General features: G+C 72.2%; 66 protein-coding genes and 1 tRNA gene. 58 read left to right on the top strand and 9 right to left on the bottom strand.

Annotated elements, in window-relative coordinates:
* Positions 1 to 39 precede the first annotated feature (39 nt).
* From G3I42_RS26270 to G3I42_RS26475, 42 genes are all read left to right on the top strand, one after another.
* Positions 40 to 597: a hypothetical protein gene (locus G3I42_RS26270; protein WP_164289939.1), complete on the top strand. Its 558-nt coding sequence runs from the start codon at positions 40 to 42 to the stop codon at positions 595 to 597.
* Entirely contained in the window at positions 597 to 1,616 is a 1,020-nt protein-coding gene (locus G3I42_RS26275; protein ID WP_164289941.1) for a hypothetical protein, read from the top strand. The genes G3I42_RS26270 and G3I42_RS26275 overlap by 1 nt, the downstream gene beginning before the upstream one ends.
* Positions 1,613 to 2,290: a hypothetical protein gene (locus G3I42_RS26280; protein ID WP_164289943.1), complete on the top strand. Its 678-nt coding sequence runs from the start codon at positions 1,613 to 1,615 to the stop codon at positions 2,288 to 2,290. Before G3I42_RS26275 ends, G3I42_RS26280 begins: the two co-directional genes overlap by 4 nt.
* Positions 2,287 to 2,877, top strand: coding sequence for a helix-turn-helix domain-containing protein (locus G3I42_RS26285; RefSeq protein WP_164289945.1), 591 nt, complete (start codon positions 2,287 to 2,289; stop codon positions 2,875 to 2,877). Before G3I42_RS26280 ends, G3I42_RS26285 begins: the two co-directional genes overlap by 4 nt.
* A gap of 190 nt (positions 2,878 to 3,067) precedes the next feature.
* Positions 3,068 to 3,505 (top strand): hypothetical protein, encoded by a 438-nt coding sequence (locus tag G3I42_RS26290; RefSeq protein ID WP_164289947.1) that lies wholly within the window; start codon positions 3,068 to 3,070, stop codon positions 3,503 to 3,505.
* Complete coding sequence (locus tag G3I42_RS26295) at positions 3,502 to 4,011, top strand: hypothetical protein (protein WP_164289949.1); 510 nt, start codon at positions 3,502 to 3,504, stop codon at positions 4,009 to 4,011. Before G3I42_RS26290 ends, G3I42_RS26295 begins: the two co-directional genes overlap by 4 nt.
* Positions 4,011 to 4,475, top strand: coding sequence for a hypothetical protein (locus G3I42_RS26300; protein ID WP_164289951.1), 465 nt, complete (start codon positions 4,011 to 4,013; stop codon positions 4,473 to 4,475). Before G3I42_RS26295 ends, G3I42_RS26300 begins: the two co-directional genes overlap by 1 nt.
* Before the next feature lie 3 nt (positions 4,476 to 4,478).
* A complete protein-coding gene (locus G3I42_RS26305; protein ID WP_164289953.1) occupies positions 4,479 to 4,832 on the top strand; it encodes a hypothetical protein in 354 nt (117 codons plus the stop codon).
* A gap of 135 nt (positions 4,833 to 4,967) precedes the next feature.
* Complete coding sequence (locus tag G3I42_RS26310; protein ID WP_164289955.1) at positions 4,968 to 5,411, top strand: hypothetical protein; 444 nt, start codon at positions 4,968 to 4,970, stop codon at positions 5,409 to 5,411.
* A gap of 91 nt (positions 5,412 to 5,502) precedes the next feature.
* Complete coding sequence (locus tag G3I42_RS26315) at positions 5,503 to 5,823, top strand: hypothetical protein (RefSeq protein ID WP_164289957.1); 321 nt, start codon at positions 5,503 to 5,505, stop codon at positions 5,821 to 5,823.
* A gap of 19 nt (positions 5,824 to 5,842) precedes the next feature.
* Positions 5,843 to 6,001: a hypothetical protein gene (locus G3I42_RS26320; protein ID WP_164289958.1), complete on the top strand. Its 159-nt coding sequence runs from the start codon at positions 5,843 to 5,845 to the stop codon at positions 5,999 to 6,001.
* 20 nt (positions 6,002 to 6,021) lie between these two features.
* Complete coding sequence (locus tag G3I42_RS26325) at positions 6,022 to 6,192, top strand: hypothetical protein (RefSeq protein WP_164289960.1); 171 nt, start codon at positions 6,022 to 6,024, stop codon at positions 6,190 to 6,192.
* A 4-nt stretch (positions 6,193 to 6,196) separates the two neighbouring features.
* Positions 6,197 to 6,877 (top strand): hypothetical protein, encoded by a 681-nt coding sequence (locus G3I42_RS26330; RefSeq protein WP_164289962.1) that lies wholly within the window; start codon positions 6,197 to 6,199, stop codon positions 6,875 to 6,877.
* Positions 6,878 to 6,892: 15 nt separating this feature from the next.
* The gene (locus G3I42_RS26335; protein ID WP_164289964.1) at positions 6,893 to 7,912 is read left to right on the top strand and encodes a hypothetical protein; all 1,020 of its coding nucleotides are present in this window, start codon (positions 6,893 to 6,895) and stop codon (positions 7,910 to 7,912) included.
* Positions 7,913 to 8,125: 213 nt separating this feature from the next.
* Positions 8,126 to 8,800: a hypothetical protein gene (locus G3I42_RS26340; RefSeq protein WP_164289966.1), complete on the top strand. Its 675-nt coding sequence runs from the start codon at positions 8,126 to 8,128 to the stop codon at positions 8,798 to 8,800.
* Between the two features lie 322 nt (positions 8,801 to 9,122).
* Positions 9,123 to 9,386, top strand: a complete 264-nt coding sequence (locus G3I42_RS26345; protein WP_164289968.1) for a hypothetical protein — start codon at positions 9,123 to 9,125, stop codon at positions 9,384 to 9,386.
* A gap of 39 nt (positions 9,387 to 9,425) precedes the next feature.
* Entirely contained in the window at positions 9,426 to 10,178 is a 753-nt protein-coding gene (locus G3I42_RS26350) for a helix-turn-helix domain-containing protein (protein ID WP_164289970.1), read from the top strand.
* 81 nt (positions 10,179 to 10,259) lie between these two features.
* Entirely contained in the window at positions 10,260 to 10,742 is a 483-nt protein-coding gene (locus tag G3I42_RS26355; RefSeq protein WP_164289972.1) for a hypothetical protein, read from the top strand.
* 64 nt (positions 10,743 to 10,806) lie between these two features.
* A complete protein-coding gene (locus tag G3I42_RS26360; protein ID WP_164289935.1) occupies positions 10,807 to 10,974 on the top strand; it encodes a hypothetical protein in 168 nt (55 codons plus the stop codon).
* A complete protein-coding gene (locus tag G3I42_RS26365; protein WP_164289974.1) occupies positions 10,971 to 11,561 on the top strand; it encodes a hypothetical protein in 591 nt (196 codons plus the stop codon). The genes G3I42_RS26360 and G3I42_RS26365 overlap by 4 nt, the downstream gene beginning before the upstream one ends.
* The gene (locus G3I42_RS37130) at positions 11,558 to 12,076 is read left to right on the top strand and encodes a hypothetical protein (RefSeq protein ID WP_203607365.1); all 519 of its coding nucleotides are present in this window, start codon (positions 11,558 to 11,560) and stop codon (positions 12,074 to 12,076) included. The genes G3I42_RS26365 and G3I42_RS37130 overlap by 4 nt, the downstream gene beginning before the upstream one ends.
* The gene (locus G3I42_RS26375; RefSeq protein WP_164289937.1) at positions 12,073 to 12,363 is read left to right on the top strand and encodes a hypothetical protein; all 291 of its coding nucleotides are present in this window, start codon (positions 12,073 to 12,075) and stop codon (positions 12,361 to 12,363) included. The genes G3I42_RS37130 and G3I42_RS26375 overlap by 4 nt, the downstream gene beginning before the upstream one ends.
* Before the next feature lie 154 nt (positions 12,364 to 12,517).
* Positions 12,518 to 12,730 (top strand): hypothetical protein, encoded by a 213-nt coding sequence (locus G3I42_RS26380; protein WP_164289976.1) that lies wholly within the window; start codon positions 12,518 to 12,520, stop codon positions 12,728 to 12,730.
* 16 nt (positions 12,731 to 12,746) lie between these two features.
* Positions 12,747 to 12,905 (top strand): hypothetical protein, encoded by a 159-nt coding sequence (locus G3I42_RS26385; RefSeq protein ID WP_164289978.1) that lies wholly within the window; start codon positions 12,747 to 12,749, stop codon positions 12,903 to 12,905.
* 49 nt (positions 12,906 to 12,954) lie between these two features.
* Complete coding sequence (locus G3I42_RS26390) at positions 12,955 to 13,440, top strand: AAA family ATPase (RefSeq protein ID WP_164289980.1); 486 nt, start codon at positions 12,955 to 12,957, stop codon at positions 13,438 to 13,440.
* Positions 13,437 to 13,736, top strand: coding sequence for a hypothetical protein (locus tag G3I42_RS26395; RefSeq protein WP_164289982.1), 300 nt, complete (start codon positions 13,437 to 13,439; stop codon positions 13,734 to 13,736). Before G3I42_RS26390 ends, G3I42_RS26395 begins: the two co-directional genes overlap by 4 nt.
* Positions 13,737 to 13,802: 66 nt before the next feature.
* Positions 13,803 to 14,300, top strand: a complete 498-nt coding sequence (locus G3I42_RS38490; protein ID WP_164289984.1) for a hypothetical protein — start codon at positions 13,803 to 13,805, stop codon at positions 14,298 to 14,300.
* Positions 14,297 to 14,659 (top strand): DUF6283 family protein, encoded by a 363-nt coding sequence (locus G3I42_RS38495; protein WP_203607366.1) that lies wholly within the window; start codon positions 14,297 to 14,299, stop codon positions 14,657 to 14,659. The genes G3I42_RS38490 and G3I42_RS38495 overlap by 4 nt, the downstream gene beginning before the upstream one ends.
* Positions 14,656 to 14,886, top strand: coding sequence for a hypothetical protein (locus tag G3I42_RS26410; RefSeq protein ID WP_343244672.1), 231 nt, complete (start codon positions 14,656 to 14,658; stop codon positions 14,884 to 14,886). Before G3I42_RS38495 ends, G3I42_RS26410 begins: the two co-directional genes overlap by 4 nt.
* The gene (locus G3I42_RS26415) at positions 14,883 to 15,110 is read left to right on the top strand and encodes a hypothetical protein (RefSeq protein WP_164289986.1); all 228 of its coding nucleotides are present in this window, start codon (positions 14,883 to 14,885) and stop codon (positions 15,108 to 15,110) included. Before G3I42_RS26410 ends, G3I42_RS26415 begins: the two co-directional genes overlap by 4 nt.
* Positions 15,107 to 15,715 carry a hypothetical protein gene (locus tag G3I42_RS26420; RefSeq protein ID WP_164289987.1) on the top strand — a complete coding sequence of 203 codons (609 nt, stop codon included), beginning with the start codon at positions 15,107 to 15,109 and terminating at the stop codon, positions 15,713 to 15,715. Before G3I42_RS26415 ends, G3I42_RS26420 begins: the two co-directional genes overlap by 4 nt.
* Positions 15,712 to 16,038 (top strand): hypothetical protein, encoded by a 327-nt coding sequence (locus G3I42_RS26425; protein ID WP_164289989.1) that lies wholly within the window; start codon positions 15,712 to 15,714, stop codon positions 16,036 to 16,038. The genes G3I42_RS26420 and G3I42_RS26425 overlap by 4 nt, the downstream gene beginning before the upstream one ends.
* On the top strand, positions 16,035 to 16,631 hold the full coding sequence (locus G3I42_RS26430; protein WP_164289991.1) for a DUF5565 family protein: 597 nt from the start codon (positions 16,035 to 16,037) through the stop codon (positions 16,629 to 16,631). The genes G3I42_RS26425 and G3I42_RS26430 overlap by 4 nt, the downstream gene beginning before the upstream one ends.
* Complete coding sequence (locus G3I42_RS26435; protein WP_164289993.1) at positions 16,628 to 16,837, top strand: hypothetical protein; 210 nt, start codon at positions 16,628 to 16,630, stop codon at positions 16,835 to 16,837. Before G3I42_RS26430 ends, G3I42_RS26435 begins: the two co-directional genes overlap by 4 nt.
* A 107-nt stretch (positions 16,838 to 16,944) precedes the next feature.
* Complete coding sequence (locus tag G3I42_RS26440) at positions 16,945 to 17,244, top strand: hypothetical protein (protein WP_164289995.1); 300 nt, start codon at positions 16,945 to 16,947, stop codon at positions 17,242 to 17,244.
* A gap of 23 nt (positions 17,245 to 17,267) precedes the next feature.
* Positions 17,268 to 17,528, top strand: coding sequence for a hypothetical protein (locus tag G3I42_RS26445; protein WP_164289997.1), 261 nt, complete (start codon positions 17,268 to 17,270; stop codon positions 17,526 to 17,528).
* A 412-nt stretch (positions 17,529 to 17,940) separates the two neighbouring features.
* Positions 17,941 to 18,288 (top strand): hypothetical protein, encoded by a 348-nt coding sequence (locus tag G3I42_RS26450; protein ID WP_164289999.1) that lies wholly within the window; start codon positions 17,941 to 17,943, stop codon positions 18,286 to 18,288.
* A gap of 131 nt (positions 18,289 to 18,419) precedes the next feature.
* Positions 18,420 to 18,653 carry a hypothetical protein gene (locus G3I42_RS26455; RefSeq protein ID WP_164290001.1) on the top strand — a complete coding sequence of 78 codons (234 nt, stop codon included), beginning with the start codon at positions 18,420 to 18,422 and terminating at the stop codon, positions 18,651 to 18,653.
* Between the two features lie 178 nt (positions 18,654 to 18,831).
* Positions 18,832 to 19,317 carry a hypothetical protein gene (locus G3I42_RS26460; RefSeq protein WP_164290003.1) on the top strand — a complete coding sequence of 162 codons (486 nt, stop codon included), beginning with the start codon at positions 18,832 to 18,834 and terminating at the stop codon, positions 19,315 to 19,317.
* 214 nt (positions 19,318 to 19,531) lie between these two features.
* Positions 19,532 to 20,140: a hypothetical protein gene (locus G3I42_RS26465; protein ID WP_164290005.1), complete on the top strand. Its 609-nt coding sequence runs from the start codon at positions 19,532 to 19,534 to the stop codon at positions 20,138 to 20,140.
* Positions 20,141 to 20,389: 249 nt separating this feature from the next.
* A complete protein-coding gene (locus G3I42_RS26470) occupies positions 20,390 to 20,722 on the top strand; it encodes a hypothetical protein (RefSeq protein WP_164290007.1) in 333 nt (110 codons plus the stop codon).
* 250 nt (positions 20,723 to 20,972) lie between these two features.
* The gene (locus G3I42_RS26475) at positions 20,973 to 21,134 is read left to right on the top strand and encodes a hypothetical protein (RefSeq protein ID WP_164290009.1); all 162 of its coding nucleotides are present in this window, start codon (positions 20,973 to 20,975) and stop codon (positions 21,132 to 21,134) included.
* Positions 21,135 to 21,267: 133 nt separating this feature from the next.
* Here the strand turns inward: G3I42_RS26475 and G3I42_RS26480 are convergent, their stop codons facing one another.
* The 5 genes from G3I42_RS26480 to G3I42_RS26495 form a co-directional block, all read right to left on the bottom strand.
* Positions 21,268 to 22,044 carry a hypothetical protein gene (locus tag G3I42_RS26480; protein WP_164290011.1) on the bottom strand — a complete coding sequence of 259 codons (777 nt, stop codon included), beginning with the start codon at positions 22,042 to 22,044 and terminating at the stop codon, positions 21,268 to 21,270.
* A gap of 28 nt (positions 22,045 to 22,072) precedes the next feature.
* On the bottom strand, positions 22,073 to 22,285 hold the full coding sequence (locus G3I42_RS26485) for a hypothetical protein (protein ID WP_239096692.1): 213 nt from the start codon (positions 22,283 to 22,285) through the stop codon (positions 22,073 to 22,075).
* Positions 22,286 to 22,311: 26 nt separating this feature from the next.
* Positions 22,312 to 22,608 (bottom strand): hypothetical protein, encoded by a 297-nt coding sequence (locus G3I42_RS26490; protein ID WP_164290015.1) that lies wholly within the window; start codon positions 22,606 to 22,608, stop codon positions 22,312 to 22,314.
* Positions 22,609 to 22,652: 44 nt separating this feature from the next.
* A complete protein-coding gene (locus G3I42_RS38295) occupies positions 22,653 to 22,775 on the bottom strand; it encodes a hypothetical protein (protein ID WP_275405299.1) in 123 nt (40 codons plus the stop codon).
* Positions 22,776 to 22,839: 64 nt separating this feature from the next.
* A complete protein-coding gene (locus tag G3I42_RS26495) occupies positions 22,840 to 23,190 on the bottom strand; it encodes a hypothetical protein (RefSeq protein WP_164290017.1) in 351 nt (116 codons plus the stop codon).
* Positions 23,191 to 23,377: 187 nt separating this feature from the next.
* Between G3I42_RS26495 and G3I42_RS26500 the strand changes: the two genes are divergently transcribed.
* Positions 23,378 to 23,677 carry a hypothetical protein gene (locus G3I42_RS26500; protein WP_164290019.1) on the top strand — a complete coding sequence of 100 codons (300 nt, stop codon included), beginning with the start codon at positions 23,378 to 23,380 and terminating at the stop codon, positions 23,675 to 23,677.
* An 8-nt stretch (positions 23,678 to 23,685) separates the two neighbouring features.
* On the opposite strand, the gene G3I42_RS26505 is transcribed toward G3I42_RS26500, so the two are convergent.
* From G3I42_RS26505 to G3I42_RS26515, 3 genes are all read right to left on the bottom strand, one after another.
* Positions 23,686 to 23,886: a hypothetical protein gene (locus G3I42_RS26505; RefSeq protein ID WP_164290021.1), complete on the bottom strand. Its 201-nt coding sequence runs from the start codon at positions 23,884 to 23,886 to the stop codon at positions 23,686 to 23,688.
* Positions 23,887 to 24,079: 193 nt separating this feature from the next.
* Positions 24,080 to 25,726, bottom strand: coding sequence for a TROVE domain-containing protein (locus G3I42_RS26510; protein WP_164290023.1), 1,647 nt, complete (start codon positions 25,724 to 25,726; stop codon positions 24,080 to 24,082).
* A 342-nt stretch (positions 25,727 to 26,068) separates the two neighbouring features.
* Positions 26,069 to 26,165, bottom strand: a tRNA-Thr gene (locus G3I42_RS26515).
* A 179-nt stretch (positions 26,166 to 26,344) separates the two neighbouring features.
* Here G3I42_RS26515 and G3I42_RS26520 point away from each other — a divergent pair.
* The 3 genes from G3I42_RS26520 to G3I42_RS26530 are packed head-to-tail and all read left to right on the top strand — an operon-like array spanning position 26,345 to position 28,194.
* Positions 26,345 to 26,614 carry a hypothetical protein gene (locus tag G3I42_RS26520; protein WP_164290025.1) on the top strand — a complete coding sequence of 90 codons (270 nt, stop codon included), beginning with the start codon at positions 26,345 to 26,347 and terminating at the stop codon, positions 26,612 to 26,614.
* Between the two features lie 40 nt (positions 26,615 to 26,654).
* Positions 26,655 to 27,410 carry a mucin-2 gene (locus G3I42_RS26525; protein ID WP_164290027.1) on the top strand — a complete coding sequence of 252 codons (756 nt, stop codon included), beginning with the start codon at positions 26,655 to 26,657 and terminating at the stop codon, positions 27,408 to 27,410.
* Between the two features lie 55 nt (positions 27,411 to 27,465).
* Positions 27,466 to 28,194, top strand: a complete 729-nt coding sequence (locus G3I42_RS26530) for a DUF6884 domain-containing protein (RefSeq protein ID WP_164290029.1) — start codon at positions 27,466 to 27,468, stop codon at positions 28,192 to 28,194.
* A gap of 88 nt (positions 28,195 to 28,282) precedes the next feature.
* On the opposite strand, the gene G3I42_RS26535 is transcribed toward G3I42_RS26530, so the two are convergent.
* Positions 28,283 to 28,747, bottom strand: a complete 465-nt coding sequence (locus G3I42_RS26535) for a hypothetical protein (RefSeq protein ID WP_164290031.1) — start codon at positions 28,745 to 28,747, stop codon at positions 28,283 to 28,285.
* 192 nt (positions 28,748 to 28,939) lie between these two features.
* On the opposite strand from G3I42_RS26535, the gene G3I42_RS26540 reads away from it, so the two are divergent.
* From G3I42_RS26540 to G3I42_RS26590, 12 genes are all read left to right on the top strand, one after another.
* Positions 28,940 to 29,653 (top strand): GntR family transcriptional regulator, encoded by a 714-nt coding sequence (locus G3I42_RS26540; RefSeq protein ID WP_164290033.1) that lies wholly within the window; start codon positions 28,940 to 28,942, stop codon positions 29,651 to 29,653.
* Positions 29,654 to 29,708: 55 nt separating this feature from the next.
* Entirely contained in the window at positions 29,709 to 30,215 is a 507-nt protein-coding gene (locus G3I42_RS26545) for a hypothetical protein (RefSeq protein ID WP_164290035.1), read from the top strand.
* An 898-nt stretch (positions 30,216 to 31,113) separates the two neighbouring features.
* Positions 31,114 to 32,583, top strand: coding sequence for a phage terminase large subunit (locus G3I42_RS26555; RefSeq protein ID WP_164290039.1), 1,470 nt, complete (start codon positions 31,114 to 31,116; stop codon positions 32,581 to 32,583).
* Between the two features lie 156 nt (positions 32,584 to 32,739).
* Positions 32,740 to 33,081: a DUF1360 domain-containing protein gene (locus G3I42_RS26560; RefSeq protein WP_164290041.1), complete on the top strand. Its 342-nt coding sequence runs from the start codon at positions 32,740 to 32,742 to the stop codon at positions 33,079 to 33,081.
* The gene (locus tag G3I42_RS38300; protein ID WP_275405300.1) at positions 33,081 to 33,203 is read left to right on the top strand and encodes a hypothetical protein; all 123 of its coding nucleotides are present in this window, start codon (positions 33,081 to 33,083) and stop codon (positions 33,201 to 33,203) included. The genes G3I42_RS26560 and G3I42_RS38300 overlap by 1 nt, the downstream gene beginning before the upstream one ends.
* Positions 33,200 to 34,900, top strand: coding sequence for a hypothetical protein (locus tag G3I42_RS26565; RefSeq protein ID WP_239096687.1), 1,701 nt, complete (start codon positions 33,200 to 33,202; stop codon positions 34,898 to 34,900). The genes G3I42_RS38300 and G3I42_RS26565 overlap by 4 nt, the downstream gene beginning before the upstream one ends.
* Complete coding sequence (locus G3I42_RS26570) at positions 34,897 to 35,244, top strand: hypothetical protein (protein ID WP_164290045.1); 348 nt, start codon at positions 34,897 to 34,899, stop codon at positions 35,242 to 35,244. Before G3I42_RS26565 ends, G3I42_RS26570 begins: the two co-directional genes overlap by 4 nt.
* A complete protein-coding gene (locus G3I42_RS26575; protein ID WP_164290047.1) occupies positions 35,234 to 35,422 on the top strand; it encodes a hypothetical protein in 189 nt (62 codons plus the stop codon). The genes G3I42_RS26570 and G3I42_RS26575 overlap by 11 nt, the downstream gene beginning before the upstream one ends.
* Complete coding sequence (locus tag G3I42_RS26580) at positions 35,409 to 39,128, top strand: phage minor head protein (protein WP_164290049.1); 3,720 nt, start codon at positions 35,409 to 35,411, stop codon at positions 39,126 to 39,128. Before G3I42_RS26575 ends, G3I42_RS26580 begins: the two co-directional genes overlap by 14 nt.
* The gene (locus G3I42_RS37140) at positions 39,128 to 39,289 is read left to right on the top strand and encodes a hypothetical protein (protein ID WP_203607367.1); all 162 of its coding nucleotides are present in this window, start codon (positions 39,128 to 39,130) and stop codon (positions 39,287 to 39,289) included. Before G3I42_RS26580 ends, G3I42_RS37140 begins: the two co-directional genes overlap by 1 nt.
* A gap of 87 nt (positions 39,290 to 39,376) precedes the next feature.
* On the top strand, positions 39,377 to 39,718 hold the full coding sequence (locus G3I42_RS26585; RefSeq protein WP_164290050.1) for a DUF6233 domain-containing protein: 342 nt from the start codon (positions 39,377 to 39,379) through the stop codon (positions 39,716 to 39,718).
* A gap of 174 nt (positions 39,719 to 39,892) precedes the next feature.
* Positions 39,893 to 40,489 (top strand): Mur ligase domain-containing protein (locus tag G3I42_RS26590; protein WP_239096688.1); only part of this gene is annotated, 597 nt, incomplete at its 3' end.

A 40,489-nucleotide genomic window follows, 5' to 3' on the forward strand; every position in this document is an offset into this window, starting at 1 on the left:
CCCCCCCCCCCCCCCCCCCCCCCCCCCCCGGAGCCCCACATGGCGCGCGGCCACGGACGCATCCTCACCACCATCTGGGAAGACCCCGACTTCCTCGCGCTCAGCGAGGCGGCACAACGCTTGTACTTCTTCCTCATCTCGCAGCCCAACCTCAGCCACGCCGGGCTGTTGCCGCTCACCGCGCGGCGCTGGGCATCGACGGCACGTGCGCTCACCGAAGACCTCGTACGCGAGCGCCTCGCCGTCCTCGACGCTGCCGGGTTCGTCGCCGTCGACCCCGACGACGAAGAGGTCTTCATCGTCGACCACTTCACGCACCACGGCACCGGCCTCAACCCGCGGCTCGCCGCAGCCGCGTACGACGCCATCACGGTGTCCGCGTCGCCGCGCCTGCGGTCGCTTGCCTCGATGCAGTTGGGCCTCGCTGTAGCGAAGTCTCCTGACACCGCGCCGCGCGGCGTGCGGGCTCTCGTCCTGGAGCGGGACGGCTGGCAGTGCCGCCACTGCGGCTGGCAGCCCGGCGACCCCGTACCCGCCGCACCCACCGGCCGACCGCTCGCCCGCTGCCTGGAGCTCGATAAGGGGGCTCGGATCTGATGTGGGTCCGGCTAGATGACCGCTTCCCCTCCCACCGCAAGATCGCCCTGCTGTCGGACGCGGCTTTCCGGCTTCACGTCTCGGCGCTGTGCTGGTCGGCCGAGCACCTGACGGACGGCCGGATCGGCGACCGCGAGCTGCCGCTCGTCGCCCGGGTCCGCAGCCTGAAGGCCACCGCGCGTCGGCTGGAGGCGGCCGGGCTGTGGCTGCGGCAGGAGGACGGGTGGCTGATCCACGACTACCTCGACTTCAACCCGTCGCGCGAGCAGGTCGCCGAGCAGCGGCGGAAGAGCGCGGCCCGTCAGGAGGCGTACCGGCGCCGCCACCAGACCGCGCCCCCGGAACCGGCCGAGCCCCACGAGCCGGTCGAGCCCCAGGAACTCCGCGAGCCGGGCGAGCGCCCTGAGCCCCCTGAGCCGCCTGAGCCGGGTGACATCGCGCCCCGTGACGGAGGTACTGACGGCGTCAGTAACGGCGTTACGGGCGAGCCCCCCGAGACCGGGAAATGCACGACGGCGACACGACGGCGACACGACGGCGACACGAGCGCGCAGCGAAATTGCATCAACGAATCGCAAAACGCGCAGGTCAGCGAGTTGCGTGACGGCGTTACTGACAGCGCCCCGTCCCCCACCCCTACCCCTACCTATGTGGCTGACGTAGTAGAGCTCTCTACAGGTAGGGAACATCCCGAGCCGCTGCCGCTCACTCCGATCGAGATCGACGGCTTCCGGCTCACCGACGCCATGCGCCGCTGGGCCACCCAGACCTACCCCGACGTTCCCCTCGACCACGAGACCCAGAAGTTCGTCTGGCACTGGCAGGGCAAGGGCACCCGCCACCCGAACTGGTACACCGCCTGGCAGAAATGGATCGCCAACGCCAACCAGTACCTCCACCGTGCTCCCGCCCGTACGCGCGAGCACGGCCCGCATCTCCCTTCCGGCGACGCCCGGCAGATGGAGCACCAGGCCCTCATCGCGCAGATGCGCGCTCTGGAGCAGGAGGCCGGGCGATGACGCTGTCCGAGGCGACGGAACTCCTCGCCTACCTGAGCCGGTTCGACAACCGGCGCCCGTCCGCCGCCGCGTCCGAGGCGTGGTCGCGGGCTCTCGCCGACGTGCCCCTCGACGCCGACACGAAGGCCGCGGTCGACGCCTTCTACGGCTCCATCCCCCTCGGCGGCGAGGGCTACCAAGCAGACCGCAGCCGCTGGATGCAACCGCACCACCTGCGCTACCACCGCCAGCAGATCCGCAAGGCCCGCGCTGACCAGGCCCCGCCCTACACCGGCGTCGGAGGCGACGTCCGCCAGGAGCTGGTCGCCGCGCGGCAGCACGCCGCCGCAGCAGCCTCCGGACGCCTCCCGCCCGCGCCGGCGCTTCCCCCGCCCGGAGACCAGCCCCGCTTCGAGACCACCACCCGCGGCGCCGCCCTCGTACGCGCCGCCGCCCGCGTCCCCTCCCGCCGCCCCGAACTCAACGCTCCATGCCCCTACTGCCGGGCGAAGGCAGGCGCCCCGTGCCGCAACCGGCGCGGCCCCCTCGGCACCGTCCACGACGTCCGTCTGCGCGCCGCCCAAGATCTCGCCGACGGCCGCATCCCGCCCTCCGCCGACCAGCTCGCCGCCGAGATGGAGCAGCGCCGCGCCGCCTCCGCCGCCGCCCTCACCACCCGCAAGGACCCCGCATGACCACGAAGCCCCGAAGCCGCCCCCACCCGCAGCGCGACGAGATCCTGCGGCTGCTCACCGAAGGGCTCAGCGCCGCCGAAGTCGCACGGCGCCTGCGCGCCGACCGCGCCTCGGTCCGCGCCATCCGCCGCGCGGCCGGGCTGCCCGCCTACGAGAAGCCCCCGCCGCCGACCCTGGAGGAGAAGTGGCAGGCCCGCGTCCACCCCCTCGACGGAGGCCACCTGGAGTGGCTCGGCGAGCGCGCACGCGGCGCCACCCCCGTCATGCGCTCCCGGGGGAAGTCCGTCAGCCCGCTCGCGATCGCTTTCAGGATGCGCACCGGCCGGGAACCGGTCGGTCAGGTCCGCGCCGAGTGCGACGTCCCGTACTGCGTCGCCCCGGACTGTGTCGAGGACGAGCCCGGCCGCCTGCGCATCCGCGAGCAGCTGCGCTACCTCAAGGGCACCGCCGAGCGACCGCCGTTCTGCGTGCACGGTCACGACCAGGCCGTCCACGGCCGGTACGAGCGGGACGGCACGGCCTACTGCCACGAGTGCAAGGTCGCCCAGCGAGCAGCTCGCGCCACCGTCGCCGAGCAGCTCTCGTGAGGGGGATCAGGAGGCAGCCGACCGCCTCACGGCCCCGACAGACCCGCTGCGCGCACCCCTACGGCCCGCGCAGCCCCCAGCGGCCCACGGGCGCCCGGATACGCACGCTCGCCCTTCCACGGGCCCCGTACGGGACGCCCCCGCTCCCGGCCGCAACGACCGGTGCGACAACCACCCCCAGGAGGAAACCGTGCTCGCCACCACCGCCCGGACACTACAGACACAACCTCCGGACGCCCTGCCCGGACACACCCCGGACGCCCCCGCCGAACCCCGGACACCCCTCCACGACGACGCGCTGACCAGCCCGGACACCGCCCGGACACGCACCGGACACGCGCCCGGCGGACACCGGACACCCCGTCAGCTCGCCGCCCGGCGCGCCATCGACCGCGCCTTCGACCTCCCCGGCGACGACGACCCCACCGCCCTCACCGCGCTCGCCGACCGGATCGAAGACGCACTGCGCACCGTCCCCGTGCACCTCGGCCCGAACGCCCTCGCCCTCCTCCACCACGGTCACACCGTCCCGCTCTCCGGCGGCGAGTACGCAGCCCTCGCCCTCGCCGCCGCGCAAACACTCCTCGCAGACCCCCAACAGCCCCCGCACCTGAAAGCCCGCCCATGATCACCGCCGAAGCCACCGTCGTCCTCGACGGCATCCGCTACACCAGCCGCGCCCTCCTCGACGACACCCTCGCCAACCACCCCGAAGCCCGCGCCCACCTGCGCCACGACGCCGAGCGCCAGCTCATCGCGCTGATCACCCGGGAACTTCCCGTCACCGTCACCCTCACCGACGGCTCGACCGAGGAACCCCCGCGTCCACCCCACCACGGGCACACCCACAGCCTCCCCGACCCCACCAGCGGCCTCACAGCCTGCTGCGCCCAGGACCCCCTCAACCTGCCGCTCGGCGACCGCATCACCACCGAGATCCCGTCCACCTGCCCGGCCAGCACCCTCCAGCACGCCGCCGACCGGCTCATGCAGCCCGGCCCCATCCCCGTCGGCACCCGCTGCGAGCTGTACGACACCTTCACCGAAGCCGCCCGCCTCGCCCGCGCCACCAAGACCACCGACCACCGCCTCCTCCAGCTCGCCCGCACCCTCATCCCCGCCAAGGAGAACTGATGGGATGGTCCAGCGCCACCACCGTCTTCACGCCCATCGCCCAAGCCCTCATCGACGCCGGCACCGACGACGCCACCAAGCGCCGCGTCCTCGCCGGCCTCATCCGCGGCCTCCAGCAAGGCGACTGGGACACCGAAGACGAAGCACTCGAAGACCTCCTCCACGACCCCGCCACGGTCCTCGCCTTCGCCGACTGCGGCGTCCACCTCCCCGACCGCCGGTGCTGCCGCGCCGTCCTCGCCTCCGACCCCCGCCAGCACATCAAGGCCATGCGCAGCGGCGACGTGCCCGAAGCCGAGATCGACCAGGCCCTCGACGACTACGCCCACCAGCTCGCCGACCGCCAGCGCGAACACCTGCGAAGCGAGGGATACGACACCGGATGCGTCTGCGGCGGATGCACCGCGTGCCTCGTCACCGAGGTCATCACGCTCATCGACCCGACCGCGCCGGGCGAGGGGTGACCCGTGGGCTTCTCCCAGACCGCCTTCATCGCCTACGGGATCGAGGCGCCCGACGACCGCCTGACCCCAGCGCAGCTAGCCCGCCGGCTCAAGGCGGACCTGCCCGGCCTGAAGACCCGCCTCAGTGCTCCCGAGGTCGACTGGCTCCAGGCCGGCGACTACGACCAGGACTGGACGTTCCTCGTGACCGAGCACGAGCAGATCGAGCTGGGCCGCTACGGGTGCGTACACCTCGACGCGAACCGCGGGCGGTACGAGGAGTGGGACCGGCAGCTCATCGCTGTGTGGTCGGCGCTTCGCGGTGGTGGAGCGCCGCAGGGCCGGCCGGGGTGGGTGTGTGTGCCGGATCTGTCGTGAGGCCGGGAGAACGGCAGCCCGCAGGAACGGGACACGACACCCACTTATGCCTAATTGGTTTGCATTGCATAGCGAGTAGACATAGTCTTCTCACTAGGCAACGCGCTACACCCGGCAATCAACAGGAGGCATGTCATGGACTTCAAGGACGCCTACGCCCGGCTCGACGCGAGCATGACTTGCCCGGCCTGGACCTACGCCAGCACCAGCGGCACCACCCTCACCATTCAGGCATCCGCCTTCCCGGCGGACCCCGACGAGGGGCAGATCGACGTCACCCTCACCACCAAGGCGCAACGGGTGCAGATCTCGATCCCCACCCCAGACGTGCCCACGGTCCTCGCCCTCCTCACGCAGGCGGGCGCGGAACCCACCACTTGGCACGACCTGACCACGCTGTCCCTCAGCGCCATCGCAGAGCCCGGAGGCCCCCTTCTCCTCTCCGTCACCGGCTGGGACCTCGCAGCCCCCGAGTGGCCGGAGAAGACCGCCGACGTCCTCATCGACGCCCCCGCCCGGCAGCACATGCTCTCCGCCATGCAGCGCGCCCTCGACATGGCGCGCGCCTGGGAAGAGTGACTGCCCATCCCGTCCGGGTCTACCTCTAGTCCGCCCGGCGGGGCGACGCCCACCTCGCCCCGCCGGCGGCCCACCACTTCTGGAGCCAGCCATGCAGCACTCCTTGTCCACCAACGCCGGACCGATCACCGTCGAGGCCACCGAGCCCGTACCCGGCCTCCGCGTCTTCGAGACCCCGCCGGGGGTCTCCCCCCTGTCGTCGCACCGCTGGGTCCTCGCCCACCACGACAGTGCCGCCCTCGCCAGCTTCGAGACCGAGGCCGCCGCGACCGAGGCCGCCCACGCCGTGGCGCCCCTCGCCGACTGGACGCGCGCCTCCATGACGGCGGCCCAGGAGATCAGTTTCGGCGGGAGCGTGGAGCGCCTGACCGTGCTGCTCACCGCGCACGGCGGCGCCCACCCCAACGCCTAACTGCTCCGAAAGGACCCGCATGAGCACCATCCGCCTGACCTGCCACACGACCGCCAGTGCCGCCGCCGTCGTCGCCGACTACTTCGACAAGCGCTGGCCCCTCGACATCGCCGAGTGGGCGAGCGACCAGGGCCACGCCTCCGACGCCCACGCCGCCCGCGCCCTCGCCCAGATCTGACCGAGACTGAAAGAGCGTTCATGTTCAGCAGCGAAAAGTCCCCGGCCGACGAGAAGAACTCCGCCGAGCGGCGGCACCGCGCGAAGCGCGACCCCGACCGGTACCTCGCGGGTCAGCGCTGGGAGGACGCGGACCGCGCACGCGAGCGCGGCGCCCCGGCCCCGGCCCAGCGCCGGCGCTGGTTCGGCTGACAACATGCCCAGCCGCCCGTACGTCGCGTCAGCTGCCTTCTGGCACTTCGCCGCCGTGACGCCCGCAGATCCCGTTGCGGAGGCCGACCGCCGCACATCGCTCGCCGACGCGCGCACCGGGATCTGCCTCGCGGCCGGCGCCAATCCCGCTGACGTCGACCCGGCGACCGGGTACAACCTGTCGCGCCACGCGTACGAGACCGCCCGCGCCTCGTGGCTGGCACACATCGAGCACCACGGCCTCACCGCGCACCGCCGCCTGCGGCTGGACCAAGCCTGCAACCTCTGGGCCGCCCGGCGGCCCCGCTTCGTCGCGGGCGACGACTGGACGGCACGGGCTTCCGCGCTGCACCGCAAGTACCAGGCGAGCAGGGGCCCCTGCGGCGACGCCTGCGAGATCTGCACCCCGAAGGAGCCCCACGCGATGGCTGACACCACCGAGCCCTACTGCCGTGGCGACCGGTGCGCCGACTGCGAGCCCCCCGCCCCCGACGACGTCCACGGCGAGGACGACTGCTGCGAGGCCACCTGCGGCCTGTGCCCGCGTGTCAGGGCCCACGGAAACTGCTTCCTCCGCCGAGGCAGCGAGGACGACAGCAAGTCGTGCGACCAGCACGGCGAAGGCTGGCTGTCCCCCCGTAGTCCCGAAGCCGAGCACGCCTACCAGATCCTCCGCAACACCTGACCGAGAGAGCACACGATGACGCTGAACGAACTGATCGAGGCTCTGCGCGCCGTCGACCCGACCACGGTCGTCGAGCGCGGGTTCCACCACCCGCACAGTTACAGGGGGTTCTACGAGGAGCTGGCCTTCGAGCCGACCGGCCGGACCACGGTCGGAGAGATGCTGGCCGCCGCGCTCGACGCGCACGGCACGACCTACGTGGGCTGGAAGGGTGGGGAGTACATCACGATGCACGGCGGCTCGCTGTGCTGGCTCGCCTTGGAGGGGAGCGCGGGCGGTGAGGAAATCACGGCCGAGTTGCTGACCGAGCTGCTCGCGGACGTGGTGCGGTCGGCGGCCGAGACACCCACGGGGCCGCCTGGAACCCGCGCCTTCACCCGCGATCAGCTCGCCGACATTGGCGTGCCGTTCGAGCTGGACGGCGACGAGGGGACCGCTCAGGAGCTGTCCAACCGGATCGTGGGAAGCGAGCGGTGGACGGACGTCCGCGAGCTGGTGTTCCGCGCTCCCGACGACGGCCTCGCCTACCGGGTCACCTACGAGGTGGGATCGACCGAGAGCGTGGACGGCGTCGAGCCGTTCCATCGTGCGGGCCCTGTCGTCTTCGCCGAGCACGTTGAGGAGCGCGCGGTCGTGACGCGCGAGTGGCGGCCGGCCGTGGAGCGGCCCGCGCGCGGCCGGGAGGTGTCCCGGGCGCTCACGGAGGTGCGTACCGTCCTGTCCCGCGCCGAGAGCGCGCTCCTCGGCGACGGGCCTACGGAGTACCTGTACGAGAGCGACGGGCGCGGCCTTCTCATGGACGCGGCCGGGGAGTGGGTGGCCGCGTACGACCCGGAGCACGAGGAGATCAACGCGGCGCTCCAGGACGTGATCGCGCTGCTCGGGCCGTGGCAGCGGACCGGCCGCCCGAAGGGCACCGAGCAGCAGCGGCAGGCCGCGCTCAAGGGTGTGCCGTGCGCGTGCGGGCGCCTCTGGGCGGGGCGGGTCGCCACCGGGCACAGCCAGCACGGCGCGCGGTGCGCCGCCACCGAGTAACTTCCGCCACATTCACCGCAATTCGACGCGGGCTCGCTCGGCGACCTGACATGCTGTCACCAGCCGTGCACCGCACGACACCCCCCACTGGCGCGTGCGTCCTACCGCGCCCGGGCGAGCGCCAGGCCGTGAAGCCCCACCGGCCCGCTCGCCCCTCCCGGCCGCCGAATCCGCGCGGCCAGCCTTCCCGCAAGCACGTCTTGGGAGACCCCCATGTCCGAACACCTCTCGCGCGAGGCCCTGCGCCTCGTCAAGCTCGCCCACCGCTTCAGCTACGGCGACGGCGCCGACCCCGTCGCCGGCCAGGCCCTCGCGACCGAGGCCCTGGTCTACGCAACCCTCGCCGCCCACACCCCCGCACCCCTCACCGAGGTTTGGCACGCTCAGGGGCCGGGCATCGCCCCGCTCAGCCTCTACACCCACCAGGGAGCCGCGCGCGACCACTGCCTCCGGTACGCGCGCAGCGTCCGGCCCGAGGCCAGGGACGGCGACTTCACGTGGTCGACCCCGGGAAGCGGCGGTCCGGAGGAGTTGCTGCACGACGGGACGACGACGGGGGCCTTCGTCGTCCGCCTCTCCGTCTCGGCCGCCGCGAGCCAGGGTCCCGTCGGTGCCGCCCCCCTGAGCCGTGCCTTCCGGGCGCAGTCGGGTTCTCTCCCGCTCGGTACCTACACCACCGCGCGGGCGGCGCAGAAGCACTGCGAGGCCGATCTCGCAGACCGCCATCCGGGCGCCGACATCCAGACCGACTGGCTCGGGGACGACTCCGACACCGAGCAGCCGTGGGAGCTGGTGGCGCGTATCGACGGGGGGCCCGAGCGGCCGGTCGGCTACGAGGTCGTCCCGATCGAAGTCGCTGTCGAGTACGACCCCCTCACCAGCGCCTGACCGGCCATCACCAGGGGCTCGTCCCGGCCGAATCAGGACGGGCCCCGTTCCAAGGAGATCACGACCGTGTCCCACTCCCGCTACCCCCTTCTCGTGCAGCTTCGCGGCGGCCGGGTGCAGCACGCCGCGCGCCGCTTCCAGGACGGCCCCCGGGTGACGACCCTGTGCCGGAAGTCAGGCATCCCCGTTGGCGAGGGGGCCGACCTCCCCTACTGCCGAGCCTGCTACGCCCGGCCCAATCCGATCTCGCAGCAGGCCGGCGCCGTCGCCCAGTGCGCCAGCGCGCCTTCGGCGAGTCCGCGATCTCGAGAGGAGTTGTGACATGCACTTCTGCCACTGGTGGGAAGACGAGCACGGCGGCCGGTACCTGATTCCGGGGTGCAACAGCCGTGCCACTGACCCGGATTCCACGGCGTGCACGTGCCCGTCCCTCGCTCGACAGCTCGACGCTGCGCGCCGGTCCATCGAGCGGCTTCAGCGCGCCGCGCAGGGGCGAACGGAGTGGCACGACGCCGTGGTCCGCGCCGTCTACGACCACCCCGACGGCGTCCAGATCATGAAGGCCGCAGCGGACGCGGCAGCTTGACCGGCCCCTTGACCACCCACCCACCCAAGAGCAGGAGACATGGCCACCGACGTCGAAGCCCACATCCGGCGCCTTCAGGCGCTGCGCTGGACGCAGGAGCAGATCGCTCGCGCCGCCGGAATGCCGCGGCCTACCGTTTCGAACATCCTCAACCGCCGGGTGTCCGTGACCAGCGCCCGCGCCGACGCCATTCGCCGCATCCGCATCCGCCGCGCCCCGGCCACCACAGAGGGATGGACCGACCCGACCGGCAGCCGGCGCCGTCTGCGCGCGCTTGCGGTCCTCGGCCACACATCCGCCGCCCTCGGCGAGCAACTCGACCTCCACGTGAGCTGGCTGTACCGCATCGCCTCCGGCGAGGCCCGGCATATCGCCGGGGCGGACGCACTCCGGATCGCGGCGCTCTACGAACGCCTGTCGCAGAAACCGGAGTTGCCCGGCGACGGGGCGGACCGGGTACGCGCTCGGGCCGCTCGCCTCGGCTGGTACGGCCCCGGCGCCTGGGTCGCCGTCGACATCGACGACCCCGACTGCGAACCCGCGGGATACCCGCTCACCTTGGGTCCACGGCTGCGGCCCGGTGATGAGCAGATCGTGCGGCTTGCCGCTGAGGGGCTTTCCACTCCGCAGATCGCCCGGTCCCTTGGCCGCTCTCCCACGGCGATCGCCAGGGCCCGGGCTCGACTTGGTCGGGATGAAGGGGCCGAGGTCAAGGAGGACGCCTTGTGCTCGCCGGGGGGCGTCGGCGAGCAGGACCGGCGCGCGCTACGCAACGTACGCCTAGCTATTTGACTTTGCCTACCGCTTAGGCATTGAATAGTCACAAGACATTTCCGCCTGGTACACACCCTCGCCACCTGGATGGAGCCCCACATGCCCGCCACCACCGTCTGGCTCCTGATGAGCGGCGAGGACTACCGAGGCGGCCGCGTGCTGGGCGCCTTCGCCACCTACGAACTCGGCATGCCGGACTTCCAGAGCGAAGCCGAACGGCTCCCGCTGGCCACCAGCCGCACCACGCGCGGCAAGGACGGATCGGTCCACCTCCACAGCGACGGCGACTGGATCAGCCTCACGCCGCACGTCATCACCACGCAGGCCGAAGACCAGGCCGACGCGGACAGCGACTTCTTCCAGGCGGACACCACGTACCGGCGAGGCCGCTGGCTCTTCCAGTGCCTCTCCCTTGCCCCGGACCCCTTCGACGGCGATACCTGCGCCGTCGGGTTCATCTACCGCCCCGGCGAGCCCGCCGCCGCGACCGCCTTCGACTCCGGCGACTGGGCCCGTGGCGGCTGGACGGTCGAGGACACGGTCTCGCGCACCGAGGCCGCCCCCTCACCGGACCACCCCTAACCCCAGCGGGAGCAGGGCCCGTCCCGCCCGAATCAGGACGGGCCCCACTCCAGAAAGGAAGCACATGACCACCGACGAACGCGCCCGCGCGCTCCCCCAGCTCCAGGCCGCCTGCCCGGCCTGCGGCGCCCGCCCGGGCGAGCTGTGCACCAGCCACAGCGGTACGCGGGTCCGACGGCACGACGTGCACCGGGCCCGGCGCGCCGCGTGGGCGAAGGGCGGTGCCGCATGACCGCCCCGACCTCCGAGCCCCTGACGACGCCCCTCACGGCCGAGCAGCGCGCACAGATCGCCTCGCACCTTCGCGAAGCCGAGACCACCGCGACGACCGGCCTGCTCGTCGACCTCGCCGAAGCGGTTGCCAACTGCCGCAACCACGCCCACCCCAAGTACGCCGACGACATCTTCTGCGAGAACCTGGCGGGCTACATCAGCGCGCGCGTAGGCCCGGTACTGCGCCGCCTCGTCGACATCGAGGCCGAGGCGGAGCGCCTGCGTGCCGAGCTGGCCGCGCGCCCGTCCCGCGCCACGGTGCTGCGGGAGGCGGCGCCGCTCTCCACGACACCCCAGACCGCCCCGACCTTCTGGCTCGCCGACCACGCCGACGACAACCCGACCCTGCACACCTCCCTGGAGGCGGCGCGGGCGGCGTGCGACGCCAGCTACGGAAGCCCTGCCGAGTGGCAGACCGATCACGACGGCGTGCACCGGCAGGTCGTCACCCACCCGGACGACGACCGGGCGGTCCGGTACACCGGCCGCGTCGTCTGGGCCATCACCGTCGAGCCCGAGGCCAGCACGGCAGGAGACCCCCGATGAAGGAGGCCCTTCACTCCCACCCCCGCGACTTCCGCTACCGGGACCTGCACACCGGCATGGCGCACAGCCACATCCGCTGGACGACCGGTGAGCCGCCAACGCCCTACGGCTGCCGCTGGTGCGGCACCGAGCGCGCTCACCACGGGATGCAGTACCTCCGCAGCCGGGGCATGCACGTCTGGGAGCAGCCCACCCAGGCGCAAATCCTCGCGCGGATGCGCGCTCGCCGCAACGCTTTCAAGTCGACGTGCCGGTGCGAGCACCCGTGGCTCCGCGTGGACCCGTATCGCTGCGAGGCCGACGACTGCCTCGGCGTCTTCCCCGAGCTGAACCCGTTCTCCGGCGGCGGGCGCCCCGCCTGGGAACGGAGCGCGAACGTGTCCCGCCTCTGTGCCACGTGCGGCTGGCGAACGTCGGTGTGGCACGTGGACGACGGCAGCGCCGACGTGGAGCTGAAGGGGCACGTGATGGGCGCCCACGGCGGCTACGGCGCGAAGGCCGGTGAGCGCTCGTGACCGCGAAGTCCCGGCCCAGCACCCCCGCCCAGCAGACGTGGAACCAGGGCCGGAAGGACGGGAAGAAGCCCGCGAAGAAGCCGAAGAAGCCGGAGGGCTTGCCTCTCGTGGAGCGCTGCGACCACCCCCGGTGCGGGGTGCCCGCAGTGGCCGCCCCGGCCGCCGACATGGTCCGCGTACGCGTCCGAGGGAGCCGCGAGCCCGCCCGCTGGTACTGCGCCGGGCCCTGCGCCGCCTACGGCGAAGCCCTCGCCGAGATCCGCGCCATCGAGGGAGTGCCCTGGTGAGCCCTGTAAACGGCTGCCGGTGGTGCGGCCTCCCCGGGCGAGAGCACGCCCAGCCATGGGAGCCGCAGGTCGGCTGGCACCGATGGGGACTCCCGACACAGCCGCAAATCCTCGCGCGGATGCGCGCCCGCCGCGCCGCCCGTACGGGGGCACCGTGACACTCCCCGCCCTCGCCGCCGAGCCCGAGCGCCCCGCCCCGGGCTCGGCGGCCCACGACCTGACGCACTACTTCTGCTGCGACCCCGACCGTGCCCTGTGCGGCGCCGTCGTGGCTGGCACGCCCATCGTCACCGCCACCGAGGTCGTCGCGCTCTGCGTCGTGTGCGACGACCTGGCCCAAGCCCCCTGCCCCCTCTGCCTCACGTAAAAGGACAACCCCCGCGATGAAGCGCTTCCTCCTCGGCCTCCTCTGCGGCGCCGCGTCCGGCGCCGTCACCTACCTCGTGCACCCCGCGCCCCCGTGGTGGTGGGTGATCGGCCTCCTGGTCGCCATCGGCATCTGGACCGGCGACCTCCTCCTCGACGCCATCGACGGCGACTGACTCACTCGCCCGGCCCGTACGGGGGCCGGACCCCACACAGGAGCACCACATGCCCATCCGCCCCGCCGCCGCCCCCGAGTGGGCCGCCGGCGCCCTCGTCGTCCTCGTCGGCCCCCCGGCCGCCGGGAAGTCGACCTGGGCCGCCGCCTACCCCGAGACCTGGACCGTCTGCCTCGACACCTACCGCGCCCTCTGCGCCGACACCGAAGCCGACCAGAGCGCCACCACCGACGCCGTGCGCCTCCAGGACGTCATCCTCGACGCCCGCCTCGCCCGGGGACTGGTGACGATCGTGGACAGCACCGCGACCGACGCGCACGTACGCCGTACCCTCCTCGCCCGCGCCCACTACTGGCGCCGGCCCGCCTCCGCCATCCTGTTCACCACCTCGCTCAACGAGTGCCTCGCACGCAACAGCGCCCGCACCCGACACGTCCCGGAAAGCGTCATTCGACGCAAGCACGATCAGACACCCAGCGCCGCCGAGCTTCACGACGAGGGCTTCGACTCGGTCACCACGTGGTGCGCACCGTGACTCAGACCCGCTACTGCGACGCCCCGGCCGGGCACGCGCCGCACGGCGACTGCCCCGGCGCCCCGACGCCCGCCCCGCACCAGGTGTGGCAGGACATCGACCCGCGCGTGGGCGAGCGCTTCCTGCTCATCACCGCCCTCGACGACGGCAAGGCCCGCGTCGTACCCGTCGCGTGGAACCCGTACGCCAAGATCGGCGCCCCCCTGCCCGGGGCGCGCACCACCCGTATCCGCGTGGACCGCTTCCACCCGAAGACGCGCGGCTACGCGTACGTCGCCACCGTGCAGGCCCCATAGCTCACCGTCGCGACACCATTCCCCCTTGGCCCTCAGCGCCGCCACCTTGGAAGGAACGAAACCCCTGTGACTACACGGCAGTTCACCGTCAGCGAGCTGGACGACCTCGGCGTCCCGCCTCACCGCCCCGAAGACGTCGAGGACATCGATACGCTGCTCGCCGACGAATACGTCACCACGCTCAAGTACACCCAGCAGCGCCGCGTCATCTTCGTCGCGCCGGACGGCCGCACGTACGCCGTGGAGTACGAGGCTCAACTTGACCTCGGTGACTTCGAGCTGGGCGACCCGCCCCCTGACTATGGTTGGGACGGCGACACCGTCGAAGCCGTCGAAGTCAAGCCGGTGCCCACGCTGGCCATCCGCTGGGAACCGGTCGACGACGAGCCGGGTCCCAACCGGCCCCGCCTCGACGCGCTCACCTCCCTCGTGGCCCTTCACGAAGAGGCCGGCGCCAGCACGTCCGAAGCGCGCGAGGCCGCCGCGGCGTGGATCGTCGAGCACGGCGCCGAGGTGGCCAACACCTACGACGAGTACCAGGATTCCGCCGAGGGGCACCTGTGACGGCCCACGCGCTGCCGCGCGCCGAGCGTCCGTGCAAGCGCTGCCCGTGGCGGAAGGACGTGCCCCCCGGGGAGTTCCCGGCCTCGCGGTACGAGGAGTTGCGCGTCACGAGCGAGCAGGTCCCCGGGGATGAGCCGGGCCTTGATGCGCCGATGTTCGCCTGCCACAAGACGAAGGAAGGCCGCGAGAAAGCGTGCGCCGCGTGGCTGGCCGCCGTCGGTCACCGGCACATCGGCGTCCGCCTCGCTGTCGCCCAAGGCCGGCTCCCGGCACAGGCCCTGACGCCGGGCGAGAGCTGGCCGCCCCTCTTCGCCACCTACGAAGAGATGGCGACCACGCAGGCCGGAGAAGACCGGTGACGGGGCTGACGCACCCGCAAGGCACGCGCACTGCGACGCCGTGCCGATCATGCCGAGCCCCGAAGCCCGCCCGCCTGTACCTGTGCGGCGCCTGCTGGGCTTCCCTCTCCGAGCCCGCCCGGCGAGCGCTGACCCGCCGCGACAACCGCGCCCTCGTCCGGCTCCGCGAACTTCACCACCACATCGACCGCGGGCTGCCGCTCGCACAACTGGAGATCACCCCGTGACCGACGCCCCCGGCGTGCTCGTCGCCGCCGCCGCGGGCCCGCACCGCGCGGTGCACGCCTCACCCCTGATCTACGCGACCACGCGACCCGAGCTGGGCCTCACCCCGTGGAACCCGCTCTGCGCGACCAGCGTGGTCACGTCCCGCACCGCTGAGCCCGTCACCTGCCGTACCTGCCTCGCCGTCATGCACCGGCGCGGCCTCACCCTCGGAGACACCCTGTGACCACCACCGCCCCACAGTGCGGCGACCAACTCACCGAGTGGACGTGCACGCTCCCGCCCGGCCCGCACCGCGACCACCGTCACCTCGACGAGACGACCGGCACCTGGTGGACGCAGATCCTCCAGCCGGAATCCCTTCGCGAGCGCATCATCTTCGCGATCGGCGAGCACACCGTCAGCGAGTGCAACCGGTGCGCCCCTGACGAGGCCATCGCCGACGCCGTCCTCGCCATACTTCCCGCGAGTCCCGACCGGGCCGGCCTGGCCGCCGAGATGGAGGGGCTGCGCGAGCGAGCCGAGACCGCCGAGGCCGAGGTGCAGCGCCTGCTCGCGAGCGCCGCCCCGTGCGCCTGGCCCACCTGCCTACCCGAGACGGAGCAGCAGGCGCTCTGCGACGAGATCACCCGCGAGGAGCGAGGCGAGCCCACCGCGCCCGCTGGTGACCTCCGTGAGCGCACCTCGGCGCACGGTTGGGACGACGCCGCCGTGGCGAAGGCGCGCCGCTACCGCGCGGCCATTCGCCGCCGAACCAACGAGACGCCCGCCGACGGGCAACTCACTGGCCTCCGCCCCACCCTCAACTGCACGCAGGAGCACACCCGATGAAGGTCACCCTGGACCTGCCCGACATCACCATCGACCCGACCGACTACGGCTCGCGCGACAAGGACGGCGCCCCCTACGCATTGCCCGACTGCCCCCACTGCCACACCGAGTACGACGGCCGCATGGCCAAGACGGCCTACGGCCTCGTCCATGAACGATGCGTTGACGCGTGGCTCGCGCGCCGCGACGAGCGGGACGCGTGGCGGGTCCTCGCCGTGCACGTCGCCCGGTTCCCCTCCCGGCAGTCCGCCGCGGCGATCCGCGCCACCATCCACGCGCTCCTCGCCATGCAGCCCGCGCCCACCCCGAAGGAGGGGCGGTGAAGAAGATCCCAACCCTGTTCGTCCGCGATTCCGAGGACCGGAGCCGCGTGCTGCCGGAGGTGACCCCGGGATGCGAGTGGGTCCTCGACGGCGCAGGCACCCCCACGCGGAAGTGGGACGGCACCTGCGTCATGCTCGACACCGACGGCTCCTGGTGGGCCCGCCGCGAGGTCAAGCCCGGCAAGATCCCGCCGCCCGACCTCGTCCTCGCCGAGTACGACACGACCACCGGGAAGGCTGTCGGGTGGGAGCCCGTCGAGCGGTCGCCGTTCGCGAAGTACCACGCCGAGGCGCTGGCCGAGTTCGCCGCCGAGTCCGTCGCGGGCGACCCGAGCATGAAGCCCCGCACCTACGAACTGCTCGGCCCGAAGATCAACGGGAACCCCGAGCGGTTCGCCAGCCACCTCCTCATCGCCCACGGCTGGGCCCGCTTCTCCGAGCGCCGCGAACTCGCCGCCACCCCGCGCGACTTCGACGGCCTCCGCGCCTGGCTCCTCGCCCACCCCACCTGGGAGGGCATCGTCTGGCACCACCCCGACGGGCCCATGGCCAAGCTCAAGCGCCGCGACTTTCCCGCAGGGGGCCGCTCGTGACCGCCCACCCGCTCGGCTTCCTCGACCAGCTGGAGCGCGACTGGGAGGCCACCCGGACGTGCGCGCCCGACCGTGACCAGCGTCTGGACGACATGCACGACGACGCGCTCGTCCACCACTGCGTCCGCGCCGGGATGACCGTCGCAGACGCCCTCCGCGCCGTCACCATGGCCCGCCGTGCCATGGAAGCCCACCGCCGCCCCTGACCCACCCCGGAAGGCGCACAGATGCCTCCACCCTCGGCTGGCGCCCGCACTGCGCCCATCGAGACCCACCTCTCGGCCACCCGGCCGCACCCGAGAAAGGCCACCGCATGACCATCACCCGCGTCGAGGACCTGCCACCCGACGAGCGCGAAGACGCCCACGGCATCAACCTCCTCCTCGACGAGCCGCCCCGAGAACTCTCTGTCCGCCTCACTGAAGTGAGCACGGCGATCCAGGAGGTCAGGCGCGCGTACGCCTCCGCCCTATGCCCGGCCCTGGAGGAGATCGCCCGGACGATCCGCGCCCTTCGCGACGCCGGACTCATCGACCAGGACGGCAAGCCGACCCAGCCCAGGAACCGCCCCGCGTGGCAATCCCCGTACGGGCCGCCGCCGCGCCGCCGCTGAACCACCGAAGGAGAGCGCCCGCGATGACCCGCAGCATCCCCGCCTACGCCGTCGCCGACACCCTCACCGACACCGGCCACCCCAGCTCCACCCACCGCCACACCTGGGCGCCCGGCCACCGGGTCCACCAGGCGAGCCCCCGCACGGTCCGGCTGTGGCACGACGGCCCCGACGAACAGCAGCACCTCGACCTGTACGCCGCCGTACTCCGGGCTGCGGGATACATCGTCATCGCCGAGCATCCGCGCGGCCAGCGTCCGCGTCTTCGCGTCACCCACCGCTGAGCCCGAGCGCAACAGGGGCGCGCCTCCGCGTCTCCCCAGACCAGGCGCGCCCCTCCAAACGCCGCACCACAGACCGACCTCCAAGGGATCTCATGCTCCGCCCCTACCTCGCCGCCGCCCTGGCGCTCACCGCCGCCCTGCTCACCGCTTGCGCTCCGCAGGCCGAGCACGCGATGCCCTCTTGCCCGCGCGCGTCGCACAGCGCACGCGGCGACCTCGTCCCGCCGGGCCCGCGCCCGTGTCGCCTCGACGTCAAGGCGCCACCTACAACCGCCGGGACCAGCTCTCGCCTCCGGGAGGGCGCCGTCGCCCCGGTGCGGCGCGGCGAGGCCCTGCGGAAGACCCGACCTGCCCCGAAGCCCCAGAAGCCGGCGGCGCCGCTGCGGAAGCCCGCGCCACGGGTTCACCGGCGGTGAACCGGCTCTCCCGCGTTCTCTTCGGCGCGTACGTCGGCGGCGTCGTGTGGCTGGGCGCCCTGGTCGTCGGGCTCGTCCTGTACGACGCGTACGAAGCGGCTGTCGGTACCGGCGTGGCCGTGCTCCTCCTGGCGGTCGCCGCGCTGCGAGAGGCACTCGCCGCCGAGGACCGCGTCGTACACGCCGACACCCTGCGCAGGCTCGGCGCGCTGGAAAGCGCCGTCGCCGTTCGGCACCGGCAGGAACGTCAGCGCGCCGAGCACCTCATCGCGACCGCTTGCTGCCTGCCCGCCGCCGTCAGCGGCGGCACCCAGCACGAGTACCCCTGCTGCCCCGACGCGTGACCGGACAGTGTCCGGCCGCCCCCGCGGGAGCGGATTGAAACGGCGCGTCGCGCAGCTCCGACCTGGGCGGACGTGCTGTCCGGACGGTCCGGACAGCACGTCCGCCCCGTGCCAGGAATGGAGAAGAACAGATGCACCCCACGACCCCCTCGCTTCCCCCGTTCTCGGGCTGGGAGAAGCGCTGCCCGAAGTGCGGAGCCGACGGCCCCCGCGCCCTGTACCGATTGCCCTTGCGCCCCGGCGCGCTTCTCGCGGTCGACAGTGGCCAGCAGCGGCGTGGGCCGCTGCCCGAGCGCCTGGAGCGCGAGTGCGCCACGTGCTCGTACACCTGGGACGAGGCACTCGCCGAGGAGCCGCCCCAATGACGCCGTGGTCCACCACCTCGGCGGGCTGTGGCGCCGAGCAGTCCTTCGCACGCCCAGAGAAGGTGCCTCCCCAGCCCGCCAGTGTGTCGGGCATCACACCCCGTCGGCGCCATCGGACCGGAGCCGCTCCGAGGCGGCGGCAATTCTGAAGATGCAGAACCACAAAAAGAGGAGCCCCATGAACCCCCAGCAGAAGCAGCACCCGGCAGTCCAGGCCGCCGTCGCGTACGCGGCCCTCACCGCAGCTCACGAGGTGGGCGACTACATCATCCAGCGCGACGCCGACGCCAAGGCGAAGGGCAAGCACGGCCCGGCCGGCGCCGCGGCCTGCGCCCGACACGTTGCCTCGTACACCGCGACCCAGGCGGTCGCGCTCCTCGCAGCCGACCGGTACCTCCGCCTCGGCCTGAGCTGGCGCCGCGCCGCCGCAGGACTCGCGGCGAGCGCCGCCACCCACTACGTCGCGGACCGCTGCGCTGGCCACTGGGCCGACGACAGCAAGGGCGCGCCGTTCCTGGTGCGGGCCGCGCACGCAGTCGGGAAGGGGGGCTGGCTCAAAGCTGACCCCACTGCTGGCCCGCTGCTCGACCAGGCGTGGCACAAGGGCTGCATCGCGGCAGCAGCTCTGATCGCTGCCGGTCCCGCCCCGCAGAGCGGGCGCTGATCGGGGCGAAGCGGACGCCGCAGCCGACGGTGCGCGCATGGAGGCCGGATCGACGCCTGGGAGTGCGGTCGCGGCCTCCGCGCTGTGCGAGTGGCGATAGTTCGGGCGGCAGAACCGAGCCATACGCCTACCTTGTTTGCATTGCCTAGCGCTTAGACATAGTCTTCGCGCTAGGCAGTTCAGTTGCGGCGAGCCGCACCACGGAGGAGTCCCCATGGCCAAGATCTACACCCGCACCGAGAACGGCACGACCGCCACCATCACCCAGGCCGAGGGCCTCGCGGAGATCAACAACGCGATGATGAGCGGCCGACGCCAGGTCCGGACGATGTCCTCCATCACCGCAGGCACCGACTACGCCATCGAGTACAAGGACGGCCGGAGCGTCCGCCTGGTCCTGGTCGACGCGCCCGCACCGGAGGCATTCACCCAGGGCCAGGCGGTATTGGTGCAGCGCCCCGGCCAGGCCCCGCGCACAGGCACCGTTGCCCACATTCACACCGCACCCGGGTACGTGGCCGTCCTCGACGACAAGTACCACTCCGTCTCCAGCTACCCGATCAAGTTCGTGACGGCCGTCGAGTCCGAGAAGGAGTCCCCGGAAGAGCTGGCCGAGAAGCCGCCCGCGCGGCCGAACATCCAGACCCACGCGGGCACCGTCCACGCCCCTGGGCGCTACGACAAGGTCTTGAAGACCGAGGCGCCGAAATGCTGCGCCAGCCGCTCGGCGCTCCTCCGGTACCACTACCTGGTGCCCGTTGATGTGCCGGTCACCTGCCGCAGGTGCCTGGCCGCCCTGGCGAAGGAAGCCTCCCGCAGCTAACCGGAGAGGCGGCCCGGTGGCGGGCCGCCTCCCTCACCCACGCCAGAAGCCCGCATGGAAGCCTGCCGCACCGCCCCCCCACCGCTCGACCTGGACGGCGGGGTGTTGCCCACTCGCGCCCGGTAACAACCCGCCCCTCCTTGGGGCAGCCCCTAGACTCAGGCGCGAGGTCCGGCTCGCGACGAGCGAACGGCACGAAGCCGCTGACAGCCCGCTGACCAACCGCCTCTGTTGAGAAGGAAGCAGATAGTGCTCACCGAAGAAGCCGCCCGGTCCCTCCGCGACGCCCTGGCCGACCAGACACCGATGCGGGCGCACAACCTCCTCACCGCCGTCGCCGAGGCCCTGCTCTCCCTGAAGAGTGAGCCGGAGCCGACTCGACAGCAGCAGCTCCTCGCCCTCATTCGCTCCGAAGGCGGGGAGTGGACCCGCGAGCGTGCCCGCGCGGCGTACCGGATGCTCGGCCACACGCACCCCAACGGAATGGAGCTGCGGCTGTCCGACGCGACGGCCGATCTTCAGGACCTCGCCGACGCGGGGCTCATCAAGCAGTACGGGAAGATGCGATTCGGGAGCGTCTGACGCCCTGACACCGGGTTTGCACGGAGAACGGCCGGCTTCTCCCCGGCGGCAAGGCGCTTCCTCCGCCAGGCCACCTCACCGCTGAGCAGCAAGCTCGCGGAGCGGAAGCCGCACGGTGCGCAGAACGGATCGCGCGCGAGGCTCGTCGGCGCGGCGTAGATCACTGAGGTTTCACTGCAACCCTCGGCGCCCGCCGCTGGTCATCCAGGCACTGCCGCTTACTGGCGGGCGCCGACAGCAGAGGAGCCACATGGAACAGAACGCAACCCAGCAGGCATACAAGCGATGCGCCGACTGCGGCGCGCCCGGCCTCCGCGCCGACAGCGTGCACACCGAATGCCGTCACTGCCGCAAGTGCTTCCAGCCCGCCAACTGCGGATACGACCACGACCAGTGGGCTGACAAGGCATAGCCCGAGCGCGGCGACGCCCCCGCATTGCGCTGGTGGGGGCCCCAGCTGAGCGGTCTCTGGCGCCGGATGGGAACGAAGAACGGCCGGGCCCCTGCGGATTATCCGCAGGGGCCCGGCCGCCGTCGCGCGCGCGTCAGGTCGACGAGAGCAGCAAGCGAAGATCGCGCGCCGCGTGCCCGTGGGCCTGCCGCTGGAGCGCCGTAGCTGCGGCGTTCACGGGATCGCTCGGCTGACAACCGTGGGAGATCCCGCGCTCCCTCCGCACCAGCCACGCCGTCACGTCGGCGTGAACGCGGGTGGGTTGCGCCTCATCAGCGACGGCCTTGGCGTGACGCCAGAAGGCCGCTGCGGCCTGCGCGGTGACGAGGCGACGCAGGAGCGTTACCGCGTCGCTTTCGCAGGGCGGGGTAGCAGTAAGCCGTTCCTTCGTCCAGATGTTCCGGGCGGTCGCCGTCGCCGCGCGCCCCCGCGCTGCGAGCGCCGCTCGGACGAGGTCGTCCGTCTTCGTAGTCGTGGTACTGCGCACGGTCGCTTCTTTCGACAGGGCCGAAGCCTCGGCGGGGGCGGGGAGGGAGGGATCAGAGGCCGGGTGGGCTTCGCCCAGCAGCACGCCAAGGCGGACCCGCTGGCAGCCGTTCAGCTCGCGCTTGGCGGCGGTCCAGACCTCATAGCGGTAGGGCTGCTCGCCACGTGCGAGTGCGTCGTCGCGCGCTTGGCGCGCGCCCGGGGACCGGCACGGCTGGCGGCGCAGGAGCACGTGGTCATCGCCGTGGCGCGGAGCTACCCACCACGTCAGCTCGATAGGCGCCTGTGTGACGACCTGTCCATGACGCTGTTGTTCCTCGGAGTCGGTCCAGAAGATCCAGGCGCCTCGGGTGAAGGGGGCAGAAGGAAGCGGGCGGCGGGGCATGGTGATGTCCTCCAGGCGGGGTTCCGGGTCAGGGGTTTTTGCGGCGGCGCCAGGCGGAGACCGTCCTCACCGGGTCGGTGACCAGGAGCAAGGTGAAGAGTGCGAGCAGGCGAGGACGGGTCGTCCACCGATCGAGGTGGAAGCGGACCTGCCAGTCCGCCCAGTCGGCGAGGCGGTCGTACGGGCGCGTGCGGCCAGCCATGTAGCCCACGATCAGGGCGGCGAGAAGAAGTGCGAGCACGTACAAGATCGTCTCCGTCGGATGGGTCAGTCGTCGCCGAGCAGGGCGTCGGCGACGGCGCATCGGGTCTCAGCAAGGGCGCGGCGGCGGGCGCGGTGGTGGAGGTAGCGCTTCCCCCCGTCGCCGGTGATCTCGTCGTCCCAGAAGCCGAGTCCGGCGCCACGTGCGCGGAGGGAAATGCCGGAGCTGCGGGGGCGGCGGCGGCCGGGGCGGCGTGAGGCGGCGTTCGCCTCGGCGGCGAGGGACGGCCTCTTCTCCGGTCCCGCCACGAGGGTGACGTGGGCGACGGGCACGGGGAGCGGGGACGTAGCGGCAAGCTTCATAACGACTCCTTCCAGAGGGGCGGACAGGTGCGGCGCGTTGGGGGTCAGGCGGTGCGGGAGTGGACGGGGACGGTGCCGGACGGTCGCATCAGGAAGGGGTCGTCGCTGGGCTCGCCCTGCACGAAGACGTGGATCGTGCGCCCGGGGAGGGTGGTGGGGAGTTGCACGGCGTCTCCTTCGGTGGAGTGGTGGGGCGGGCGCTGGCGGGCGCCCGCCCCGTGTGGGGGTCGGTCAGGCGGCGAGGGTGAGCATCTGGGCGGCGGCGACGTGGTAGCAGCGGCGGCCCTGGTGCCCGGCGGGGCAGGTGCAGTGCCCGGCGGCGGTGGTGAGGTGGAGGGCGGTGCCGTCGGTGCTGACGGCGCGGTAGACGAGGCCGATGCGGGTCTCGCGGGTGGCGACGATGCCGCCGTCCTCGATCAGCTCGCGGGCGGCGTCGAGCTGGGCGGGCTTGAAGTCGGGCAGCTCGGTGCGGGTGGCGCGGCGGATCTGGCGGATGCACTTGGAGCCGTAGCCGGTGCGGCGGGCCTGCTCGCTGCGGACGGGGCGGCCACAGCCGATGCAGTGCGTGTAGGTGGTGCTCATGGTGGCCTCCCGTGCCGTTGCGGTCTGGGCGGCGCCCTGACCTGCTGACAAGAGAAACTTTATGCCTAGATACTAGGCAATGTCAAAGCACTAGACATTGCATGGTGTGTCGACACTCACTACGCGCCCGGCAGTGCCGACACGCAAGGCATAGCAAGTAGGCGATCCGCCGTGCGAACATGACGACATGAGCACCGACGACAACGCCGGCTACGGCCGACCCGAAGACCTGCCCGACCTCCCACTGGAGGAGCACTACGCCGAGATCAAGAAGGCCCAGAAGCGCGCGGCCGAGCTGGAACGCAAGGCAGAGGAAGCCCGCGTCGCGCTGCGCCGCGCGATCCACGCGACCTTCCCCGAGAACCACGGGCGCCGCATCCAGCGAGGGGTCCTCACGAAGGTCATCGAGCTGAGCAGGTACTCACGGCAGACCGTCACGGACATCCGCGACGGCAAGATCCCCGCCGAGAAGCCGGCGAAGAAGTAGCAGCGCGGCTACGCGCCCGGCAACAGAGACTCCCAGTCCCGCACCTGGCCGCGGCCGTCGCAGTCCTGGCACTCGACCGTCACCGGCTCGCCCCAGCACAGCGCGCAGTCACCATCGTGCGCGTAACGATTGACGACTCGCCCCATGCCGTCGCACCCCCAGCAGATGACGAGCGGGGGCAGTGACGCGGCAGCGGACCGATGAGCCATGCCCGCATCATGACGCCAAGGCGCCCGTACGCACAGGGGAGTTCAGGAGCCCGAAGGTTGTGCCGGATGCACGTCCGGCGCACTCGACGAGGGCGCACGCCTCCCCGCGCTGGCGCGGCTCGCAGCCAGGAAAACAGCGAGGGCCCCCACCTTGCGATGGGGGCCCTCGCCTCTCCGCGTCAGCCGCTGCCCTTCACTCCCACGGCCAGGCGGCGTCTCGCCCGCGCTCCAGGAGCGGGATCATCCGGAAGGCCGCGTCCGTGAGCCCGCCGAAGGCGTGCCGGTTCCGACCGCCCGAGGGCGCGTGCCCACGCTCGTACCCGGCGAGGTTCCACGTGTACATCGGCACCGCGGCGGGGATCGCCGTGTTCACCTCGGCCGGGTCGGCGCCGGACTGCTCGTCCGTGACGATCACGACGCGGTCATGCCCCCGGTACAGCTCGCGCAGGGCCGCCGCCGTGTCCGTGCCGCCGCCGAGGAAGTATCCGTCCCGGTCCCATCGCTCGACCGCCCGAAGCAGCGCCTCGCCGCCGCGCAGCGGGAAGACGCGCGTCTTCGCTCCCGGCGCGTCGCGCAGGTAGTAGCGCGCCGAGGAGTACGACACCACGTCAGCGCTCGCGCAGCGCTGCCCGAGGGCGATCCCGAAAAGCGCGGCGGCGTCCCAGCGGGCCACCGTCCCGTCCTTCGAGAAGCCCTCCTGCATCGAGGTGGAGGTGTCGACGAGAACGAGGGTGCGGCCCGGCAGCTCCGGCACGGCGGCGAGGGACGCGGCGAGCGCCTTCTCCAGGGCGTGCCCCCACCGCAGTGACGGGGCGGCCTTGTAGGCCGAGTAGAACCGCATGGGGAGCTGGCGGGAGCGCGCCACCTCCTCCGGGTCGCCCAGGCGCGCGGCGACACGCTCGGCGACCTCGTCGCGGACGCCGGCCTCGTCGAGGTTCCGGAGGTTGCGCAGGAGCGCCATGTACCCCATCGACGGGACCACGGCCTCCCACGCCGCCGCGTCCATGGGCCCCTGGAGCCACCCCGCGAGCGCCTCCCAGGTCATCCCGGCGTGAGACAGCCGCTCCGGCTCGCGAAGCACCTCACGGCGCTTGGCGACGGGCAGCGCGGCGAGACGCTCGCGCTCGACGAGGAGGCGGAGCGCGGCCGGAGTTCCCTCGCGGCCGTGGCGCCGGTCGATGGCGTGCTTGAAGAGGTCACCCTGCGTGGGCCGGTCGGCGGCCGGGCGCGCGTGCACCAGCTCCAGGACGTCCCCGAAGCGGAAGCCGCGCGAGGCCGTGTCGTACTTGAGCAGGGACCGCTCGGTGTAGAGCCGCTGGACGGCGTCCGCGACACCGCGCTTCACAGGCTGGGGCAGGCGGGCGCCGAACCGGCTTCGCCAGTAGGCGAGCAGCTCCCCCGGCTCGTCCGCGCGCTGGAGCACGGAGGCGATGAGGCGGCGGTTCGAGTACGGGACGGCGCCGGTGACGGCGATCGGTCCCGGGCGGAGGGAGGCGGCGCGCTCGGCCTCCAAGCGGGCATGGACGGCCTCGGCGGCGCCGACGAGCGCGGCGGTGCGCAGGTTGCCTTCGCCACGCAGCCAGCCGAGGAGGCCGGCTGCCCAGACCGGGTCCTCGACGGCCAGGCGTCGCACGAGCTGGGTGAAGCGGTCGTCGCGCGTCTCGGCCGTCTCGTAGGAGGTGTGCTGCCCGACGAGGTTGGTGACGGCCAGGAGGAAGAGTTCCCCGCGCGGGTCCCGGGCGTAGCCGACGCCGCCCTCGTGCGTGCGTGCGGGGCCGGGGATGGTGGCGACCGGCGACGTGGCGGCCGTGCGGACGGCGGGACGGTTGAAGCGGGACATGAAGAACCCCTCCTTCGGGGGAGGGGAGGCGAGCAGCAGTGGGGCGCCCGAGATCGGAAGTGACGGCGGAGACGAGGATGCTGGGCCGCTGCACCACGGCCCGACGCATGGTCGAGCCGCCGGGATTCGAACCCGGGTCCCCTGTGTGAGAGACAGAAGTATCCGCATGTCGGCGCACCGGGCGCCCCGGTGCTGGTGCCTCCCGAGATCAAGGCGACGTGCGGCGGTTCACGAGAAGAAGTAGCCGCGGTGTCGGCGCACCGGGAGGTGCAAGTTGTGGTGTCCAGAGATCGAGTTGGAGCGGGTAATAAGCGCTCTGCCGTTGAGCTACACCACCCGAGGTGGTGACGGGATTCGAACCCGCAGCCTCTCCATTACCAGTGGAAGTAACCCGCGCCTTCGCACCTGGACGAGGTGAACGTACCGCCTCAACTCGGCCTTGCGCACTCGTTTTTATCGACCGCTCACCCGGACGGGTGAGGGGAGTGAGGGAGATCACTCGGCCTCCGCGACTCGCTCGCGACGCCAACACGCTCGACATTGAATAGCGCTTTGACATTGCCTAGTGGTTAGGCATAACGTGTTCTCTGTAAGGCCCACCGGCCAGAGGAGGCACCCGTGGCACGCATCCACATCACCAGCACCGAAGACGCCGTCGCCGTCATCGCCGCCTACAGCACCCGCGCGATCGCGCAGGGGGACCACCCCGGCCACGACCTGACCACCGTGGGCACCCACCTCACCTCCGACCTCGTCTTCAACGCGATCCGCGACGCCTACGAGCGCCACATCGCCAAGGGCGCGACGCCGAAGGACGCGATCATCCGCGTCGGCCAGGCCCTCATCGCCGCCTACTGCACCCGCGCGAACATCCCCGCCACCCGCTGACCCGGCCCTCCGGCCGCACCTCACAGATCGGACCCTCACGATGCGCACCTACGCCACCGCCCAAAACGTCGGCCTCCGCCAGTACCAGTGCGACGCCACGGCCTTCCGTACCGACCCCGTCAGCGGCGCCCGCGCCTACGTCGTGCTCGACGGCATCGGGGACCGCCCCGACATCCGCGACTGGGTCCGCACCGCCGCCGCGCGCCTCGCCCGCGCCGCCGCCCGGCGCCGCGACGCCGAGGCCGGCCTGCGCGCCGTCTACGACGCGTACGCCGCCGACCCGCTGCGCCAGGACGACTACACCCGTCGCTATGAGCCCAGCGCCGCCGCGATCGTCGCCGTGCACCTCCCGGGTCAGCCGCTCGCGATCGCGTGGGCCGGTGACTGCCGCGCCTACGCGATCCAGTCGGGAACTGCACGCAGGCTGACGCAGGACCACAATCTCCGCCGCGTCTACCCCCCATGCGAGTGGCGCGACGGCGGTAACCGGAACGTCATCACCAGCTACCTCGGAAACAACCTCTCCGACGAACAGGCCCGGACCGAGTACCCCCACCCCGCCATCGAGACCGCGACGGTTTCGAACCCGTCCGGCCTGCGCCTCCTGCTGGCGAGCGACGGAGCGTACGAGCCCCACGAGGACGCCGGACACGCCCTTCCCGATCTCCTCACGGGTACGCCGGGCGAGGCCGCGCGCCGCTTCGTGACCACCGCCGTCGAGACCTCCCTGAAGACGTCCGAGGACGACGGCCGCCAGTACGCCGACAACGCGACGGTCCTCGTCGCCGACCTCTAGCCCCCCTTCGCCGGGCGCGCGCCGACGCGCGCCCGGCCCCGCCAAGGAGAACCCCGTGCGAACCAACGGTCCCCTCGTCCTCATCCCCTGCTCCGCGAGCAAACTCCCCACTCCGAAGCCCGTCCCCGCCCGGGACCTGTACACCGGCGGCTACCACCGCGCCGCCCGCCGCACCGCCGAAGCCCTCACCGCCGCCGGAGGAACCGTCCAGGTACTGTCCGGCCGCCACGGCCTGGTGAGCCTCGACACCCCGCTCCTCCCGTACGAGACCCGCATCACCGACCCCGACGCCATCACCCCCGCCGAACTCCGCGCACAGGCCGCCGCCCTCGGCCACGCCGACGCCCCCGTGGTCATCGTCCTGGCCGGGGCCGACTACGTGTCCGCCGCCCGGGAGGTGTGGCCGCACGCCTCCGCGCCGCTCCTCAACCTCGGGATCGGCCAGCAACTCCAGCGTCTCGCCGAGATCCGCGACACCGCGAACGCTCCCCGCAGGCCGATCCAGGACGTTGCGCACGACGCCCTGGTGTCCCACCGCGTCCCCTTCGCCCACATCGAGTACGTGGGTGATGACGATTTCCTCTTCCACACCTCGGGCGTGAAACTGTATGGTGCCGACGCCGACGGGGTGTGGCTGGTCGCCCACGGCAGCGACGAGGTGAGCCCGTTCGATTTGGACTCGGTGGAAGGGCTTCTTCGTGCACGAGCGCGTACGGCGCTCGCCTGCGCCGGGCTGACCGCGAACGGTGATGCCGACGACCACTTCTTCCGCATCACCCGCTGACGACCCCGCCAGCACGGCATGGCGCGGACGAGTCCGTGCGGAAGGCCCCGACATCCCCCGTGTCGGGGCCTCTTTCGTTTCCGGCCGGTCAGCTGGCCGTGCGGTCCACCTCGGACACGCGCACGGAGCGGATATCCGTCATCTTCCCGTTCCGGATCTCGACGTCGAGCGGCGCCGTGTCCCCCGTGCTGGTCTTCCCGGCACCGAGCTTGTCGGCCGTGATCCCCGTCGTCCCGAGCACGTCCTTGTCCGCGTCCAGGAATTCGAGCTGCGCGAAGTAGCCCGCCGCACTGCGGCCGTGGTTCGTGATCTCGTAGTGGACGACGTACGCGCCGGGCCCCCAGGTCGGGTGGTTTTCCACGCCGCTCTTCACGATCCGTACGTCGGCGCTCGCGGCCGGCGCCTCCTTCACCGGAGCGGGGAGGCTGCTGGTGGTCTTGCGGGGTGCGGCGTCGCCGGTGGTCGCCGGGGTGGAGCTGGAGCAAGCGGCGAGCGCGAGCGCTGCGCCGAGCCCGCAGGCGGCAACGACTGCCGCCTTGAAGTGGATGTGCACTGGTCCTCCGGTAGGCAGGTTCGAACGGCGGGACCGTACCGGCAGCCAGGGGCACAAAGAGGCTTGTTCGAGGGCGAGTTACCCGAAGGAGCGATTACCCGCAGTCACCCGTACCGAGGGCGCTCACGCCCCTTCCCGGGGCGCAGGGCATCGGTCTACCTTGACGGTTAACCGGTCCAATCGGAGGTTGTCGTGGCTGTGCTGAAGTACGAACAGATCGTGGACGCGCTACGGGCGCGCATCACCGGGGGCGAGTTCGGGCCCGGCGACCTCCTGCCCTCCGGACGGGACCTCGCCGAGGAATGGGACGTATCGCGCGCGACCGTCGTAAAGGCGATGGACGTACTCCGCGCCGACGGCGTGGTCGTCGCCCGGCAAGGCGCGGGCTTCGTCGTCGCCGAGCAGCCCCTCGCCCGCCCGGCAGGCAGGCGCGGACCGGGCGCACGCACCACCGGGGCCACCGCATACCGCATCCTGGGCACACCCGCCGAGGAGGTCCCGCCCGCCGACGTCGCAGCCGCCCTCGGCCTCCCGGACGACGGACCCGCCCTTCGTCGTACGCGGCTGCTGCTCCTGGAGGACGGCACCCCGCTCTCCCTCGTCGACGCCTGGTTCCCGCCCGCCGTCTCGGCGCGGTGCCCGCGCCTCACCGACCCCACCCCGCTGGCCGAGGGCACCACCCGGTACATCGCGCAGCGCACCGGCCGAACGCCCGCACAGGGCACGGACGTGACGACGGCCCGGCTCGCCACCACCGCCGAGACAAGCACGCTCGGACTGCCCGCTCCGGCGACCGTCGTGACGACCCTTCACCACGCCCGGGACCGTGAGGGCCCTCTCGTCTGCGAAGTCGGCGTGACCCCGGCGGAGCTGTGGGAGGACACGCAGACCTACCCCATGGGGTAGGTGCCGCGCGCTGGCCGACTCCGCTCGGTCGGCACACACTCATACACTCCGTGTCATGGCCAGTGACGCAGAGTCCCCCAAAGGCACCGGCGGCCGCGGTGCCAACGGCAGGTTCATCCGGACCCCCGAAGGTGCCGCGCGCGACGCCCTCGCCGCGCGCCTCCGCGCCCAGGGCCGCAGCTTCCAGCAGATCGCCGACGAGCTGGGCCTCAAGTCGAAGTCATGCGCGCACGAGGCCGTGGGGCGCGCCCTCCACTCGATCGTCGCCGACGACGCCGAAGCGCTCCGCCAGCGTGAGGCCGCCCACCTTGACGCCCTCACCGAGGAGGCTCTCACCGTGCTGGAGCGCACCCACTACGCGCACTCCCACGGCCGCCTCGTCCTCGACGCCGACGGCGAGCCGCTCCTCGACGACGGACCGAAGCTCGCCGCGCTACGGGAGCTGCGCGCGATCCGCGAAAGCTACCGGCGCCTCCACGGCCTCGACAGCTCCGCGAAAATCGAGATGGGCGGCGAGCTGCGGTACGAGGTGGTCGGTATTGACCCCGCCGACCTCGTGTGACTACCCATCAACAAGCTTCGTCGCAAAGGCACTTACAGGACAGCAAGGTAGAATTGCACACGAATAACCCCGGCGGGTGCGGGAACACCCCCGGGGCGTGACCGACTGGTTGGAGTCGATGTGCTCAAGCGTACCTGCGGTGTGCCCGGGTGCCCCCGCTTGCATCTGGCGAAGGGCTACTGTTCCGCGCACTATCAGCGTTGGATCAAGACCGGCGATCCGGGAACGGCAGCCGTGAAACAGCAGCACAACCGCTGCTCAGTCGAGGGGTGCGCCCTGCCCCACTACGGCAACGGCTTCTGCGCGGGCCACTGGCGCCGCTGGCGGCGCACCGGCACTCCGGGGCCGCTGGCACTCCCAGGCCCCCGACGGCGGGGCGCCTGCTCAGTTGAGGGGTGCGAGGACCCGCACTCCGCCCGAGACTTGTGCGGCAGCCACTACGCACGGTGGCGGAGGTCTGGCAGCGCTGGAGGGGCCTTCACCGTCCGCCGCCGGAACCCCAGCCAGCGAGACGCGGAGGGGCGCAAGCAGTGCCGAGGCTGCGACCGCTGGCTCGAAGAGACGTGCTTCAACCGAAAGCGCGGCACCTCAGACGGACTGGCCGCCGAGTGCGGCGACTGCGTGCACGCCCGCGTGATCAGCCGAAGGTACGGCGTCGATCTGACGTGGTATCTCGCGACTCTGGAGAGCCAGGAGGGTGGCTGCGCCATCTGCGGCTCGCGATCGAACGGCAGGCGTCTGCACATCGACCACGACCACACCCACTGCGGGCCGCGTCGGGGCTGCGCAGGCTGTGTCCGAGGGTTGCTGTGCTCGTCCTGCAACACCGGGGTCGGGAACTTCCGGGACAATGTGGATCTCCTGAAGGCTGCGATCAGCTACCTCGAACGGGAGTGACATGAACGGCACCGTCGTCAGGTACGAGCCTCGCGGCGGTGCTGTGAAGCTGCTGACCTGCCGGGACGCGGAGGTACTGATCTGCGGCCCGGCAGGCACCGGCAAATCTCTCGCCATGCTCCAGAAGCTCCACTTCACCTGCCTCGCCGTCCCCGGGCTGCGCGCGCTTCTCGTCCGGCAGACGCACGCCTCCCTCACCGGCACGACCCTCGTGACCTTCGAACGGACCGTCGTCGGCGAAGCGATCGCCGCTGGCCTCGTGCGGTGGTTCGGGGGCAGCGCCCGACAGCCACCCGCGTACCGGTACGCCAACGGCTCCGAGATCCTGGTCGGCGGCCTCGACAGGCCCGAGAAATTTCTCAGCTCAGAGTTCGACCGCATCGCTGTGGACGAGGCCACCCAGATCAGCAAGACCGCGCACGAGACACTGATCACCCGGCTGAGGGGTGGCGCGCCCACGTACAAGCAGATCGTGTGCGCCGCGAACCCGGCCCAGCCCACGCACTGGCTCAAGCAGCGGGCCGACACCGGCACCATGCGGCTGATCAACTCCCGCCACCGGGACAACCCCGCGTACATCAAGGCTGACGGCTCCCCCACGGAGATCGGAGCCGCCTACCTCGCGAAGCTCGACGCCCTGTCCGGAGTCCGGCGCCTGCGTCTGCGAGATGGCCAGTGGGCCGCCGCCGAGGGCATGGTCTACGACGGCTGGGACGACGCGGTCCACCTCGTCGACCCGGCGCCGATCCCGAAGGAGTGGCCGCGCTGGTGGGTGGTCGACTTCGGCTTCACCAACCCCTTCGTCCTCCAGTGCTGGGCGGAGGACCCTGACGGCCGCTTGATCATGTACCGGGAGATCTACCGCACCCAGCGCCTCGTCGAGGACCACGCCCGGGACATTCTGCGCCTGGTCCGCGCGTGCGCGCAGTGCTGCGGGTCGAAGCGCGAGGCGCACGACTGTCAGGCGTGCAAGGCGTGCCGGCTGGAGTGGACGGAGCCGCGCCCACAGGCGGTGATCTGCGACCACGACGCCGAAGACCGCGCGACGCTGGAACGGCACCTCGGGCTCGCGACGACGCCGGCGAAGAAGGGGAAGTCGACGGGTATTCAGGCTGCGCAGGGACGGCTGAAGGTGGCGGGCGACGGACGGCCCCGGCTGATGCTGATGCGCAGCGCGCTCGTCGAGCGGGACCAGGCGCTCGACGAGGCGAAGAAGCCATGCTCGACGGAGGAGGAAGTGCCCTCGTACGTCTGGGCTGTGAAGCCGGGCGGCGAGGAGAAGGAGGAGCCCGTCAAGCGCGACGACCATGGCATGGACGCCATGCGGTACATGGTGGCACAGCGGGACCTGGTGGGAGACACGCGGGTGTCGTCTCCGGCGGTCGCGCGGCAAGCGCCGCGCGTGGGTACGGGAGTTGCTGGACGGTACGGCCGGCACATCAGTGGAGGGGCCGGGCCCCGCACGGCGTGAGCGGCGAGGACGACTGACCGGTACGTCCCCAGGGGTGTCGCCACCATCCGTGATGTGCGGGAGATTTTGCGGCCCAACCATCATTGAACAAAAGAATCTTTCGCATGACGCTACGATCGGGCCTCGCAAGCCAGAAGATCCACTGCGGAGGTCCACGTGATCGCGCTCACCACCCTCGCCCTCCTGGCCCTCGCCGGATATCGCGCGACCCGGCTCATCGTGGCTGACTCGATCCTCGACCCGCTCCGGGACCGACTCTTCGCCTGGCACGAAGCCCGGCTCGACTCGAAGGCCCGGGACTTCGTGATCACCCTGCTCTCGTGCACCTACTGCATCGGCTGGTGGCTCTCGGGCGCGATCCTCGCGACGTACCTCTTCGCATCGGGGCAGTGGCACGACGCCCCGGTGCTCGTGCACGGCGTGGAGTGGCTCGCCGTCGCGGGCGGGCAGGCGCTCCTCTCCCGCATCGACGACACCCTGCCGACCCGGGACGCCTGATGGGGAGCAACCTCACGCTCGTGCTGTGCCTCGGGCTCGCCACCGCGTACTGGGCGTGGACAGCCTGGCTCGACAAGCGCCCACCGCGCCCGCGCCGCCCGCGCCGCAGGGACCGCCGATGACCCGCGAACTCGTCAGCGCGGCCGCCCGCTACACCACCCGCACGGCGAAGACGACCGCGCAGAACCCGGCCCGCTCGCAGCAGGCGCGCGCCTGGGGCTTCTACCGCACTCCCGAGGTGCGGTCCTTCGCGAACTGGATCGGCAACGCGATGAGCGGCGCCCGCTTGTACGCCGGCCGCTACCGACCCGACGGGAGCATCGAACCGGCGCCCGACGGCCACCCCGCCGCCCTGCACGTCGCCGGCATCGCCGGAGGCGCCGACGGGCAGTCGCAGCTCCTTCGGGAGTACGGCCGTCACCTCGCGGTCGCCGGGGAGGGCTGGACGGTCATCCGCCCACGCGAGGACGGCCGCGCCGACTGGCACGTGGTGTCCGTGCTGGAGATCTCCTCGAAGGGCTCCAGCGGCCTCGAAGCGGAGATCGACGGCCGGCCCGTGGCCATCCCGGCGCACGATCCGGACGTCGTGGTCCCGGATCTCGCGCCGGTCGCGATCCGCGTGTGGGACCCCAGCCCCGAGCGGCACCTTGAGGCCGACAGCCCCGTGCTCGCCGCCCTTGACGAGCTGGAAGAGCTGCGCCTCCTGGGCGCCGTGGTCCGCGCCGTGGCTCAGTCGCGCCTCACCGGGCGCGGCGTCCTCCTCATCCCGCAGGGCACCCGCTTCCCCACCTCGCCGGGGCAGTCGGACGCGGAGGACGACCTCCTCGATGTCTTCATGCAGGTCGCGGAGACCGCGATCCGCGAGCCGGACTCGGCTGCCGCGACGGTCCCGATCATCCTCGAAGTCCCGCCGGAGTCCATCGGCCAGATCCAGCACCTGGTCCTGCGGACGGACTTCGACGAATTGGCGATCAAGCTCCGCGAGGAGAACATCCGCCGCTTCGCAACCGCTGCCGACATCCCCGGCGAATTCCTCCTCGGCCTTGGTGACGTCAACCACTGGGGCGCCTGGGAGCTCACCAGCGAGGCGATCCGTCTCGGGATCGAGCCGCGCCTCCGTGTCGTCGCCCATGCCTACACCGAGCAGTGGCTTCGCCCACTTCTGGAGGACGAGGGCGTACCCGACGCCGTGGAGTGGATGGTCCTGGCCGACTCCTCCCCGCTCCGCGTCCGCACCAACCGCTCCAGCACGGCGATCGAGGTCCACAAGCTCGGCGCCATCAGCGACGCGGCCCTACGCCGCGAGACGGGCTTCGACGAAGCCGACGCACCGACCACCGCCCCCGCTGAGCAGACGGAGGACACCGTGCCCACCACCCCCACCACGCCGCTGCCCGCCGACGAGGCCACCGACATCCCCGACACCCTCCCGGCCTCCGCCCACGCGCCCGCCCCGGCGCCGGGCGACCCGCTCGTCGCCGCCGTTGACGGACTCCTGTGGCACGCCCTCCACCAGGCGGGGGAGAAACTTCGCCGCTCCGGAGCCTGCCCGCGCGACCGCCGAGCGGAGGCGCGCCGCATCACCGCGTCCCGCCGCCACACCGTCTACCCCGTCACCCGCGAGGAGGTCGACGCCCTCAACCTCCTCGACGGCGTCCTCGACCGCGCGCCGGAGATCGCCGCCCGCTACGGCGCCGACCCGACCTGCCTCCAGCGAACCCTCACCGCCTACCTCCGCGAACTCATGGCCGCTGGGGTGGAGTACGACCACACGCACGTACGCCCGGTCGTCGCCGGGTGCCTCACGGAGGCCGCGTGACCACCCCCATCTACGACGCCCCGGTCGGGCACAGCCGCGCCGCGCACCGCGTCCACGGCTGGTGCTCGCACTGCCCTGGCCGAACGGCGGCGGAGGAGGTCATCGCGTGGCGGTCCGAGGCCGCCGACCGTCATGCCGCTGAGGACTGGATCGGTGACGAGGGCGGGCCCTTCGACGCGTCCACCGCCTGGCGGAAGTGCCCGGAGTGCGGCGTCGCCGGCGCCCTCTCCGTCGTCACGGTGACGGTCCAGTCCACCAGCAGCCCGAAGCGAGCGGGCGGCTGGGCGTACTGCCTCAACTGCGAGGCCGTGCCGCAGGAGCGGGGGGTAGCCCATGCCGGGTGACCCTCAGCGCGCTGTCGTCCTGCACAGCCGTCCCGCGCACCGCGCGCTCGGCTGGTGCGGGCGGTGTCCGGGCCGCGACCTGGGTGACGAGGTCAGGGCGTGGCGGGATCGTGAGGTCTCCCGCATGCTTGCCGTGAGCACCTCCGTACCGGAGGAGGCCGCCCGTGCCGGATCGTGACGCCCTGCTGGCCCAGGCCGAGGACGACATCGCCGCCGAGGTACAGGCCGTCCTCGACGAGGTCACCGCCGACTTCGCCACCGAACTCGACGCGGCTACCGAGCTGGTCGCCGCCCGGTTCTCCGTGGCGGCCATCGGCCGCATGTGGAGCCGCCAGGTTCCGCGTCTCGTGCGCCGCCTCCTCGGCATCACCGAGGCAGCAGCACAGCACGCCGCCGGCACGGTCGACGCCGAGCTGCCCGAAGGCTGGGAGAACCTGCCCGGCCGCTACGACAGCGACCGGCTCCCGGCTGGGCTCGGCGCCTACGTCGAGACGACCGAGCACCTGCTGCGCGCAGTCGGTGACCGTCTCTCCAGCGCGGCCGTCACGGAGCTGGCGGCCGGGCTGGACGCGGGCGAGGACATCGAGGCGCTGCGGGCCCGCCTGCGGGCGGCCTTCGGCCGGGAAGGCGCGCAGCTCGGCCACGCCCGCGAGGAACGGATCGCGCGGACCGAAGCGGTCCGGGCCTGGAACTCGGCGACGCTCGCCGCAGGCATGGCACTCACGGGCCGGGACCGGCCGCTCGTGAAGCAGTGGCTCACCCGCGGGGACTCGACGGTCCGGGACGCCCACGAGGACGTGGCCGGGCAACTGCGGCTGCTGAACGAGCCGTTCACGGTGGGCGGGGTGGAGATGTCCGGCCCTGGCGACCCGGGCGCCCCGCCCGCTCTCACTGTGAACTGCCGGTGCGTCCTTGCATTGGCGCACGCGGACCGTTCCGCAGCCATGGAATCCAAAACGATCTCCCGTGCCGCGTCTTTGAATCGAAAGGATCTCGCGATCATGGAGTCACTGACCGCCGCGAGCGGCGAGCACACAGGCGCGATGATCGCGCTCCTGCCCACCCCAGCCGACGCCGCCGGCCTCGCCATTGACGAAGGCGAAGACGTCAGCGAGCTGCACCTCACCCTCTACTACCTCGGCGAGAGCGCCGACTGGTCCGACGGCGAGCGCGCCGAGCTGGCCAACGCCGTCCGCGCGCGACTCGCCGACATCCCCGGCCCGCTGCCCGGCTACGCCTTCGGCGCGAACCACTGGAACAGCAACGGCGACGACCCGTGCTGGGTCTGGGCAGTCGGCGACGACCGCGACGCGAACGAGGACGGACCCACCCTCACCACCGTCCGCGCTGCCGCCGCCGACGCGCTGCAAGAGGCTCACGGCCCTGAGATTCCCCGGCAGCACAGCCCGTGGGTGCCGCACGTCGCCGCCGCCTACTCCCCCGATCCCGCGCTCCTCGCCGAGCTGGAAAGCCGCCTCGGCCCGATCATCTTCGACCGGGTCCGGCTCGCCTTCGGGGGCGAGCACATCGACATCCCCCTCGGCCCCGCTGATGTTCCCGCCGAGCAGACCGCCGCCGCGCCGGTCGCCCTCCTCCCCCGCCCCTGGTCCACCCCCGGCGACGCGGCCCTCGCATACGAGAACACCGAGACCGGCGACGGCCGCATCTTCGCGCCCGGCTCCGTCACCTGGGGTACCGGCCCGTGGCCCCTCCAGTACGCCGACGAGATGCTGTCCGGCCACGAGGGCGCTGAACTGGCCGGGTCCATCCAGGAAGTGAGCCGCGACGGCGACCGCATCGCCGGTGCTGGAGTCCTCTACCCCGGACGCCCCGCCGGCGCCGACGCCATCCTGCTCTTGGAGGACGAGGCACCCCTCGGCGTCAGCGTCGACCTCGACGACGTCGACGTTGAGTTCATCGACCGGCGCCCGCCCGAGGAGCAGCCGCAGGACGACGAAGTGCTCCTCGTCGCCTCCCTCGCCTCCGCGTCCGTGCTGCGCCTCGCCGACGGAGGGTGGATGGTCCGGGCCACCGCCGCCGCGCAGTGGACCGCGAGCGGGCAGGCCATGCTCCGTACGAGCCACGCCGCCGAGTGGACGACCGCGGCCGACGGCACCGTCCCCGTCAAAGCCGTACGCGCCGCGCTCACGGACGCGCGGATCACCGCTGCCGCCGGTGACCCCGACGATCCCGAGCGCGGGGAGCTGGTCCACCAGGAGTCCGCAGGCGATGTCCTCATGCGGATCACCCGCGCCCGGCTGCGCGGCGCGACTCTCGTCGCCATGCCCGCCTACGACCGGGCCCGCATCGTCCTCGGCCCGGAGCCGGACCCCGAGCAGACGGCAGCCTGCACTCCCACGGTGCAGGCCGCCGGGGACGCGATGACCCGCGTCATCCGCTACGTCTCCGGTGCCCCCGTCGCCGTCACCCCCCGCGAGGTCGCCGAGGCCCTGCGCATCCCCCTCGCGCAGGCCCGGTCCCTGCTTGCCCGCGCGGTCACCGCCGGGCACCTCGTACGGCTCGCGCGCGGCCTGTACGTCGGCGCCCCCGACCTCCCCGAGGGGGACGTGTCGGCCTCGATGTCGGGCGACCTCTCTCTTCCCGTCCATCCCGACCGGGACGCCCCCTGGGACGGCGACGCCGCCGCCTCCCGCGTTCTCGCCTGGGCCACCGCCGAGGACGGCACCGTGAACGGCCAGCGCCTCGGCGCGGCGTTCCTCTACCGCGACGACACCGCCGATCCGGCCACGCTCGCCGCGTACAAGCTCGGCACCGCCGACGTCTTCGACGGCGAACTCCACATCGTGCCGGGCGCGGTCTTCGCGATCGCCTCCGTTCTCCAGGGCGGCCGAGGCGGAGCCGACATCCCCGAGACCGAGCAGGACGACCTCCGCGCCCGCGTCGAAGACCTCTACGCCCGGCTCGCAGACGCACTGGACGACCCGACGCTGCGCGCCCCCTGGGACGACGACGAAGAGGAGACCGGCATGCGCGAGCTCGAAGCATCTGCCTGGAACGCGATGAGCCAGGCGCCCCCGATGCCCGCCGCGTGGTTCCGCGAGCCGACCGAGGAGGAACTGCCGCCCGGCTCCGGCGGCGTCCACTACAAGGACGGCAGGGTGTACGGCTGGGTCGCCCAGGCCGGAGAGCCGCACGCCGGATACCCGGGCAAGAACCTGACGATCGAGAGCCTGGGGCGCATCGACACCACGCATTTCCTCCGCGCGCGGTTCCGCCTCGACGACGGCAGCACCGTCAAGGTCGGCACCTTCACCATGAACGTGGGGCACCACCGCGACGGCGCGGAGTGCGAGACCGCCGTCTGCCAGTTCGACGACACGCGCACCGTCGCCGGAATCGTCACCGTCGGCATGAACCAGCGCGGCATGTGGTTCAGCGGCGCGGCATCCCCGTGGCTCGCCGAGTGGGACCGTGCCGTTTTCCAGGCGTGCCAGCCGAGCTACCACATGCGGCAGGGCCGGGGCGGGGCCTGGCAGCTCCGCGCCGTCCTGTCCGTGCCTGTGCCCGGACACAGCTCTCCGCTCCTCGCGTCCGCCGTCGCTGAGCGCTCGAACCTCGCCCTCGTCGCCTCCATGTCCGCGCTCGTGACCAGCACGGACACCCCGGCCGGACAGCCGGACACCACCCCAGGCGGACAAGCTCCGGACCTGCCCGGACAGGCTCCGGACGAGTCGGCCACCAGCGCCCTGGCAGCCGCCCTCGCCTCCCCTCCCGTCCTGGACCGGCTCCTGGACGCCCTGGACCAGCGCGCGGCGGATCGGCAGGCAGCGCGCGCCGAGATCGAGCAGCTCACCCAGCGGCTCGCCCCTGCCCGGATGGACCTGGCCGCATCCTTCGCGGCGAAGGTCAAGGAAGGAATCTGATGCCCTGCTCCTGTGCGAAGAACCGCAAGACCTTCGAGGTCGTCGCGTCCGACAAGGTCGTCTACTCCTCGACGTCCGAGCCGACGGCGAAGGCCGTCGCGAAGCGGTACCCGGGCTCCGTGGTGCGCGAGCAGGCGAAGACCGGCGCGAAGGCGTCCTGAGCCGAGGCGCTCCCGGCCAGCCGATGGGCTCCGGCCTGGCCGGGGGCACCTCACCCCCTTCGCACGCCACCCTCTAACATCGAACGCGTGAGCGAATCGAGTGGAGTGCCGCGCATCGAGCTGCTGCGCTTCGCCGAGCGCGTCGCCGAGCAGCACCTCGTCCGCGTGCGCGGCTGGCGCGTCGCCGAAGAACAACGCCTCGCCGCCCAGGCCCAGCGCGCTCGGCGCCGTCCGCCCGCCCCCGACTGGCTCCTCGAACGCGGCATCGGCGTCGGCGCGCGACCTCAGCTCATTCACAAGGGCGACTGCTGGGACCTCAACGACCGGTGCCGCCCCATCACCCGCGACGAGGCCAGGCGATGGATCGTCGAGCACATACCCGCCTGCGGGCAATGCCGCCCGGACACGGCTCTCGAACTGCTGGACTGACGCGCCGGGAAGTGCGGCGGCGCCCAGACAGCGCACCCACGCGCACCGCGCCCTGTACGCGGCCGAGGCTGCCCACCGCTCCCCGCGTCCTCGCCCTGGGATCGCTATGATCAGTTTGACCGGGGCCCTCAGTGATCCAAGCGCCCCAGCCCCCACCGCCTGGAGACACCACAGATGGCAGCCGGCCTTCCCCCCGCCCTCGACCGACCGCACTTCATCGGGATCGGTGGGGCCGGGATGTCGGGCATCGCCCGGATTCTCGCCCAGCGCGGGGCGAGCGTCGCGGGCAGTGACGCGAAGGACTCGGCGACCGCCGCCTCGCTGCGCGCCCTCGGCGCCACCGTCCACCTCGGCCACGACGCGGCCCACCTCGCCGAGGACACCTCCGCCGTCGTCGTCTCGTCCGCGATCCGCGCCGACAACCCCGAGCTGGTCCGCGCCCGGGAACTCGGCATCCCCGTCGTGCACCGCTCCGACGCCCTCGCCGCCCTCATGGCGGGCACGCGGCCCCTCGCGGTCGCCGGCACGCACGGCAAGACGACGACGACCTCGATGCTCGCCGTCTCCCTCACGACGCTCGGGCTCGACCCCTCGTACGCGATCGGCGGCGACCTCGACGCGCCCGGCTCCAACGCGCGCCACGGCAGCGGCGAGATCTTCGTCGCCGAGGCCGACGAGAGCGACCGCAGCTTCCACACGTACGCCCCCGAGGTCGCCGTCGTCCTCAACGTCGAACTCGACCACCACGCCAACTACGCCTCGATCGAGGAG

Origin of the sequence: Streptomyces sp. SID11385 (assembly GCF_010548245.1) — a bacterium.
In the GTDB taxonomy this organism is placed as follows: domain Bacteria; phylum Actinomycetota; class Actinomycetes; order Streptomycetales; family Streptomycetaceae; genus Streptomyces.

Excerpts from the sequence above, each read along its gene's own strand:
- G3I42_RS26505 (WP_164290021.1), bottom strand. The coding sequence starts at position 23,886 with ATGGCTCATCGGTCCGCTGCCGCGTCACTGCCCCCGCTCGTCATCTGC.
- G3I42_RS38300 (WP_275405300.1), top strand. The coding sequence starts at position 33,081 with ATGGGGAGCAACCTCACGCTCGTGCTGTGCCTCGGGCTCGCCACCGCG.
- G3I42_RS26575 (WP_164290047.1), top strand. The coding sequence starts at position 35,234 with ATGCCGGGTGACCCTCAGCGCGCTGTCGTCCTGCACAGCCGTCCCGCG.
- G3I42_RS26345 (WP_164289968.1), top strand. The coding sequence starts at position 9,123 with ATGCACTTCTGCCACTGGTGGGAAGACGAGCACGGCGGCCGGTACCTG.
- G3I42_RS26465 (WP_164290005.1), top strand. The coding sequence starts at position 19,532 with ATGGCCAAGATCTACACCCGCACCGAGAACGGCACGACCGCCACCATC.
- G3I42_RS26280 (WP_164289943.1), top strand. The coding sequence starts at position 1,613 with ATGACGCTGTCCGAGGCGACGGAACTCCTCGCCTACCTGAGCCGGTTC.
- G3I42_RS26565 (WP_239096687.1), top strand. The coding sequence starts at position 33,200 with ATGACCCGCGAACTCGTCAGCGCGGCCGCCCGCTACACCACCCGCACG.
- G3I42_RS26275 (WP_164289941.1), top strand. The coding sequence starts at position 597 with ATGTGGGTCCGGCTAGATGACCGCTTCCCCTCCCACCGCAAGATCGCC.
- G3I42_RS26455 (WP_164290001.1), top strand. The coding sequence starts at position 18,420 with ATGCACCCCACGACCCCCTCGCTTCCCCCGTTCTCGGGCTGGGAGAAG.
- G3I42_RS26510 (WP_164290023.1), bottom strand. The coding sequence starts at position 25,726 with ATGTCCCGCTTCAACCGTCCCGCCGTCCGCACGGCCGCCACGTCGCCG.
- G3I42_RS26335 (WP_164289964.1), top strand. The coding sequence starts at position 6,893 with ATGACGCTGAACGAACTGATCGAGGCTCTGCGCGCCGTCGACCCGACC.
- G3I42_RS26475 (WP_164290009.1), top strand. The coding sequence starts at position 20,973 with ATGGAACAGAACGCAACCCAGCAGGCATACAAGCGATGCGCCGACTGC.
- G3I42_RS26525 (WP_164290027.1), top strand. The coding sequence starts at position 26,655 with ATGCGCACCTACGCCACCGCCCAAAACGTCGGCCTCCGCCAGTACCAG.
- G3I42_RS26500 (WP_164290019.1), top strand. The coding sequence starts at position 23,378 with ATGAGCACCGACGACAACGCCGGCTACGGCCGACCCGAAGACCTGCCC.
- G3I42_RS26310 (WP_164289955.1), top strand. The coding sequence starts at position 4,968 with ATGGACTTCAAGGACGCCTACGCCCGGCTCGACGCGAGCATGACTTGC.
- G3I42_RS26340 (WP_164289966.1), top strand. The coding sequence starts at position 8,126 with ATGTCCGAACACCTCTCGCGCGAGGCCCTGCGCCTCGTCAAGCTCGCC.
- G3I42_RS26295 (WP_164289949.1), top strand. The coding sequence starts at position 3,502 with ATGATCACCGCCGAAGCCACCGTCGTCCTCGACGGCATCCGCTACACC.
- G3I42_RS26315 (WP_164289957.1), top strand. The coding sequence starts at position 5,503 with ATGCAGCACTCCTTGTCCACCAACGCCGGACCGATCACCGTCGAGGCC.
- G3I42_RS26460 (WP_164290003.1), top strand. The coding sequence starts at position 18,832 with ATGAACCCCCAGCAGAAGCAGCACCCGGCAGTCCAGGCCGCCGTCGCG.
- G3I42_RS26445 (WP_164289997.1), top strand. The coding sequence starts at position 17,268 with ATGACCCGCAGCATCCCCGCCTACGCCGTCGCCGACACCCTCACCGAC.
- G3I42_RS26385 (WP_164289978.1), top strand. The coding sequence starts at position 12,747 with ATGAAGCGCTTCCTCCTCGGCCTCCTCTGCGGCGCCGCGTCCGGCGCC.
- G3I42_RS26440 (WP_164289995.1), top strand. The coding sequence starts at position 16,945 with ATGACCATCACCCGCGTCGAGGACCTGCCACCCGACGAGCGCGAAGAC.
- G3I42_RS26390 (WP_164289980.1), top strand. The coding sequence starts at position 12,955 with ATGCCCATCCGCCCCGCCGCCGCCCCCGAGTGGGCCGCCGGCGCCCTC.
- G3I42_RS26490 (WP_164290015.1), bottom strand. The coding sequence starts at position 22,608 with ATGAAGCTTGCCGCTACGTCCCCGCTCCCCGTGCCCGTCGCCCACGTC.
- G3I42_RS26495 (WP_164290017.1), bottom strand. The coding sequence starts at position 23,190 with ATGAGCACCACCTACACGCACTGCATCGGCTGTGGCCGCCCCGTCCGC.
- G3I42_RS26350 (WP_164289970.1), top strand. The coding sequence starts at position 9,426 with ATGGCCACCGACGTCGAAGCCCACATCCGGCGCCTTCAGGCGCTGCGC.
- G3I42_RS26480 (WP_164290011.1), bottom strand. The coding sequence starts at position 22,044 with ATGCCCCGCCGCCCGCTTCCTTCTGCCCCCTTCACCCGAGGCGCCTGG.
- G3I42_RS26320 (WP_164289958.1), top strand. The coding sequence starts at position 5,843 with ATGAGCACCATCCGCCTGACCTGCCACACGACCGCCAGTGCCGCCGCC.
- G3I42_RS26270 (WP_164289939.1), top strand. The coding sequence starts at position 40 with ATGGCGCGCGGCCACGGACGCATCCTCACCACCATCTGGGAAGACCCC.
- G3I42_RS26300 (WP_164289951.1), top strand. The coding sequence starts at position 4,011 with ATGGGATGGTCCAGCGCCACCACCGTCTTCACGCCCATCGCCCAAGCC.
- G3I42_RS26285 (WP_164289945.1), top strand. The coding sequence starts at position 2,287 with ATGACCACGAAGCCCCGAAGCCGCCCCCACCCGCAGCGCGACGAGATC.
- G3I42_RS37140 (WP_203607367.1), top strand. The coding sequence starts at position 39,128 with ATGCCCTGCTCCTGTGCGAAGAACCGCAAGACCTTCGAGGTCGTCGCG.
- G3I42_RS26360 (WP_164289935.1), top strand. The coding sequence starts at position 10,807 with ATGACCACCGACGAACGCGCCCGCGCGCTCCCCCAGCTCCAGGCCGCC.
- G3I42_RS26330 (WP_164289962.1), top strand. The coding sequence starts at position 6,197 with ATGCCCAGCCGCCCGTACGTCGCGTCAGCTGCCTTCTGGCACTTCGCC.
- G3I42_RS26325 (WP_164289960.1), top strand. The coding sequence starts at position 6,022 with ATGTTCAGCAGCGAAAAGTCCCCGGCCGACGAGAAGAACTCCGCCGAG.
- G3I42_RS26555 (WP_164290039.1), top strand. The coding sequence starts at position 31,114 with ATGAACGGCACCGTCGTCAGGTACGAGCCTCGCGGCGGTGCTGTGAAG.
- G3I42_RS26425 (WP_164289989.1), top strand. The coding sequence starts at position 15,712 with ATGAAGGTCACCCTGGACCTGCCCGACATCACCATCGACCCGACCGAC.
- G3I42_RS37130 (WP_203607365.1), top strand. The coding sequence starts at position 11,558 with ATGAAGGAGGCCCTTCACTCCCACCCCCGCGACTTCCGCTACCGGGAC.
- G3I42_RS26365 (WP_164289974.1), top strand. The coding sequence starts at position 10,971 with ATGACCGCCCCGACCTCCGAGCCCCTGACGACGCCCCTCACGGCCGAG.
- G3I42_RS26545 (WP_164290035.1), top strand. The coding sequence starts at position 29,709 with ATGGCCAGTGACGCAGAGTCCCCCAAAGGCACCGGCGGCCGCGGTGCC.
- G3I42_RS26355 (WP_164289972.1), top strand. The coding sequence starts at position 10,260 with ATGCCCGCCACCACCGTCTGGCTCCTGATGAGCGGCGAGGACTACCGA.